Below are 57,671 nucleotides of genomic sequence, written 5' to 3' on the forward strand. Positions count from 1 at the left end.
TGGAACTAATCCGTAAGACTGCGCGGGTATCCGCTGTCGAAGCCTCCGCAGATGGTATCAATTGGACCTTCTCACCGATGGTCGATATTTCTCGAGATCCACGTTGGGGTCGCATCTCTGAAGGCAGTGGTGAAGATACCTACCTAACCTCGCGCATCGCGAGAGAAATGGTTTTAGGCTATCAGGGCAACGATCTCAGTCAATATAATACCTTACTTGCCTGCGTAAAGCATTTCGCTTTATACGGCGCCTCAGAGGCTGGTAGAGACTACCAGGCAACCGATATGAGTCTACACCGCATGTACAATGAATATTTACCACCCTATAAAGCAGCTTTAGGTGCGGGCGCCATGTCCGTTATGACCTCTTTTAATGATATCAATGGACTTCCAGCTACAGCAAATCGTTGGTTGTTAACCGATTTACTACGTAATGATTGGGGATTCAAAGGTTTGGTAGTAACAGACTACACGGCCGTGAATGAGCTTATTGATCATGGATTAGGGGATCTACATGAAGTATCTGCACTTTCCCTACAGGCTGGTGTCGATATGGATATGGTTGGTGAGGGATTCCTGACGACACTAAAGAAATCATTAACAGAAAAGCGTGTTAAAGAAGAAGATATTAATCGCGCCGTTCGCTTTGTGCTGGAAGCAAAATATCGACTAGGCTTATTTGATGACCCCTACCGTTACTGTGATGAGCAACGTGCAAAGAGAGAGATTGGTAAACCGGAACACTTGGCACTTGCTCGAGAGGCAGCAACCAAATCCTTTGTACTCTTAAAGAATGAACAGCAAACACTCCCGTTAAAAAAGACCGGAAGCATTGCGGTAATTGGTCCACTTGCTAATACCGGCGCTAATATGCCGGGTACCTGGAGTGTCAGTGCTGATCATGCAAACACACAGACGCTCGTAGAAGGTATGCGTGAGGTATTGGGCAATAAAGTAAAGATTAGCACCCATTTAGGCGCTAACCTAACCGAGGACGCAGCCTTACAAGAACGCTCGACGATGTTTGGTCGAACAATCCCCAGAGATACAAGACCAGAGTCGGAAATTATTGCCGAAGCTTTGGAAATTGCAAATCAAGCCGACGTAATTGTAGCCGCATTAGGTGAAAGCTCTGAGATGTCCGGCGAGAGTTCTAGCCGTACAGATTTAAATCTTCCAGAGAGCCAATCAAGATTGCTTGCAGCCCTTGTGAAAACTGGAAAACCGCTCGTCTTGGTGCTTTTCACGGGAAGACCCCTAACGCTGAGCGTCGAGCAAAAAGCTGTGCCGGCTATATTAAATGTCTGGTTTGGTGGGACGGAGACTGGAAAAGCGGTTGCCGACGTGTTATTTGGCGATGTCAATCCAAGCGGTAAATTGCCAGCTACCTTTCCACAAAATGTAGGACAGATTCCATTGTATTACAGTCAAAAGAATACAGGAAGGCCTTTAGCGGAGGGTGCTTGGTTTCAAAAATTCCGCTCGAATTACTTAGATGTCAGCAATGAACCGCTCTATCCTTTTGGTTTTGGGTTAAGCTATACAACATTTGAATATTCACCAATCCAACTAAGCAGTTCCAGTTTAACGCGTTCTGGACAATTAAAAGTTGCTGTGGATGTTAAGAATACAGGAAACTACGATGGTGAGGAAGTTGTGCAGCTATATATCCGTGATATGGTTGGGACTATTACACGCCCAGTAAAGGAATTAAAAGGTTTCCAGAAGCTGATGATCAAGAAAGGAGAAACCAAGCGAGTTGAATTTACAATTGGTGAAGCGGATCTAAAGTTCTATGATTTGAAGTTAAATCATGTAGCAGAACTCGGTGCTTTTAAGGTATTTATAGGAACTAATTCACGCGATTTACAGCAAGCAGATTTTCAATTGACGGATTAAATATATTGACAAGTATGTTTATATTTACCTTATGGTAAAAATGCTCTACTTTGTCGCTTTCTGGCTTACACAAATTGTTTCCAGCATCATCTTTAAATATGGTGGGATAAATCCTAAATTCCAATGGCCAGCTTTGATCATCGGAAATGTTATTATCCTTTCCGCCAGTTGGTTTTTGGTTCAACTGTTCAAGAACTTCCCCCAACCGATTGTTATTGCGGTTTGTTCGGGCGGTACCTTCCTGACGGTGCAACTGGCGATGGCATTATGGTTTAAAGAGTCTTTAAACTGGATTCAAGTGCTTGGCTGTTTAGTCATCGTTATCGGAATGGCGATGATTACGTTTGCTGGCAAGCAGAGCCCAACCCCTTAATCATGGAAAACAAAGAAAACCTAGAAGTATGGATGCGCGGTCCAATTGCCGGAATCGCCGACCTACTACAACCTGTGGCGCATGCCCTATTACAGGTCAATGAAGATATTCCAAAGCTATTGAATAGCGATGACGAGAAATACTTATGGGAAAAACCCTTTGGAATGGCTTCGCCAGGATTCCATATCTTGCATATTATTGGTGTGATAGATCGTATGTTTACATATGCGGCCAGCCAGTCACTTACCGAAGCGCAATTCGAATACCTCGATAAGGAGAATACACCTAATCAAGATTATTCGATTGAAGACCTAATCGATAAACTCGAACAACGCATAGAACAGGCTGTTGAAGACTTGAAATTAATGAACCCCACAGCGCTCCTAGACGAGCGATTTATTGGTAGACGAATGATTCCAACGACACAGATGGGCTTATTGTTCCATGCTGCAGAGCATGCGGAAAGACATTACGGACAACTGCTCGTGACTATTAAAACCGTACGTGGTTTACATCAACAGGGATCGAGCCACACTTAAGGTAACTCCATCACCGATTGATCCACGATAGCATATACCCTATTTTGGGGCGTTTTGCGAAGGATATGGAGCCCAGTATACTTACCAAAAGCGGGTAGAGTAAGTACTCTGTTTTCAAAATGAAAGCAGGGCAATCTAAAGGTTTGTCTCCCACTTAAAAACACTTGACAACCGGGATGAATATGTCCAACGACATTGATAATATGGTTATCCAAGCCCGCCAATGGCTCATGCGAGAACAGTAAACCTTCTTCCAATAATACATGATCAACAATCCGTAATGCCGAGCGACCCCAATGAGCATCCGATAGAATATCATGATTTCCGTTTGTCAGCGTGAACTGAATATGCGGTTTCGAATGGGTATATTGACAGAATTCCTCCCATTCGGAGTTTAATTTCGAATGAAACAAATCCCCGAGAAAGAGTACTTGCTCAACGGCAAGCTCCGCTAAGAGTAAATCTAAGCGACTAAGTTCTTCAGAAACCGCTGGGGCTGGGACAAAGATTCCCTCTTTTCTGAAATGCATTAATTTCCCTAAATGCCAGTCAGAAATAACGAGAAGCTGATGTTTGGGAATATATAGGGCTTTCTGCGGTAGTAAAAAACAGTCCAGTCCACACAGCACAACCTTCTTAGCCATCTATTAATTGCAATTTTATTTTTTCTAATTTACTCTGCCAATCCTCATTGCTATAACGTTCTCTGAAAGACTCGGAGAAGATCGGAAAAGCAAATGGCGTCAATTTATCCGGCTTGCGAAAGATAATTTGATGTTTATCGATGCGCTCAAACGCCTTCATCATCCTGCCCTCCTCCAATTGAAAATCAAAGACTTCATCATAGGATTCACGCAAAAGTAGGTTGTTTGATTCATATTCAGAAAATACAGAAAAGAAAAGCGCCGCATTGGCCTGCAGATGCTTGCTCTTCATCTGCTTACCCGGAAATCCCTGAAATACTAAACCGGCAATACCAGCGATATCGCGAAACCTTCGTCTAGCCATTTCCTGCACGTTGATTCCCGAATTGATATCCGCGTGTAAATTCGCTGGAGAGAATATTTGCTTTAAGATCTGTTCGTTAAGCTCATAAGCCGTATCACTCAGCAGTTCAATACCATATTCATTCGTCGCTATACTAAATGTTGCCGGTGTAATCTGCCCTAAGCGGTACGCAATGACTTGCGCCATCCCTTCATGTACGAGCTTACCGTCGAAGGGGTAGATAAAGAGGTGGAAGCCATATTTGGTTTCGGTATATTCTACAAGGAGCTCCTCCGCCTTCGGTAAACCTGACACACGCTCCTGCTCTAGAAATAGCGGTTGTAAGAACTTGATCTCCTCCGACTGTCCCGATTTTCTATGAATATTTGAGAAGCTATGTCGGATTGCGATTCCTAAATCTGGTGATATCGCGAATCTCCCGCCCATCCACGATGGAATGACGCCTTTTTTCTTCTCCGAAGCTTTAACAATGGCATCATTTGCAATCACCTGAATAAGCTCTAGCTGCCGCCCCGAAAACCAAAAGACATCGCCAACATTCAATTTAGAAATAAAGGATTCTTCAATAGAGCCTAAGTATTTCCCGGAAAGAAACTTGACACGCATCATTAAATCAGAAACGATTGCCCCGATGGAAAGCCGATGCCGCATAGCCAGCTTTCGGCTGGTTACTTTATAAAGCCCATCGATTAGTTCCAAGCGATGGAAATCATCGTAAGCCTTTAAGCTCGTGCCGCCATGAAGTAATAATCCCATACATTGATCAAACTCCTCTTGAGTCACCGATTCAAAGCAATGAGTTTGTGTAATTTCGGCAAAAATCTGCTGTGGATCAAAGCCGTCTCCAACAGCCAGAGTCATTAAATATTGTGTGAGTACATCAAATGAACGGATATAAGGAATTCTTTGTTCAACAATCTTCTCTTTGACGGCAAATTTTAGGGAATCACCTTCAATGATTTCTAAGGAATTCGTCGGCACATAATAAATAATAGAAGTCGCATCTGGACGATGTCCTGAGCGCCCTGCGCGTTGCAGAAAGCGAGCGACACCTTTCGGCGAACCAATCTGTATTACGCAGTCAACGGGCCTAAAATCAACACCTAAGTCCAAGCTACTGGTGCATACCACAGCTTTCAAACGACCTGCATGCAGCGCCTCTTCTACCCAAACCCGGACTTCATCACTCAGGGATCCGTGATGAATCGCCAATAAGCCCGCGAATTCAGGGTACTGTGAAATAATTTGCTGATACCAGATCTCCGCCTGGGAGCGCGTATTGGTAAATATCAAAGTCGTACCATACTGATTTACAATATTAACGACTTTGTCAAGCAGACGAATCCCTAGATGCCCTGCCCATGGAAACTTTTCAAGGCTATCGGGCAGTACGGTCTGAATAGTAATCTTCTTATTGATTTTGGCCTTCACCATGACACCCGTATTGGAAGACCCCAATAAAATATCCTTTGCTTGCCCTAAATTGCCAATCGTTGCAGAGATCCCCCAGATCTTAAGATTCGGATTGATATTCTTCAGACGACTTAAGGCCAGCTCGATGAGAACACCGCGCTTAGAACCCAAAAGCTCATGCCACTCATCGACGACGATAAATTCCAATTGCTTAAAATAGTCTTGTCCTTGTTTTGTTGCCAATAGTAGATGTACGCTTTCTGGCGTAGTGATCAAAGCTTGTGGCGGATTTTTACGCTGCTTCAGTCGATTTGCAGTACTCGTATCTCCGGTACGAAGTTCGATTTGATAATCGAGATCTAGGTCAGCAGATACGCCTTCAGTTACCCGATGAATCTCTTTAGATAAAGCACGTAAAGGTGTTATCCATAAGGCATGTAGTCCTTTCTTTCGTTGCTTACTTATCTGCTGCTGATAGCTTGCGGAATAGTATTGCTGAATGACGCCAAACCAGATAGCCAAGGTCTTACCATAGCCTGTGGGTGCATTTAAAATCCCCGATCGATTAGCAGCTATTTCGGTCCAACATTGCTTTTGAAAATCATGCGCCGTCCATCCCTGATTATAAAACCATACATCTGCTAATTCGTTCTTCATAGATTCTATTGATACTTCAAATTAAAAGAAATTCACACAGAATACAACATTTTTAACGCGTAATTGTTAGTACAATGAAAGAGTATTTATTATGGGAAATATACAAGTCGGCCTATTTGTAGGTAGTTTAAGGAAAGAATCGTTTAATAAAAAGATTGCGAATTACCTGATTAGTATCGCTCCAAAAGGTTACGAATACCAACTTATAGAAATTGGACAGCTACCCTTCTACAATGAGGATCTCGAGGGGGATAAACTTCCTGCAGTTTACAAAGAATTTCGCGCAACAATTGAAGCTTTGGATGCTTTTATCTTCGTTACTCCGGAGTATAATCGCTCGGTACCTGCCGTTTTAAAGAATGCAATTGACGTTGCATCGCGTCCTTATGGCAAGGCAAAATGGAATAAGAAACCTGCTGCTGTTATTAGCTCTTCCATTGGTGCAATCGGCGGATTTGGCGCCAATCATCACCTACGCCAATCCTTAGTTTTCGTCGATGTTCCTACTATGGCGCAACCAGAAGCCTATATTGGACATGTTGCCAAGCTATTTGACGAGCAAGGCAAGCTGATTAATGAGGATACCGCTAAATTCCTAGAGGATTACCTCGCAGCATTTAGCACCTGGGTTGAACGATTTGTTAAGAAATAAGATTATTGGAATTTAACCTCGCCAAAGAACTGCGGCAAGTGGAAATTCGGTGAAGGATAATCAATGCCACTCCAAGCTATAAAATGTGGATTTGGTAAACCATCTCCACATTTATAGAAATTCGCGGCGGCTGCTTGACCCGCAAGGTCTTCTGCTTTCACACCTAATATCTCGAATGGAATTACTAAAACCTGTTGCCAAGTCTTTTTACCGAGAATCGTTTGCACCGATGATGCTGTATTAACTTTTAGGATCTGCTCACTACTTAAGCGATTACGCTCAGCCTTCACAGCACCTCCATAGCCAATTAAACCAACACCTAAGACATTGAATTCAACGTTGTAATACGTTTCTCTTTGATCAAATGAAATGAAGAATTCCACACAACTATCCTCCCACACATTCTCATTCGGGCGGATAAATTGTCCTTTTACAAACTCTTCCTGCACGTCGTAGTGCAAAATAATATGCTTGTTATCGTAAGCAACTTGAAATCTCACTTCCGGTACATATGGAAACTCTGATGTCCATGGAGCAACATTAATGTCATTCCATGTTAAAGATTCCAAAGCTTTTTTCCAATCAGCATAGCCTGTTGGTAGCTCCTGCACGTTTAATTTTGCGATTTCAAGCGTCATAAGATTACGAATTTAAGTTCTCCGCTAATATATCAGTTAAAACTTGATGATTCGCCTCTAATTCTTGAACTAATTTCAATTGTGCTTTTGTACGAACCAAATTATGCTCCGGATAGGCAATTTTATAATACGTGTCCCCATCAATATAATCCGTTAGGAATCTTACCGCTTGCATATAAGGCAGTAAGTGAACACCATGAATTAAGGATTCTGCTTCGGTCTTTGTTAGGAACTCCTTCGCTTCGGATAAATAGCCAGCAGTAAAAGCTGCAAACAATGGAATATTCAAGACAATCTTTGATACATCTGCCTCATCTTCTGCAGCAGAGTTAATAATTGTACGAATAGCATCACCAAAATCATAAGCTACGTAACCAGGCATAACCGTATCTAAGTCAATAACACATTGCACTTGATCATTTGCATCTAGTAATACGTTATTGAACTTGGTATCATTGTGCGTAATCCGTAAAGGCAGTCTATTTGCGCGTCCTAATTCTAGAACGGTACGCATTTTACCTTCACGTTCGAAGATATAATCTAATAGATCTTGTACCTCTGCTACACGAGATGCCGCATCTTTCGCAATCGCTTCACGCAGATTATTCATGCGAAACTCGATATTATGAAAGTTTGGAAGCACTTCAACAATCGTTGTTGGATCTAAATCACTCAACTGCTTTTGAAATTGCCCAAATGCCAAGCCTCCAGAGAATGCTTGATCCGTTGTTTCTAATATATCGTAGCTACGTGTGTCGGGAATAAGAATAAATATACGCCAGAAATCTCCGTTGTTATCTTCGTAATAGTGCTTGCCATCCAAAGTAGGAATTAAAGTCATTGTACGTTTTAACACTTCTTTATCTCCCAAATGCGCAAGTTTCTTTTTGAGATGATTACATACCTTCTCAATATTCGCCATGAGACCGTCAACGTTGCGGAATACATGGTGATTTATACGTTGAAGTAAATATTGTTCTGTTGTATCGGAATCCGTAATAATCTTGAAGGTATCATTGATATGTCCTGATCCAAATGGAACTGAAGAAATGATATTTCCTTTGATATTAAATTTTTCGGCTGATAGGATGCTGTTTTCTAAATTATTGGTTGACATTACTTCACTATTCATTTCATAATTTCTGTGTAAGTTCTTGCAATATCTATATTCAAACCCAATATTTAAAATATTTTTTTCAATCAAACGGTTGCATGATTTTATTTATTAACATTGAATAAATAACGAGTTCATATTTATTCTTAATCTAAGAAGATATCCTTTTAATAAGCACGTTCTATTTATATTTTTCGTAATTTAGAACATCAAAGCGAATTTGCCCCTATATGGTCACGGAAATAGTTATTATCCTTATCTTAATCATCCTTAATGGAATTCTTTCAGCATCTGAAATTTCGATTGTATCCAGTCGAAAAGCGCGCCTTCAAGCGGCTAGTGAAAAGAATGCCGGTGCTAAAACAGCGCTACTTCTGAAAGAAAACCCAAACAATTTTTTATCGACTGTTCAAATCGGAATCACTTTAATCGGAATCTTAACTGGTTTCTTTAGTGGTGGCTCTATTTCTACCTTCTTGGCAGAACAAATGAATAAAATCGAAGTGCTCGCCCCTTACAGTGCCCAAATATCTGTCATCGTTGTAGTATTGACTATCACCTATCTATCTTTGGTGATTGGAGAATTAGTACCGAAGCGGATTGGTATGGCTATTCCTGAGCGATATGCATCCTTTATCGCTGTGCCGATGAACTTCTTAAGTAAGATTGTCAAACCTTTCGTATGGTTGTTGAGTGTGTCGACAGACTTTATTGTTAAGCTGTTCAATATTCAATCGAATCAAAATGCAGTAACGGAAGAAGAAATTAAAGCATTAGTAGATGAGGGTGTCGATAGCGGTGCTATTGAAGGTATCGAACATGATATGGTAGACCGTGTATTGAGTTTAGGGGATAAAAGAGCGATTAACCTAATGGTACACCGTTCTAAGATTACCTTTTTAGATATTCAGAAATCTTTTGAAGAGAATAAAGCGTATATCCTTGCCGATGAGCATACTGAATACCCTGTATGTAATGGGAATTTCGACCATGTCATTGGTGTTGTTCATATCAAAACGTTATTTAAGGAGTACTTAACGAGTGATGAACCGGAATTAACCAATCTACTGCAACCCATTCCATTTATCAACGAGAACACCTATGCCTATAACATCATGGCTTCAATGAAGAGTTCAGGCGTGATGCAAGCTGTTGTAGTCGATGAATACGGAAGTCCGCAGGGAATAATCACCATGGCTGACTTAGTTGGTGCCTTGGTAGGTGGATTTGATTCGCCAGTTGACGACGAGAAAAGAACGATACGCCAGCGTGAGGATGGTTCCTATGTCATCGACGGAAGCTATCAATTGGATGATTTTATTGAGCTATTCAAAATTAATCTGACTGAAGACGATGAGGATGAAATCGGAAATCTAACGACGGTTGCAGGTTTAGTATTCCTCCTATTAGACCATATCCCTGAGGAGGGCGAACAAGTCGTATATAAGAACTTAGAGTTCGAAGTACTCGATATGGATGGACATAGAATTGATAAGCTTATTGTCAATGTTCAGAATGAGTCCAGCGATGAAACTGCGAATATTGACTAAAGGTCAATCTGTTCCTGTAGATTGTCAGCAAAAAGTGGACAGCTAGTATTCTAATCTTAAGGAGGGTTTTAATTAAAAACATTAGATTTAATTATGGAAACTCCAAAGAAAAAGAGCGCTGAAAAGTTTGTCAAAGACATTCGAAAACACACCCGTAGAATTTTCACTTCAGAACAAAAGATTTTAATCGTGATGGAAGCTTTGCGTGCAGAAACTTCTGTAGCTGAACTTTGTCGCAAACATAATATTGTTCAATCTCAGTTTTATTCTTGGAACAAGGAATTTATGGAAGCTGGCAAAAAACGTCTTTCAGGCGATGTTACGCGAGAAGCAACCAGTGATGAAGTTTCCGATCTGAAGAAAGAAAATGCTCGACTGAAGGAAATAGTAGCAGATCTAGTGGTTCGCTATGATATTGTAAAAAAAAGTATAGAGATGCTGGACTAATCCATAAATACAGAAAATATATGCGATTATCAGCAGGCGAAAAATACGAAATCATACAAACAGTGACACGAAGTGAAATCGGAGTGAAACCAACTTTGGACAGCTTTGGGATTGCACGTAGCACCTTTTATAAATGGTATCAAAATTACCTTAAAAGTGGCTTTCCTGGTTTGGAAACAAACAAAAGAAGTTCTCGTAGACAATGGAATAGTATCCCCCAGGAGCAAAAGGATCTGGTTGTCGAGATTGCATTAAAGCACACCGAGTTATCTTCCAGAGAATTAGCCTATAAAATAACAGATGAACAAGGTGTTTTCATTTCTGAATCAAGCGTTTATAGAATATTAAAGCAAAGAGATTTAATCCCAGCACCCAATCATTTTCTTATTTCAGCAGCTAATGAGTTTAAGGATAAAACTGCATTTGTGCATCAAATGTGGCAAACTGACTTCACTTATTTCAAGATTATTGGTTGGGGATGGTACTATTTGAGTACAGTTTTGGATGATTTTAGTCGCTATATCATTCATTGGGAATTATGTGATTCCATGAAAGCCGAAGATGTGAAAAGAACGGTAGATACTGCGATTGCTAAAGCAAAATTGAAGTCAAAGGCAAAGCCGAAATTACTATCAGATAATGGCGCCTGTTACGTATCAAATGAATTGAAAACTTATCTTAAATGCGATCTGAAGATGAAGCAAGTACACGGAAGGCCAATGCATCCCCAAACACAAGGGAAAATCGAACGGTATCACCGAACGATGAAAAACGTTGTTAAACTTAATCATTTTTATCATCCAGAGCAACTTATCGAAACTTTAACAGAATTTGTAGACAAATATAATGAAAGACGTTATCATGAATCACTCAAAAACTTAACTCCAGCAGATGTCTATTTCGGTAGAACCGATCAAATTTTAAGAAAAAGACAACAAATTAAAATGAATTCTATTCAGAATAGAAGGCAATTATATAATCAACAAAAATTACTAAATTTATAACAACAATCTCTCCTTAACGAAATAGACCTAAGTGTCCAATTTACTTTGATGACGTACAGATACGCCAGCGTGAGGATGGTTCCTATGTCATCGACGGAAGCTATCAATTGGATGATTTTATTGAGCTATTCAAAATTAATCTGACTGAAGACGATGAGGATGAAATCGGAAATCTAACGACGGTTGCAGGTTTAGTATTCCTCCTATTAGACCATATCCCTGAGGAGGGCGAACAAGTCGTATATAAGAACTTAGAGTTCGAAGTACTCGATATGGATGGACATAGAATTGATAAGCTTATTGTCAATGTTCAGAATGAGTCCAGCGATGAAACTGCGAATATTGACTAAAGGTCAATCTGTTCCAGTAAAAATATCCTCTAATTCGATCGAGTCTCTTATTTCTATTTGAATAAAATGCTAATGACCATTAGCAAAAGGCATAAAAAAAGCTAGTATTTCTTATACTAGCTTAGATGTGAGTTAATCAGTCGAACCAACTCATGTTTCTGTTGTAATCCACTTTGACGCCAGACCTGCTCTCCATCTTTATAGAGAATTAGTGTCGGCACCCCCTGCACATGAAACTTAGAAGCTAATGCTTGATTCTTGTCAACATCAATCTTGATGATGCTTAAGTGATCCCCTAGCTCCTCCTTCACGTCTTTTAATATCGGCGCAAGCATCTGACAAGGACCACACCATGCCGCCGAAAAATCAACCAATACAACTTTATTACCCTTTATTAATTCATTGAAACTTGCCATATTTTTAGATGTTAGATATAAGATGTTAGATATTAGACATTGGGATTTTTGATAATAGAACTATCGAGATCTAATTATGTTTGCTTTAAAAGATTCAATTTGCCTTATCCCATTTTAGTATAATCAACTAAATCTATTCCAAACGCCTTATGGATAAGAATCAATGCCAGAATGACAGGAAATAGTAGTTAGTAGAGAGTAATTAGGGCATAGTATTTAGTAGAAAGTATTTAGTAGTTAGTATTTAGAGCGTATTGTTTAGTATTTGGTAATTAGAATATAGTGCTTAGTATTCGGTAATATAGAACATAGTGTTTAGTATTTGGTTCTGAATCCTTTAGCAAAATCTATATCACATTTCAATGTTCAGATCAAAATATCAATAATCTTTCGCCCGACGTACTAAGCACTAACTACTTAATACTAAATACTAACTACTTAATACTAACGTCTAATATCTTACATCTAATGTCTAATTCCTAATCCACACAAAGCTCTTCCAGATCTTCAATACTACCAGTGTACATATTGAGGTCAACCGGACCTTTGATACCGGCGACTGTGCCTTTTTCAGAAAATTGCCAGAAGTTCCAATGTTTTTTGGGGCTTTCGATCCAGAAATTATAGTTAGCGATCCAGAGGGTATAATCAGCAAATTCCTTTTCTAGGAAGTCTGCAAAGTATTTATCAGCTGAATAAAGTATAGGTTTTATGTCGTAATGTGCTTCGACAGCTGTAAGCCAGCGTTTTAGTCCGACTTTTAAACTGTCCATAGATTGACCTCGCGGCATTTCCTCAATGTCTAGCACTGGAGGAAGGTCTCCAGGTTCCAATTTCACGATCTTAATAAAATTCTTCGCTTGTTTTGCCGAGTTCTCATTGGGACGAAAATAGTGGTAAGCACCGCGCAGTTTGTTTTTATCTTTAATCTCCTTCCAATTCCTTTTAAATCTGCTGTCTTTAGCACTTTCCCCCATGGTAGCACGCACAAAGATAAAGTCGACAGGGAACTCATCATGTATGGTTAGCACCTGATCCCAGGAAATATCACCTTGGTATTGCGAAACGTCGATTCCATATATCTTATCATCGTATCGACGCATCAATTCCTTATTACGGATATCATATTTTGTGCGATCTTCAAGAGTGACTGGATTTTTATCAAACCATTTTATAAACAAATAGGAAATTCCTGCGCGATGTTGAATCGCAAAGATTATCAGAACGATAAGTACAGGAATAGTGATACTCCAGATCAGTAGTTTACGTTGTACTTCTTTGTCTGTTTGTACTTTTTTCTTGTCAGTTTTGTTCCTTTTTGACATATTGCGTGAAATTAGGCTATTTCTAGCGCATAGTCAAAAATAATTTATCTATGATTGTTTATAACCCAAAGGATTGGTTTAACACCATTAGCTATCTGCATAATAGCAAAATATTTAAGCGTCTTCTTCCCTATCTAATCATCTCCATATTTGTATCATGGGGTCTAGCCTACGTTGAGCTTGAGTATTTAAAGCTGTCTGACCGAAGCTGGATTAAGAACATTACAACTGTCCACAACCTACTCGGCTTTGTACTTTCCTTAATCTTGGTATTTCGTACCAATACAGCCTATGATCGTTGGTGGGAAGCAAGAAAGCAATGGGGTACACTGACAAACACCAGTAGAACTTTAGCCATTAAAATGAATGCATTCCTCGACCCACAGGATAAAGTCAATCGTTCATTCTACAGAAAATCAATAGCATTATATGCTGAAACGTTATTTACCTATCTACGCTCAGACTACACGAAGTTTATGCTTGATGAAGTCGAGCATCCAGAGCTAAATAGTCTTGACGAAAAGAAACATGGGCCTAATCAAGTTGCGGCATTGATTTACAAGAAAACAAACATCCTCTATAAGGAACAAAAAATAACGGGTGATCAGTTAATCGTCATAAATCAAGATATAACAAGCTTGACCGACGTTACTGGGGCATGCGAAAGAATTAAGAATACTCCTATTCCACTTGGCTATAGCGCATTTATCAAGACCTTTATTATCTTGTATACAGCGACTCTGCCGATTGGCTTAGTCTTCTCCATGGGATACTTTGTCGCTGCTGCAGTACCATTTATTTTCTATGTCTTAGCGACATTAGAAATGATTGGCGAATCTATTGAGGAACCCTTTGGATCCGATTCAGACGATTTACCAATCGAAAAGATTGCCGCCAATATCAAGAAGCATACCCAAGAGATTCTATTGCCTTAATCAGTCTCTGCTTAAGGACACAGTTCGGATATTTAAATTTTCATCAATACCGAAGGGTAGGAACAATAAAAAAAGGCAAAGTTATATAAACTTTGCCTTTCTCATCTTAAGCGATCTTTTGATCGAAATAAACGATGAATTGGGTTGGGTTTAGTCCTCGATGATCCTTAATTGATTTTGCAAATTTCCCATACGAGGAAAATCCACAATATGCAGCTAAATAAGCGAGCTTAAAGCTTCGTGCTTGCTCAGTCTTCCGCAAGTAATCTTCCAGATAACATATGCGTAGCATATTGATATAGTTTGGAAAATCACTGCCTTTGTTTTTGTTTACTACAAAGGATAAGTACTTCGAGTTACAGCCGATTTCACGCGCTGTAGAATTAATTGAGCAGCCTGGATTCAGAAAAAACCGATCCAGCTCCCATTCATTTAGGGCATTCAAAAGTTTGCTCTCCGTGTCGGGGCTCATATAAACCTTTGAATCCGTCTTTTGATGGTTTGCAATCATAATTTTAGGTTAATTTACTATTACTAATTCGCAGAGTATTCTTTAATTTTCGTTTGAATATAGATGTTGGTTTGTTTTATCTTTAATCCAGATCGAGATAGTATCCAAGGTTGTTTTCCTTACCATCAACCATATCTTTCACGCCACCTTCTTTAGCTTTCTCTTCTTGGAACAGCTCCTCATAATCCTTCGTATAGAGAGCATTCGGAACTACATTTACATCAAAAATGAGTTCTTCCTTCAAACTACTAGCAAAATTGCCATATAGCTCAATCCAATGCTTCACATAGCCAATGTTCTTATAACTATTGAAAGTCATACTAATGACGCCCTCCTCACCTGGAGGAACATTCTTCGTCGTAATTTTATTGACTACAAGACAGCCGCAAGATGTGATAATATCAGTAAGCAACAGTGGGACATCCCCTGTATTCTTAAATTTAAAAACAACGTCTAGATGTTGCCCGGTTAAAATTGGATAATAATGGCGTTCATTGTCTATAATCTCAATTGTTGTTTTCTTGTCTTTGAAATCATCACAAGAAGTAAACAAGAGTATGATTATAAAACAACTATATACGAATTTACTCATTTTAATATTATTTTTTAATTAAAAACTTGAACTTCATCCAAACCTAGTCTAGATAAGCTCGGATTTCTTGTGCTAATTTTGATTTTAGAAGCTTTTGCAGCATCAAAATTGGAAAGTGGAATGCTCAAGGTAAATGTGTTATTAGAAGGACTGGGATCTTTGATCTCCGATTGATAGATCAGCTTGCCGCCTTGCCAACATTCGACTTTCTCAGGAATACCGTATTGATGTCTTTCGTTTTTCAAAAAACGCATTTGTAGCTCTTTTTTATCGCTAAAAGTGTTCACATCAATCGTGAAGGTCATACTTTTACTAGAGGTTAACCAGCCTTGATGAAAATCATTAGCAAAGCCCAGGATCCCGTCCACTAGACTCGATTTAGGAAGCACCTCCTTCTGCTCGTTTACAACCTGCAACAATTGAGACGACTTCAACTGATTCGGCTTCTGCGATAAAGAAGCATATTGATTCCATTCGGTGATATAAGTCTTTAAATCTCCATCGCTCTCCTTATACACTTGAATCTTCTCCGACTGTATATCTTTTGTCAATTCAGCTAACAGTGCGATCGTTGAGGGCTTAAGTTGAACACGTTGATTAACAATCTCAAAGGCACCTGTTTTCTTTAGCCCCTGACTGTAAGCAATCTGTAATCGGGTATAACGAAATGCTGCCAAGAGCTGTGCAACAGCCGCTTGCTCGCTACCTTCCATTGATGGATATAGAGCTTGTAATGAAGAATTCAGTTTTAAAAAATCCATCTCATTGAAATAAGATTGCCGTACTTCCGAATAACCGGCATACAAGGAATAAGGCTTACCTTTGTTCACAAAATCACTTTCCAACTTCTGGTAATATGCACTCAACAACTGATGTGATTTAGGATAGAATTTCTTGAAATACTTGTCAATAAGCGGAGCGATATCTAAATTCGAATTGATCATCAACGCCGCCGAGACATAAGTTTTTACATCATCAAAACTGCTGTAATCATAACCCGACGCATTGAGAAATACCCCCTTCACTCCCTCCTTTTTATAGGCTTGTAATTGTGCTTTTAACACCGACAAAGAAGGTAATGGAGTTAGGTAATCATCGAAATTTGAAGAGTAATCCCAAAGGAAGATCTCCTTCGCTTTTGGTTTCCAGGCATGAATTTCTTTATTAAAACGTTGAAGAGCCTGATTATCCTTTATTTTCGTCGACTTTGGTAAGTCAATGCTGCTAAAAAATATGCCTGCATTGGGTTCTAAAGAAAAATCAGAAGGTAGATTCACTGAATGATATCGTATCGTAAAAAACTGATGCTGTCTGAATTCCTTTGCAAGTTTGTTCAATAACAGCACTACAGCAGATGCTGCGTTTGTAGAAGTGTTCCCGGCAGTCTTACATTGATCGCAAGTACATGAGATCTTATTATCATTCGGAGCAATCATAAATTTCATGCCCTCGCTTGGATCGCTGCTGAAGTTATCCAAAATATAATTATGCAGTTGATTATATAAAGCCTCGCTACTAAAGCAAAACTGCTCTTTATTAATCTGACCGGCATCTGTTGCCCATACGCCTGGTTCGTCTTGGATAATTCGTGTTATATTATGTCCCCAAATTCCCCACTCACTATCCAGATTATTGGTCCCTAATATCGCCGCATAATCGACATTTGTATTCGGTTTATAGTGCGGCTCGCGATAGGCGAAATCAAAGTCTTTGCATTGTGTTTTAAAATCAATAAAGGCTGGCGGTAGATCGTCAACGGCGACCTCCTTTTTCACTTGCCCCAAAGTTTCAATCAATTGATAGCTCATCCAAGTGGATATCTTCGCCGTTTTTACACGGATAAGAATTTTCTTATGCTCATACTGTATGCAGTAGTCGTTTTTCAAATCTGTCGCCAATTCCACATGAATTTCCTTAGCGTCATCTGGTATCGCCTCATCTAGCTCTGCAGTACGAAAAAGCGCTTTGTCTGATGAACGTTTGTGTAGTTGATTGTACAAATAGTCTCGCCATTTTTCACTTCCCGCATCTTGCTCTGCTGTCAAAACGTAAGATGATGCGTTTAGATCATAGTGATCATTGTGACAGGCGGTACTGATCATAATTAAGCAACTGAGGATTAGACTAAAAGGCAACATTGACTTGGATAAATAAATTATATAAATTACGATATGTTTTAGGTAGCACTGCTGTTTGTACGTTATACCAAGTACCTAGCACACTGGAAGACACATTCTTACTGATTAGTCGTCCAACACCGGCACCTACCATACTATTCATCACCGACAGCGTGTTGAAACTTTGATAGTTTAAGATGTCCACATCAGGCGTTGAACCAACGTTGGCCATAGCAACAACATAATTCTTCGGATTGTCAAAGCTGTAGCGGGCTTGAGCTGCTAAGTTATACAACCATTTCTTTTGCAAGATTGATTGCGTAAACTTTGCTTGCAATCTAAACTGCTCCAAATCTTTCCCAACTTGTACAACCCCAGAACTCAAAGCCTCCTCATTATATAATTTTCTATATCCAGCAGCAACTTCAATCTCCCAATCTTGCGGCAACGTACGTATAATAGCGCCATTAACTGCAAATTTCGAAAAATATTTGTTAGAAACACTGAAATCTAACCGACTTGACCATAATTCATCCCATGTTCTCCCCCATTCAACCTGACCTTGAACGCCTTTGCCATCTTCACGACCAGCATAAAATACGCGACCAGCAAAGTTTCCATTTTGCTCAATACGATTATATTCAACCATAGAGATCGTCTGAATCGCATAATAATCGCCATAGCGGGATCGCATATGATTAATTGCAAATTCGTTCTTGTATAACTTATGATTCAGGTATTTCAGATGTGCTTTAAACTCATCCAATTCTAATAAGCCAGGTTCGTAAAACGACTGATAATAGTATGCTGAATCAAATTGCTTCAGCTTCTCATAAGCAAGACCTTTCAAATACTTCAGCTCCTTATCCATCGGTTTATGAATCAACCCCTGATCTGCAATAGTAATTGCTTCCTGCTCTGCTTTCTGCTTAAGTAATTCCAAAGCGTAGTCTGTGGAGGCTTGCACATAGGCATTAACTACCTCATCATGATAAGGATTCGCCATTATCTCCTCTTTCATCATCGCCCACACGTCTTTGGCTGGCGCCGCATTAGCTTGCATTGCAGAAGCTAATTTTACGCGAAAGATACTCTCGGAAGGATAAGCCTCCTGTGCCCTTCTCGCGAAGGTTAGCATCTTCCCATAGTCTTTCATCTGATGTGATATGTTAATTGCATACAACAGCGCTTGTTGGTTGTTTGGCGCAAATGCTAGCCAACGTTCAACCCAGTTCATCGAAGCAACATAGTGCTGTGCATCCATACGCTCCTTAACAATTTGTGTCATCAGGTCATTGAACCCTGACAGGTAATAGAATTGTTGATCGCTAGTCAAAGAATTCAGCAATGCCTCGTAGGTATACACCGCTTGCTCATACTGTTGCATGCGCATTTGTATACTCGATTTCTTCAATGCCAATTGGACATCGTAGCCTTGCTTGCTCTGAATCTCATCTATCATTCGAATAGCCTCTGGATATTTACCTTGTTGAAAGTAAGCGTTCAACAAACCATTATTGATAAATTCACGATACTCTTGATTCGCAAGCGGAATAAGCTGAATTAACTTTGTCTCCGCCTGATTCCATTCTTCGGCTGCCAAATGATCCTTTATCTCACGACTCAAAACCCCAACATAAGCTTCTTTCAAATCTGCATCTCCAGGGTAATTCAAAAACAAGTTCTTACTGAGCTGATTCACCTTCGTCTGGTCATTTTTCAAACGGTATAACTCCAATTCTTTCAATGACAAATTCTTTGAAACACCCTTCAGACGCATAAAGCTATGCAATCTATCCAAGGCTTCATCATATTGCTGTTGACCAATTAGGCTATTGAAAACCACTTGAAACGCTTCCTCATTACCTGGACTAGCATCTAAAATCTTTCCATATAAAACCGCAGGATCATTGTCCTTAGCCGAACGAGCCGCTTCCAATAAGAAGTATTGATATTGTCCAGAGCTAGCCGCTGAAGGATCTTGCTTAATAAAAGCTAAAATCTCATCATAACGTTTGTCTTGCTCTAGTAATGCAATTTTTTTCTGGCGAAGTGAAGCATTCCCTGGAAATGTATTAAGACCGCGTTCAGTGATCGTCAGGGCATTTGCGTAGTCCCCAGTCTTTATATAGCCATTAATTAAATCCAAATAGATATCGATATTTCTTGGCTTCTCTTGAAGTAGAAGCTTATTCACTTCATTGGCATCATCCATGCGTCCCGCTTTTCGCTTTTCGAGTGCAGTCATCTCCATTTGATAATTTACATCCAACTGTATGGTATTATCTTCCGGAAAGATCTGGGAAATTCGCTTTAACAATCGGTTAGCTTCAACCTCATTTCCCTGTAAGCGATACAATTCAATCTTCTTACGCCACAATCCTCGCCAATACGGATTAATCTCCAACAACTCATTCACAAAGCAGATCGCACTGGAGTAACGCTTTGTCTCCGTTTCTACAGTAACCAATAAATGTCTGGAATCCACATTCCCCGGATTGTAAGCAATGGATTTATTCAGTTCGAAACGCGCTTTATCATATTGCTTCGTCAAGACGTAGTACTTGCCGAGAAGCATTTTCAAATCCGAATCTTTCGGATATTTCTTTAAATTAATTTCAGTCAATCGTTTTCCATCCTGCAACTTTCCAGCATTGTAGAGAACGTTAATTTTCTTTACAACGTCGTCTTTGTCGCTCAGGGTGATTTTCTGCTGGGCATATAGGCAATTTCCGGAGAAATGTTCAACTGATCCTGCGCTTAAAAAAAGCATAAGTATAGCAGCGCGAAGATATTTAATATTGCGGTTCATTAGATTTTTAGCAAATAATATAATGTGATGACTAGGCGGCTTCTGATTCCGACTTGGTTTGAAATCCCTGACGAGTCATGGTTCCCCATTTAAAATTCTTCCTTGTAAGGAACTGCCAATAACCTTTGAGTGAAAAGAACACTACAAATGGATGATACAGGAAGGCTTCAAACGACGAGAAAAGAATCAGTTTCAAGTAATCGGTAAGCGATCGATATTGTTTCTTAATGGATATATCGAAGACGATGGTTAAAGTAGATATGCTAACCCCAATGAGGTAGACATAAAGCAACATTAGCCAAAAGGTTGCAAAATTAATCTGCTGCGTATACACCTGATAGATTAAGAAAAAGAATCCCGTTGTCTCGATAATAGGCGCTAGAAGTTCAAAAAATAAGGCATAAGGCATAATCAGCATGCCCATGCGGCCGTAGCGTCTGTTAAATAGAAAACGACGATGTACAAAGAAGATCTGTAATAATCCTCTGCCCCATCTTGTTCTTTGACGAGCAAGCACTTTCAAGTTGGGAGGACCTTCTGTCCAACAACAAGAGAAAGGCGTTTGTACAATGCGATACGGCTGTCCGTTATCTCGTTTATGCGCGATCATACGCAACGTCATATCCATATCTTCAGCGTGTGAATTGGTGTCAAAACCACCGCATTCAATCACCGTTTGTCTCTCAAATAAACCGAAGCCACCAGAAACATTTGGGATCGAATTAATTGCTGACCAACCCATCTTAGCCACCAGATAGGAACGCAGATATTCCGTCTCTTGAAAAGTTGGAATAAATTGACGTGGTGGACTAACGCGCGTAATACGGCCCTCACTAAGCTCACAGCCATTTGCCATTCGCATTGTTGCACCAACAGCAATGACAGGGATATCAGAGTCTAAAACCGGAAGAATAACCTTGGTCAGCGTGTCTGGTGCCAAAATACAATCCACATCAGTATTGATGAAATAATCATATTTCGCCACGTTAACTCCCGCATTCATCGCATCCGCTTTTGTACCTCCGTTAACTTTGTCGACAACAATAACCTTATCGTATAAAGGATTGAAAGACTTAAAAATACGCTTCATCGGCTTACAGTCCACCTTATTGATATAGGCATAAGGTACTTCCACCATTTCAAAATTCGAGATTAACAGATCCAAGGTCTTATCGGTACTACCATCATTAACAATAATGATTTCAAAGTTCGGGTAGTTCAAACTCAATAGTGATTTAACACTGTCGATTACAATTACTTCTTCATTAAACGCTGGTGCAACAATTGAAATACCAGGCGCCGATTCCGGATACTCCACCAATATACGTTCCTCACGATTGGTGTATCTGGTTTTATGTCTCCAAATATTGAGGTAGCCTAAAACAGCCAGGGAGAGATAGATAAAGGTAATGGAAGTCGCATAAAAGAAAATGGCATAGCCATAGGCTGTAAATAGGATATCTAACATGAATGTGCTTGATTAAGCTTAAACCCCAGATTGGTAAGTAACTTGATCGAATATCTTTTTCCCAAATTCATTCGATGTTGCTGAAAGCTCTTTCAATGCGGCATTCCCTGCTGCGCCAAATTGCTGTATAGCATAGGCAATCTCAATCTTCAATTCATGATCATGCGTTCTATTGTAGTTGCTGCTTAAAAATTCCAATCCAGCTTCGCTCTGAAACAACGTAACCGTCTTAATAATGGCGCGTTGTACTTCGCTATTATTCATCCCGAAAAGGTTAAAGAGCTTAGGTTCCACTTCCATATGATCAAGCTTTCCTAAGGTTTCGATGATCGCCACCTTCAGGACATTCGATGTTTCAACCTCTAACATACTCGTTAAAATAACACTCGCTTCTAACTGTTTGAAGAAACCAATCTCCTTTATCATAAATGCTTTAAAAGCTTCATTTTCTGAGGTTCTAACCCAACGCGTCAATAATGGTAATGGGCCTGATTTTGCACGACCCGTCAAGAAATGATGAATCAACACCTCATCTAATGCATTGAAATCCGAATCAAAGCTGTCCTCCAAAAATTTAAACGGATCATTATTATCAAACCCTAATGCTGCAGCACGAGCATGTTTTCGCAAACCTTTATCTTTATGATAAGCCGAACGCATTACAATAGCACCAGCACAACCATTGCCTAAATCATCTAACTTGCGTAAAGCATTACGACGACGATTGGAACTACTCGATAGCAATTCTTTCTCCCAGAACGAAGGAATCTCATAAGCATTTAACAAAGCCCGTACGTTCGTTTGATTTACTGTTGTTTTCGTCCCTGCGCCATTCTGAATCAAAGCAATAATAATATCAGTAAAGATCATCTTATCTTGTTTGTTCTTAACCAGAGAAATCGAATCCGCTAACTGGAAAGCAACATGCTCTTCAGTAAGATTCGCTTGTTCGAAAATAATCGCATTGATACGATCCCCCATTTTCGATTCGATTTTACTCTTGCGGCGTTCTTTTGTTTTTAGGTAAAGATTGATGGCTAAAAAGCGTATCAAACTAAAAACATAAACTAGTACCAGTATTGAAACGAGCAATACGGTTAGGCGGATAATCAAAGGATATCCGAAAAACTTGCTCTCTAAGTAGAGCGCGTAATACTGTATATAATAAGTTAAATCCATGGTAATTTGTTTAGATTAATTATTTAGTTCGGTTTGTGTTGTATTCGTGATTGTACGTGTTTTGTTGATAGCTCAAAATTAGAGTCAACGCAAATGATTTTTATCTCATTTTCGAATCTATATGACCATTTGGGAAAGTAAGACATACTGATACATTTTTTACAGCGCTGATTATCAGTTGTTTAAAAATATCATATCCACTCTATTATCCGCTATCCGAATTCGGAATACGAAAAAATTATTACCCATAATTCGGAAAACGGACAGCAATCTAAAGGGTGGACATTCCCTGATCTCTGCATGTTTATATCAACTTTAGGAAAATCGGAAAAATTAAGGTCTGTAGGTTTAGCTATTATTTTCCAATAAAGCACTAAAAAAGGGTAGTAAATTTAGTTTTTGTAGTGTAGAAGCCACGAATATTCGGGGAATTGATAGCCTTGTGTAATATTGTTCAAGCTGTCTCAGATGATAACCCTTGCATCGAAGCTAAATGTCCTCCCCCTAAGGCTTGATAATAAGGAAATGTTACTGCTTTTCTTTTCGGAGTTCATCGATATATTGGGATGGAGTTTTTCCAATAACCGATTTAAATGCTGTGGTAAATTTACTATGCGAAGAAAAACCAGATAATTCGGCGAGGTAAGCCAACTTATAATCTAGGAAAGCTGGATCACTCGCTATCCTTTCCAGTAAATAATTAATCTTCTTATGTTGCAGATAGTCGTTAAAGTCTAGGTTTCTATATTTCTTGATGATATGAGAGACATATTTCTGATTCGAACTAAGCTTACCGGCAAGCTTATTCAGGGTAATATCGCGATCCAGAAAAAAGTTCTCTTGCTCCAATTCCGAAAGTTCCCGAATTAGGCGCGTCTCCGTCTCTATGGCGATATTTAGCTCGGACTCCGCATTAGGCGGCTCGGTAGCCGTAGCTAGCGTAGAACTGAGCACAGCACTCTCCTTTGCCGGCAAATCAAAAGGCTTCTCTATATTCTTTGGTTTTCCCTTCCGCTTGCTATTGTTAAAGCGAAATTGATAGATGAATACCAATAAGAGTACAACGGAGACCGCAGACACACACCACCAGAACAACAGTTTAAATTTACTATTTCGTTGACTCTCGTTTCGAAAATCCATGATGATACGCGAAGAAATCTGCTGTGCGACCAAATGACGATCTGCAACCAGGGCATTCTGCTTCTTAAGGTATTCGATTGCCAAAGGAAAATCACCAACGATAGAAAAGTAATCCGCGCTTGTTTTATAATAAAGTTCTTTCAATCGTAGTCGACCCGACGTTTTAACCGATAAAGAGGTCTTATCAAGATAATGTTTACAGGAGTCGAGATTTTCTTCCCGAAGATAAAACTCGGCTAAGCCACGGTTGATATAAGGGATAATCGTTAAATCACTATCGCGCAGTAAATCTTTAGAAAGGTACATATACTCGCTTGCTGCTCTCGAGTTTCCCAATTCCATCTCGCAAACACCTTGCAAATGGTAGTTCGCCGCGCGAATAAGACGAATGTCAACACTCGTTTTCAGCTGACTGTCAATGATTGCTTTAGCACTATCCAAGAATATGAGTGCACTCCGATAGCTGTAGGTATTCATTCGGTATTGCGCTTTCTCTTGGAAGAGTTCTACTTTTATCGTCGCAAGTCGACTTGGATTATCTATTAACTGACACATCCGTTCGGCGGTTTGCAGATGCTCTCTAGATTGTTCGAAAAGTCCTAACTCCCGAAAATTCGTAGCCAGCATTTTCGAAAATATCGCACGCCAGTCCTTATACCCAGTCAAATGTGCTAACTTCTCACCGACCGTCGCGTAATATATCGCATTAGCACTATTTCCCAAGCTATGTTGAATCTTACTATTTAAATTGTAGGCACGTAACTTCTGCTCGTCGGTCTCTGCAGCTTTAAAAAGTACGTCTTCAAAACGCTCCGATCCGGCCACATCGGAATTATTAAATAATCGAGAACTGCTAGCATAGGCTTCCTCAAAATTCGAAGGCTGTGCCCAAGCAAGAGAAATCGTACATAACAAACAAATTAAAGGAGAAATTAACCTACACATAGCATACTAATACTTCAACATCGACTTTTCGCGGAATTCTATGGGCGAGCAACCCATCTCCTGACTAAAATTTCTATAGAACGAAGCTCGAGAATTGAATCCACAATGTAAAGCCAATTCCTCGATATTCATATCGAAACCTTCATCAGAAAGTGAATTACAGGCTTCTTTGATGCGTAAGGAGTTGATAACTTTCAAGAAGCTATCTTGAAAATGAAGCTTAAAAAACTGCTGAATAACTGGCTTAGAGACGTTTAAAACTTTCGCCATCTTATCAATACTGAATTCGGTATCCAAGTAAGACTTCTCTACCAAATAATCGATAATCTTTAATTTGATACTCTGCTGTTCGGCATACGTAAAACCTGGCAATGGTTTTTCCAATGGATTGCTGCTGGCGCTCAGATTTAGCGACTGAATATCCCAGTGAATCGGCTTCCGCAACTTACCAAGCAAATAATTATAACCCAATAAGCTACCCAAAAGCATAATAAAGAAAATCGTCACTCCAGAACTTGCAGCATCGGCACCCGAACGCTCAATCATTCTATTCAGCACCAAAGTCAACATGAAAATTGAGGATACCAAAATAAGAATTACACTATAGTAGTAGAGTCTTCGCTCAAAGCGTGCTCTATTTGTTGCAGAATTACTTAAGAAAAATACCCAAATTGGATAGAATAGCCACGAAAGTCCCATTATACTATACAGCAATAAGTAGTATTCCATCCTATAAGTCATCCGAAAGGTATACGAAGAGATAAACACCAGATGCCCCACCAAACCGAGTATAAACGGAATTCCATGCAGTAGCATTTGCCTCTTTGTGACATTCCTTTGCTCAATACTACAGAAGGTAAAATAGAGTATTGGTCCATATATTAGTCCAAAAGGTGCCGTACGGTCGACATAGACCAATCCTGGCAATAAATCTCGAAAGATTGCTGCGTGTATAGTATGAATCAATAAGATAATTAAAAATACCTGCGCTAGCTTGTCGGTATCCGATTTATTCGGGATATATCTACTAATTTGTAAACCTAAGGTGCAAATAATAACGATTGCAAAATACAGTAGGTAGAAGATCATATATTCTGTAGCAATTTACTCCGGTATTCCGAAGGTGATAAGCCATTAATTTGTTTAAAATATCGGGTGAAGGATGTTCTAGAGTTAAATCCACACAAATTCGCTAAGAATTCCAATTTCAAATTGTCGCTACCATTACTTAAAATCTGCGTAGCATAGGCAATCCGATATTTCGCTAGCCATTCATAAAAATTACTCGATAGCGTCGTATTGATAATATAGGAAATATGTTGCTTTGGGATGTTCACATAGGTAGACAACCTTTCTAGGTTTAAATTCGCATCCAAGAAGAGCTGCTCTGACTCCATAACCGTATGCAATTTTGCCTTATAAAACTCAATCGTCTCCGTCGATAAATTTAATTGTGTCAGCTCCTCTGTCAACAACTTAATTTCTGTTTTCCTGTCAACTCTGGAGGTATAGCCATACCATATAATGAGCCCCATCGTAATAATCATTAATGCGATCACTACAAACAAGGGGTTCACATCGACGTCGAAGGGAATAATCTCGTGCAACAACAGTAAACCAAAAAAGAAAGCAACGGCAACACCCAGAAGTGCCAGATTCTCAACAAAAAGAATACGATTAACCTCTGCAGTCGTCGACTTCAACTTTGACGAATGATATAAAACATAGATGGGATAACCGGCTAATAAACAGAATGAACAAATCATGTAGGGAATATTGACATCCACATACCAACTAATCGGATTCAATACAAATAGAATCAAAAAAGAGATCATCGGTGTCAAGTGCATCAACACCGTACCCAAATCAACCCGTTCGTTATTACTCGATTTGAAAATAAAATATAAAAGTGGCCCGTAAGCTAGCGGAATAGGTAGAATTATGTTGTTTACAATAAGAACTACATGAATGCTGAGCAGGGAAAAAAATAGGCCAACAAATAGCCTAAATAATCCGAAGTGTTTGATTGCCCGATTAAACATCGCGAATTTTAATATCCAAAAAATTATTATTAATAAAGAGGTTAACGTCGTTTTAACTAACGCTTTACAAATATAATCAATTAATGTTCTAATTAAGATTATTCCAATTATTGCAAATTATTTCATACTAGGACTAACACCTGTAGATATTTAACTACAATAGCCAAAGCTTAACCTCAAAATCATAACTTAATCCTATTGATATTCTTTTTTAATGAACACGCATGTGTTTAACTAGAAAACAACATAAAATTGGATAAAATCGAGAACGATTATGATATTCAGAAGACACTAAACGTAAAATCAACACATAATAATTGTGCCCACCCCTATAAATACTTTAGCTAGACTAATGAAACCTTTAAACCACTTACGAAATACGAAATACAGCTCTAATGTATCGCTAAAGGCAAGATTTTAGGAGAACGGTTCAAATACATATCCATCAATCCACTGTTTCTTCGGCTCAATCATGAATCGATATCCTATTCCACCTTGACATTCAGATTACATTGGCACAGGGTTTGCCAATGCAAAGCTATAACATCAGAAATGACTATGAAAAATACTTTATTCTTTTCCTTGGCGCTTGCAACGCTCGTACTTGGAAGCTGCTCTACAGATGATGGTATTCCGACAGGTAGAACGCCCTTGACGATTAAGATGACCGACGCCCCAGCAAACTACGACGCTATCTATTTAAATATTGATGAAATCGAAATTCGTACTGTGAGTGGTAGCGAAGTAATTGATGTGGATGCTGAGCCTTTTGATATACTGCAGTATCGCTTCGGTAGAGATACAGTAATCGCAGCACATGACGTTCCTTCGGGAAGGATTCAAGAAATCCGCTTAAAATTAGAAGACGAAGGCAATGAAATTGTTGTCGATGGCATTCACTATCCATTAACCACGCCGTCTGGACAATCCTCAGGCGTAAAGATCAAAGTACACGATAATTTAGAACCTAATGTTGCTTATACCCTACTATTAGACTTTGATGCGGCGAAATCTGTACATGAAACAGGAAATGGAAAATGGATGTTGAAACCTGTTTTGCGTGCCATTCCTGTCGCTACTTCAGGCGCTATCGAAGGCGTTGTCGCACCATCCTCTGCATGGCCAAATGTGTATGCTATTGCTGGTAAAGACACGATAGGTACGATTACCAATCCACTGGGTAAATTCTACTTCCCCGGTGTGGATCAAGGCACTTACAAACTGTTAATTGAACCTACAGAACCCGGTTATGATACAGTTTCTACGGAAGTCATTGTTACGCAAGGAAAAGTGACGAATGTTGGAACGATCCAACTTGGAACAATCTTAGAAAACTAATCTCGATATATTATAAAACAAGGGCTGCCTAGACATAGGTAGCCCTTGTTTGTATTATATAGAATCAGCAATTGCATCCCAAAGTGCAATACGTTTCTGTAAAGCAATCTTAGCAACTTCTTGCATTTCTATCCATTTCTGTTGATCATCACCTGCCAATTCCATAATCATACGCATTGCCAGGGGACCATGCTCATCCCCATCCAATTCAATATGACGTTGGAAATAATAGATTAGACGATCTAAATCTGTTTCTGGAAACCGAGACTTGATAGAGCGTAGAATCGACGTAAACATATCGGGAATTAAATCCTCTCGACCAAAAGTAAATGCCGCCGCAATTTTATGTGGCGCCCGACTTGCAATACAATCGAAAGTAAAATATAGAAATTCTTTGATACGCTGATCAATAGCAAGCGACTCGATTACCTGGATAACGTTGCCCTTGTCTTGCAAATTTGAAATAAATGACTCGATGGCCTCGCAATTCGCACCTAAGGCTTGCATAGAATCAAGGTACATTTCATAGTGGCTTAATCGGCGACCGTCATAATACTCGTCGGACTCTTCGGCTAACACAATTTCATTAATTAAATAACGTGTATCTGGAAACTTGCTCGCGAACCAAGGAACTTGTGTACAAGTCAATTCAATTTGTAATGCTTTTAATAAGGACATAAAATCCCAGACCGCATACACATGACCTTCTGTAAACTTCCGTAAGTCGGCTACTGTTTGAATCTTTTCATATAAGGGATGCTGAAGTAAGATTGCGCGTTCTTCGCTAATATAATCGTGGATATTCTGAATGTTATTTTGCATCCCCAAAAATAAGAAAGCTCCTAAATTGTAAGCTAATCGTAAAATAAAATTTTAAACAATAAATTAGTTTGATATTTAACTGTTCATTGTTTAACTTTGTGCCAGAAATGAAAGAAATGAATGAAGATGTCGCGATCGTGCGCAATTTAATATCTGATATAATTGCACTTAGGGTCAGTATAAAACAATTCTACTACCAAAAAATCAAAGAACTACAGCTCGACCTCACTTATGAGATGATTCAAGTGTTGGCCGTATTATGGCGTCGAAAAGAACTTAATCAACAAGAAATTGCCGAAGCAGTCCAAAAGAGCAAAGCCAGTATCACTCCCTTAATTGACAATCTGTGCAAACGCGACTTAGTTATGCGCGTTGCCGATCCTAATGATCGACGAAATAATCGTATTGTCGTCACCAAAAAAGGATTCGCTTATCAAGAGCAATTGGTACCCGTTCAAGCAGAACTTTACGAACGTATTATCAAAGTTTGTGATAAACAAGCGGTTATTCAATTACAAGATCAACTACAAAAATTAACAGGCGCCATCTCCTAATCATTTTTTTATCTAATTAGTTCAATGTTGAACTAATTTAAACAAGCATCAAATACAGCAATGAGTCAACATACAACAACAGAAATCAGCCCGAAAGAACGGAGTCGTCGTCGAAAAATATACGCCGTTAATATCGTATCTATCCTTGTTATTTTATCGGCTATCACCTGGGGCATAGTAGAATTCTTCCACTTAAATGAAAGCGTGTACACGGAAGATGCGCAAGTCGATGCACATATCAACCCTGTTTCAGCAAAAGTATCGGGCTATATTAAGGAGATTAAATTCCGTGAACATCAAATTGTCCATAAAGGAGATACCCTCGTTGTATTGGACAACGAAGAATATAAAATACAAGTGGAAAATGCATTAGCTACGTTAGCCGATGCGCGCGCAGGACATGATGTAGTTCAAACAGAAGTACAGATAGCAAATAATAGCTTAAATATTGCCGATGCAAATATTGAGGAACTTAAAACAAGACTTAATAACGCAGAAGTTAATTATAAACGTTTTCAAGCACTTATGGATAAGGACGCCATTGCGGTATATCAATATGAACAGGTTAAAACCGAATACGAATCCCTATTAGCAAAATACAAATCCCTACAGGCGCAAAAAACAAATAGCAACCTAAGCTCCGTAGAAACCCAAAAACGCACAGCTATCAACCAAGCGAGCATCATGCGTGCCCAAGCTGCACTAGATCTTGCACGTCTCAATCTCTCCTACAGCGTGGTTATAGCACCCTACGACGGTGTATTAGGACGTGTGCCAGTCGAAGAAGGACAATTGATACAAGCAGGACAGCAGTTATTTGCAATCGTCAGAGATCAACAAAAGTGGATTACCGCTAACTATACCGAACGCCAGCTAAAAGAAATCAGCATCGGTAAAGACGTACAAATCACAGTCGACGCCATGCCGAACCGCGTTTTCCAAGGTAAAATCAGCGCAATTTCAGAGGCTACAGGATCTAAATATGCTAGTATCCCAGTCGATAATTCTACCGGAAACTTCATCAAAGTACAACAGCGTATTCCGGTTCGAATCGAATTTTCAAAACAAAACAACGCTAAGGATTTAGAAAAACTATTGGTGGGAATGAATGTTGTCGTAAAGGCTATTTAAAATGAAGGAAAGTCTTTTTCAATCCTGGGTTTCGGAACGATTTAGATTCCCCATACTGTTGCTCGTAGCGATTACGCTATCCTGCAACAGTGGTATTCCCAGTACAATCTATTCATTCGTGATCGGCGATCTGTCCGCGAACTCACCCGACTTATCCATGGCAATGTATGCCTATTGTGCTGGTATGGTCTGTTCCATTCCCTTAATATTTCGCTTGAGTGGGGTAATCCCCAAGAAAACAATGATCATCATCAGTATCCTCATCCTCATGGGCATCAACTATGCCTTATCTGTGAGTGATCGACCTTTGGTAAACGTGATGCTGATGTTTGTATTCGGTTGTGTCAAAATTATTGTGACCATGGCCTTGATTACCGAGCTAATGCCCTATTTGATGCCTCGAGGCGAACGTTATCAAATGTACGCCATCTATTATCCCATGAATTTGGTATTACCCGTTATCGGTGGATTAATCGCCGTCCTATTAGCAAATCATTATTACTGGGAATTGGGATTCCATTTTCAAAACCTGATGCTCTTTATCTGTCTCCTATTTGTACTAATGAGCTTTAAAACGCAAAGCATCAAAAAAATCCCCTTATTCCAATACGATTGGTTAGGAACCATTCTACTGGCGGCTTCCCTCCTGGCCTTTTCTTTTGTTTGCAGCTATGGCGTTCAGAACAATTGGTTTTACAGCGAGTCCATCATTCGGGCGACAGTTTTATTTATCGTGCTATTTACCTTTTTTGTCAATCGAAACTTTAAGAAAAAAAGAAAGGTTATTAGCTTCTCTGCCGTGACCGATAAGGGTACTTTTCTAACTTTACTCACGGTCTTTATCCTCGGAATGTTCTATGCCAATAGTACCTTATTAAACTATTTACTCAATATTCTCGCACCTAATAATCCAGGAAAGGTTGCTGAAATAAACGCATACATTATTGTCGGTTATTTATTAGGAAGCTTGATTGTCTGGTTATATTTCAAACAAACCAAAAAATGTAAAGCGATCTTTCTGTTTGCAACAGCCTGTTATTTGTTATCCAACATTTTATTACTCGGTTATATCAATCAAACAACAAAAGTTGAATTTCTGATCCTACCCATTATTTTACGAGGGATTGCGGTGATGGTTTCATTTATTGCCACAGCAGTCTATTTGGCGGCGAATGTTTCTCCTAAGCAGTTCTTACATAGTATCGTGCTCTTCCTGTTGGTTCGAACATTTCTCGTTACGACTTTTTGGTCTGCCTTTATTGGTTATGTTTACAATCACCAGGTTATTGTTCATCAAACTCGACTGGCCGAAATAACTGAAACCAACATCGCCTTGACAAAAAGCACCATTGCGAGTTTTCAAACGCAAACCTCCCTCTTAGCCCTCCAAGATATTTATGGATATCTGGTCTACGCCAATGTTGCCGTACTGCTTATTATCGCATTGTTACCTTATCATTCCTCGACCATCCGTCATATTTATAATTGGGGAACCAAGAAAAACGCTAAAGAAATTATACAAGCAAGCCCAATGTCTTAAAAATCCTATAGGATTTGCGTAAAGCGAAAGTCTCCCAACCAAAAAAACGAAAAATTGGCGCGAAGAACGATACGCTGGTCCTATGAAAACACAAAAGTAAACAGGCAAATAGCAATCGCCTAGCTTAACCAATTACAAGCCCTTTTGAACGGTTTAGCTAGGTCTAAGGTAGGGTTCAGCTAGGCCTGAAGTCTGTAGAAAGTTTTAGGATGAATCTATTTTTGTTAAATTGCTCCACAAAATAATCGGAAAACGATTCCGTTTTACTTAAGTAAAATATCCTATTCTAATCCTGATGTACATGGTTTTAGTCAATTCACAGCATACAAATACTCTTGTTTTTATTGGGTTCATCCTAGTCATCGCGATTGTTTTACTAGCTTGGCAACTTTTTAAAACGAAGTTGAGAAACCAGCGCCTAGAGATGCAGATTTCAAACTTGGAGAATCAAGTACATGCGGTACAACTGGAGGAGATTGATTATAAACTCAATCCTCACCTCTTCAAAAATGTATTAAACTCTATACAATCACATGCTTATCAAACCTATCACTCCCTGGATTCCCTATCGCTGGTATTAGATTATATCCTTTACGAGAGCAAGAAGAAATATGTGACGCCGAATCAGGAAATCGCTTTTGCCTTGAGTCTAGTGGAAATTAACAAGATTAAGTTAAGCCCCCTTTTTGATTTACAGATAAAGAATCAGGTACGAGAGAACGAACCGCTATTGAACCAAAAGCTCATGGTTCCACTGTTGAGCATCGATTTAATCGAGAATGCTTTTAAACATGCGGACTTGCAAAGTCCAAATTCCTTTATTTCTATTACGATTGGCTTTAAAGATCATGCTTTTTCGATGACCGTCGCGAATAAGATTTCCAAGAAAGCAACCTTGAAGAAAGAGAAAGAAGGCTACGGCTCCAAAATGCTGGACAAGCGATTGAATATGATCTATAAAGAGCATTACAAATTGGATCGCTTTGTTGAAGGCGATGTTTTCATTGCACATTTAAAAATAGACCTACTTGAACACAAAGCTACGATGCTTGCTACTCGATGATGAGTTACCAAGCTTAAAATATCTAAAACTCCTCTGCCAACAGATTCCTGAATTGGAAATCGTTCGCGTCTATAATTCGCCCAAGGAACTATTAAACGAGTTGAAGGACCTGTCGTTCGACCTTCTAATTATGGATATTGAGATGCCCGAAATAAATGGGATTGAGCTTGCTGCGCAATTAAAAGATAAAGCTCTGATTTTCACCACAGCCTATAGCGAGTACGCAGCAGATGCATTTGACCTCCATGCGATTGACTATTTACGGAAGCCGCTAACCTTAGAGCGATTGAAGAAGGCAATAGCTAAAGTCCGTGTCTATCAATCATCGGATACGATGCCCGAGAAAAACTTCGTCCAATTAAATAGTGACCAGGGAAAATTCCTTTTGTATTTTGATCAGCTGGCCTATATCGAAACCTCTACTACGGATAGTCGAGATAAACAGGCCTTCCTATTTAATGGGACATCCATTGTCTTGAAGAATATCTCATTTGATAAATTGCAAGAGCTGCTGCCTGAAGATCAATTTTGTCGGATTAATAAAAGGGAATTAATTGCCTTATCGATTGTACAATCGTTTTCTTACGAGGAAGTCAAGAGTAACATCAGTAGTCCCGACGGGAATTTGAAGAGCTTCCAATTGGGGGAGGCATTTAAGAATCGACTTATCGAATTGATCAGCATATAATTTCATTACATTTTTCATCCACTTCATTACAAAAAGCACCTCCTTCGCTGTTAAACGGCTAAAATAGCATGTAAAAATCCCTATTTTGCCCCAATAAAATAATAAGATAAAAACGGGTATCAGATGAAGAAACTAAAGAGTAGTATTTTTTATATCGGGATTGTGGGTGGTTTTTCTTTCTTAATCTATTGGATTATTTCACAAGGAAGAAACATGGAGATTGGTCGGGATATACAAAAAATAAACTCCGGTAACTCGCAATGGCAAGAGTTTCTTAGCGCTTTGATACATAACTTACAACATCCACTAGCGATTCTCTTAGCACAGATTATCGTGATCATTCTTTTTGCTCGATTATTTGGATGGCTATTTAAAAAGATTGGACAGCCTACGGTGATCGGGGAAATCATCGCAGGTATTATCTTAGGGCCATCCTTTTTGGGTATGTATTTTCCGGACTTCTCGGCGGCATTATTCCCGACAGAGTCGCTAGGCAACTTACAGTTTCTAAGCCAAATCGGTTTGATTCTGTTTATGTTCGTAGTCGGCATGGAGTTGGATTTGAAAGTCCTCCAAAACAAAGCACATGATGCTGTTGTCATAAGCCATGCTAGCATCATCCTTCCCTTTGCCTTAGGGGTATCCTTAGCTTATTTCATCTATGGAAGCTTTGCTCCGGCAGGCATTGACTTTACGTCCTTTGCTCTTTTTATTGGAATCTCTATGAGTATAACTGCTTTTCCAGTACTGGCAAGGATCGTACAAGAACGAAATATTCAAAAAACAAAATTAGGAACGATCGTAATCACCTGTGCCGCGGCCGATGATATTACCGCTTGGTGTCTATTGGCAGCCGTTATTGCGATAGTGAAAGCCGGGAATTTTTTGAGCTCCCTTTATATTATCGCGTTGGCAATCGCATATGTATTCGTGATGATCAAGTTTGTTCGCCCTTTTCTAAAACGGATTGGCGACATGCACGATAGTCGTGAAAATCTAAGCAAACCGGTTGTTGCTATTTTCTTTCTCACCTTAATAATCTCATCGTACTTAACGGAAGTTATTGGTATCCACGCTTTGTTTGGGGCCTTTATGGCAGGCGCCATTATGCCGGAGAACGCCAAATTTAGAAACGTATTTATCGAGAAAGTCGAGGATGTTGCTTTAGTACTTTTACTACCCCTATTCTTTGTTTTCACGGGCCTTCGAACTCAAATTGGGCTATTAAATGAGCCGTACCTATGGCAGATTACCGGGTGGATTATTTTGGTTGCCGTTGTTGGGAAATTCGTTGGAAGTGCGATTGCGGCGAAATTTATGGGGCAAAACTGGAAGGATAGCTTGACGATTGGGGCATTGATGAATACGCGCGGATTGATGGAGTTAATCGTTCTTAATATTGGTTTTGATCTCGGTGTACTCAATGCAGAGATGTTTGCAATGTTGGTCTTAATGGCCTTAATTACCACCTTTATGACGGGTCCGGCCATCGATCTGTTTAATAAACTTTTTAAATCCACTGATTCTTTAATACCCGATGAGATCAGCCGTATAGGCAAATATAACTTATTGATTTCTTTTGGTAACCCATTGCGTGGCCCGTCGCTCCTGCGACTGGCCCATGGGTTAGTTAAAGAAAGCGATAAGAACTCTTCTATTACGGCAATGCATTTAACGCCGACAAATGATCTGCATCAGTACAATGCTGAAGATTATGAGATCGAAACCTTTGAACCAATTGTGACGGCATCTAAAGAACTTAGTCAGTCCATCATCACCTTATTTAAGGCGAGTAATAATATGGAAGCAGATATTGCAGAAATCGCTAATGAAGGAAATTACGACTTATTACTTATTGGTGTTGGGCAGTCCATTTACGAAGGCAGTGTATTGGGTAGAATATTGGGTTTTACAACGCGATTTATTAATCCGGAGAACTTGGTCTACCGTGTAAAAGCAACCGAAAGCTTACTCGACAATTCCGTGTTCTCGAATAGTACGCTACAAATTATGGGACGCAGTAAAATTCCCGTTGCTGTTTTAATCGATAAGGATTTTAAAAAACTAGATCATATACTGTTTATCGTCTACTCGAAAAGCGATTTGGAATTACTGCCTTATATCCAAAAATTCATCCATAATGCACAATCTCAAGTGACGATTATTGATATGAATCAATACTTGCAGCAAGATAAAAAAGCACTAGAGCTTTTTCGCTCGATTGAGCAGGTCGCGCCAAATCATATTACTAAAATAGAGGGTGCGGAGATTAATATGGAATTGACTAACACACAGGATTTAGTGATGCTAAGTAAGAATAGCTGGAAAGAATTGTTTTCAAATAAAGAACATTGGATTATCAACCTTCCTTCTACGCTGATTATAAAGCAATAGTTAACTAGGGGCTTATTGCGAGGAATGAATTTTCAAAAATCTGGATAGTGATAAGCTCGCATTTTCGAAAAAATAGAAGTAATCCCAGTTAAACTTTTTTCGTCTACGATAGTCATAAAAGCAGGAGCACGATCGAGCTTCTTTTATTATTCCTATTACGTTATAGTTTAATGCTATTTTTATGAGAACAGTTAAATTCCTACTATTACCCTTATTACTTTTGGGTTCCCACGTATCATTTGCACAGGACAGTCAAATAGAGACGCAAATCACCAACGATGTAAATATTAATTCAAACGAAGCATTATTTAACCGTTTAGAATCGTATATTTTTCTAGAACCAATATTTAATGCGGTCTTTGAACCTAACAAATTCCATTCTTATAGTCTTATGCTTTCCCTACAGGATGATCCTTTTTCAATTTTTAAAGACAGTAAAGAACTAACATTAGAAAGTATACGTACTGGTGGTTTTGAGGTGTACGATGAACAAAACAACTTGATTACCGTTTCTCATGATGTCCGTGGTAATTATTCTTTAGAATCCAGCGCAAAATCATGGGTTCGTCCTGCATCTCCAAGTTGGCGGAATAAAAAATATAAAACTAATACAGGAATAGAATATGAAGTCGATTGGGGATTGAGCCTACACGGGCGTTATCGGATCAAACGAAATGATGGCTACCAGATTACGGTCAATCTGACAAACTTGGCCGGACGAACAAAAATTAGTGACAATGAGGGTCGTGAGGTGATTATCAAACAAGACCGCTATGGTCAGCGTCAGCTTTTTGAGGCGGATAAAGTCGTAAAAACCCTGAGAGCGCAAACCGTCGAGAACTATATTATTGAATACGCAGATGGCAGAACAGGTAATATTCGCTTTCGCGGACGTTGGGGTGATTTAATGGTCAACGGTGCCGATGGTGAGCAGTTAATGATCAAGAATCGATATATCAAACAAAAACCCCTGTGGTAGAAAGTAGCACCGAAAAAGAAAAAGAACCGGAGAAAAAAGACTAATTTTTCTATTTCATTGTTCTCGAATAATATTTGTTATGCGTCAGTATATAGGCTTAATTTCTCCTTAATATTCAATTTGCTTTCTATCGTACAGGTGCAAGAAGCGCCAGAAAAAGGTCTTGAGCAAATTCAGGTAGAAAAGAAAAGAAAACCAAATCTTAAAAGAAAGAGGAACGTTTATACGTTCCTCTTCATATTTAAATGGATGAGTTCCTTGTTATGGTCAATCTACCAACCTTTTAAAGCTAATTTTTGAAGTTTGATCGTTGGATCCTGACGGCATTCAATATTGCTAGTAATGCTACTCCTACATCGGCAAATACAGCTTCCCACATGGTCGCTAAACCTCCCGCACCAAGTACGAGCACAATTGCTTTAACGCCAAATGCAAATCCTATATTCTGCCATACGATTGTCTTTGTTTTCTTTCCAATCTGTATCGCTACGGGTATTTTACTAGGTTTATCATCTTGAATTACCACATCGGCAGTTTCAATGGTCGCATCAGAACCTAGTCCGCCCATTGCAATTCCGACATCACTTAATGCAACGACAGGAGCATCATTAACGCCGTCACCGACAAAGGCTACAATTTGATCCTGCACTTTAATTCCCTTGAATCGAGTTACTTTATCTTCCGGCAATAAATCACCATACGCTTGGTCAATACCAAGTTCCTTGGCAACTTGACGCACAACGGCTTCCTTATCTCCACTCAACATCGTTGCTTTCACTCCAAGGCTATGTAGTTTTTCAATGCTCGCCTTTGCATCGGGTTTTATCGAGTCTGCAATCGTTAAAAAGCCTTGATATTGCTTATCATAGGCAATAGCAATCGTTGTGTAGGCAATATCTGCTGGATTAACTGGATAGGCTACTTGATACTTATCCAACAATTTAAAGTTGCCAACCAAGAGTTCCTTGCCATTTATAGTAGCTTTTAAACCGTGTCCAGCGATCTCCTCCACATCCTGCAAAGGCAGCTCTTCTCTTAAAGCGCCGACATATTCATGAATAGCAGTCGCAACGGGATGTGTGCTTTTGCTTTCCAATAAATTGACATAATCCATAATATTAGGCAAGGCAAGCTCGTTTGTCAATTGCAGCTCTTGTACCTTGAACACACCTTCTGTCATGGTTCCGGTTTTATCCATTACCACATGTTTTACCGCGGCAAGGACGTCAAGAAAGTTGCCTCCTTTAACAAGGATTCCGTGACGACTTGCAGCACCTATCCCACCAAAATACCCCAATGGTATCGAAATGACCAGTGCGCAAGGACAAGAAACGACCAGGAAGATCAGCGATCGGTATAACCAATCTTTGAATACATAATCTTGTACAAAGAAATACGGGATAAAACAGATAGCTATGGCTAGAAAGACCACAATTGGCGTATAAATACGAGCAAATTTAGAAATAAAGAGTTCAGTTGCAGCCTTCTGCGCACTAGCATTCTGTACAAGCTCAAGAATTTTACTAAGCTTACTATCCGCATAAGCGGTTGTTACTTCAATCTGCGCTAGAGATTGAAGATTGATCATCCCCGCCAATACCTGCTCTCCTTTGTTCTTAGTATCTGGTTTACTTTCTCCTGTTAATGCTGCAGTATTAAATGAGGCCGTATCTGATATTAACAACCCATCTAAACCTAGCTTTTCACCCGGTTTTAACTGAATAATATCGCCAATTTTTACATCTTTAGCTTTAATCGTTAAGGTCTTTCCGTCTCGTATAATGCTCGCCTCATCGGGCCTTTGATCCAAGAGTTTCTTGATATTCGATTTCGCTCTAGAGACCGCGAGCGTTTGGAAACTCTCCCCAACAGCATAAAATAGCATCACCGCTACTCCTTCTGGGTATTCAGCAATGGCGAATGCGCCGAGTGTCGCAATCCCCATCAGGAAGAATTCTGAGAAGAAGTTCCCTTTTTTAATACTCTTAACCGCATCTTTAAGTACAGGCAGTCCAACCGGTAAGTAGGCTGCGAGGTACCAAGCTAGACGGAGATTGCCATTAAACCAAGGCATCGTCCATAAATTATCGAATCCTAGACCAAGCAACAACAGCAACAAACTAACAATGGATGGTAGAAAGAGCTTGAAAAGACTGCTATTGCCATCAAGGCTATGTTCATGATCATGCCCATCATCCTCGGAGTGATCATGTGGGTGCCCTTCCTCATGCTGATGTTTTTGCGAAGAAGCAGTTTTCAGGGCACTATTCTTCGCTCGGTTTCTAGCATTTGCTTGCTCATAGACTTTCGCAGTCTGGCTACAGATCTCACAAACGCCTGCTTCATTATAGATATGCTGATGTTGCTTTATCATAATATACTGTTCTAATGATGGTTAATGTTCATGACCTTCAGACCCACTTAATACCGCATTGACAAAGAATGCTCCTGATGAAACGACTTTATCTTCTGGTTTTAGAGCCTTAGTACTGGTTACAGCAGCATAATTAGCATCTGTAATACCACGATGAACCTCTATTTTCTCAAACTTATAAACACCTTCTGTTTTATCAAATCCGCGATCAACGAAAATATAATCTTTTCCTTCCTCATTGACAATAGCTTCGACCGGAAGACTCTGCTGCAAACTTGAACCCGCATGAATATAAGCAACTGCCTGCATGCCTTCGGCTAGATGCTGTTTGCTACTTAGTATTTGCGCATGCACCGGAATCGTTCGATTCGCGTCGAGACTCTTATTGATCATAATGATCTTCGCTTGGTAACTCTCTGCACTATTGTTGGCTAAAGTAAACTCGATCTCTTGACCGACCTTCACCATTGGAAGTTCCTTTTCAAACATATTGATTTGCAACAGGATATTGTTATTATCCTCTACAGTCGCTATAGATACCGAAGGGTCGACAAAGTTTCCAATACTGCTATTCAACTGTGTAATATAACCACTTAAAGGACTGCGGACAGCGATGGAGTTGATCAAATTACCATTGACGACCTGAGCTGGTGATATCCCCATTAATTGCAATTGCTTCCGCAAGCTTTGTTGCTGTGCACGCAGGCTTTTTAACTGGGATTCGGCATTTTGCAAATTACGAAGCGATCCCGCTTGCCCTTGGTTCAAGATCTTTTGTCGGTCGACCTCTTTACTTGCGAAATCGATTTGACTCATTACCGATGAATAGTTCTCTTGAACTTGAATGTACTCAGGATTGCTAATGCTCGCTATGGTTTGTCCTTGTTTTACAAAATCGCCCTGTTTGATATAGAGCTTGGAAATCGTTCCAGAATAAACACTATTAATTGTTGCTTTCTTTTCATTCGGAATGATTAAAGAGCCATTGAATTGGAGTTTATTTTCTAAATCACGCGAAGATACTTGGGTATAGGTAATTCCTACGGTTTTGAACTGTTCAGGACTTATTTCGGCGATATTTCCGCCATGTCCGGCTTCCTCGGCGGCATGATCATGCCCGTGATCATGTCCATCGCCTTCGCTATGTGCTTCTTCTTGTGCTGTAGGCTGATTATTGCAGGTTAGGCATAAGGATAGGCTCAGCGCGATGAATAGGCATTTGATATATGTTTTTACTGGAATGCTCATGATTGCTTTCAAAATAAATGTACTTTAATTATTTGGTATTAAACTGTTTGATAGATGACTACCTAGGATATATTTAATGGAATTGACCGTTAGATTGATCTCATAAATGCACTGGATATAATTCATTTCTATACCAATGGCATTTTGAATAGCCGTCAAATATTCGATATAGTCCATATCTCCTACCTCATAGCCCAACTTGCCGGCATTCAGGATATCTCTAGCATTCTGAAGACCTTGAGACTGATAGAAATTATATTGTTCTAACTGCTGCTGATATTGTTTGAGATGGTTTGCCAATTCGGCGCTGAGCTCGCGATTTCGCTGTTCTAATCTCAAGCTATTCGCCTCTTGTTCTAGTTTAATACTCTTCATTCTAGCTTTTGCCCCCGTATTAAAAATAGGGATCGCTACAGCGATATTAGCGGAATGGAATCGATCTCTGGAGGTACGCTCATCGATCAATACCCCATTTTGTACGTCCCGACCAATAAAAGACGTATTCGCATAGCCTATAGTGAAATCTGGCAATCGTTCTTGCTTTTGGAGATTTACTTCTGCATCGGCACGATTAATCTGTCCAGCTAACTGCTTTAATTCAGGGTTGGCAGCAATCAAATCGGCTTGTAGCTTCCCATCAATTGCGTCTACCGCTAAAATGGGATGATCTGCTAATGCTAATAGACTATCGCTTGTAAAAGCGGCAATTTGCATTTTCAAGTTTTCAATTTGAACTTGCTGCTGCTTCCATTGTAACTGTGCTTCCCCTCTTTTAGTTTTTGCCGTTGTCACTTGGATTCGAGGGATATCACCTGCGGAGAATTTGACTTGCGATGCTCTTTCAAACTCTGCATACAAACTATCTATTCGTTTGAGCTTTTCTTCCCGCGCATAAGCATAACTCAGCTCATCATAGGCGTTCGCCAACTGCATCGCCAATACATTCCTAAACAGGTTGTAATCGTTTTCCGCGAGCAATACATCCTGCTCAAATAAGGTTCTACGCGCTTTAAAAACTGTGGGGAAAGGTATCGATTGAGAGACTTCGATATTTTGATCAAATTTCTCGGAATTGTATTGCCCCAGTTGTAATGCTACATTGGTCTTACTAAGTGCTGTTGCTGCAGCAATCAATGCGCGCCGCGATTCGATACTGCGACTAGCCGCTTGCACCTCACCATTCTTAGTGATGCCCATTCTTACAAATTCCGTTTTATCGATGCTTTGCGCTTGTGCAGATAGCCCAAAGCAAGTGAAAAACATCAATAGTAGGGCTTTTGCCTTTGGATTCAAACGCCATTTGCGCTCAAATAAGGTATACAGGATAGGCAGAACGATAAGCGTTAGGATAGTCGCCGTTATTAATCCCCCAATAACGACTGTCGCCAATGGCTTTTGTACTTCGGCACCATCGCCTTGACTTATCGCCATAGGTAAGAAACCTAAACTCGCAACACTTGCTGTCATCAGTACAGGTCGAAAACGCTCTTTCGTTCCTTCCTTAATTCTTTGCCATACGTCTTTCATTCCATCATTTTTAAGATGATTAAAAGTGCCTATTAATACAATACCATTTAATACCGCAACACCGAACAAGGCAATAAATCCAATGCCTGCAGAAATGGAGAATGGCATCCCACGTAACATTAATGCAAATACACCACCTATTGCCGACATAGGAATCGCAGTAAAGATCAGTAGTGCTTGTTTTACGGATTTGAAGGTCGTATACAACAGGAAGAATATTAATAAGAGGGCAACTGGTACCGCCCAGGAGAGTCTTGCATTGGCTTCCTCTAAATTTTGGAAAGAGCCCGCATATTGTAAGTAATATCCACTGGAAAGCTTCAATTGCTTACCCATCTTGTCCTGTATCTCTTTTACGACCGTTGCGACATCTTTTCCATCGGTGATATTGAATCCGATAACCACTCTTCGTTTTCCTTCTTCACGAGAGATCTGCGCAGGTCCATTTTTATATTCTACGGTCGCTAGTTCATCTAAGGGCAATAGGACCCCCGATTTCGTCGGGACAAACAAATGAGCAACATGATCAATAGTCTGTCTATTCTCTTCGTTTAATCGCACTACTAAGTCAAATTTGCGTTCATTTTCATAAACCGAACCTGTCACTCGACCAGCGAATGCGGCAGCGACAATATCATTGACCTGCTGTACCGAAACTCCATTATTGGCTAAACGTACGCGGTCGTAGTTGATTGTTATCTGCGGTAAACCACTGATATTCTCCATTTGTGGTGAACTCGCCCCTGGCACTTGCTTTATCACATCGCTAACTTGCTTTCCAAAGTAAAGCAGGCTGTCGATATTTTCACCAAACACCTTAACGGCAACATCTTGACGTATACCCGTCATCAGCTCATTGCTACGCATTTGAATAGGTTGATTCTTTTCGAAAAATACACCTGGAATTGTCGCTTTTAACTTGGCATATATCGCATCGCCAAGTTCATCATAGGTTCGTCCTGATGTCCAATCATCTTTAGGTTTCAGAATTACCATAATATCGGTTGCCTCAGGCGGCATAGGATCCGTCGGTACTTCCGCAGAACCTGTCTTTCCGACAACCATCTTGACTTCATCAAAGCTTTTTATTACCCGTGAGGCTAACATCGAGGTTTCTATACTTTGATTTAAACTGGTTCCTTTCGGCAGAATACAGTGAAAGGCATAGTCCCCTTCTTTTAAAGTAGGCAAGAACTCTCCCCCCATCTTTGCAAAAAAGAATACAGAAATACCAAACAATAGTACCGTAAATCCGACAACCCAAAGTTTAATAGCAAATGCCTTATGTAAGATTGGTTCATAGCGCTGGTACAACCAATTCATCATCTTAGTAGAGAAAGTTTCCTTTTGCTTGATTTGCTTCGGTAGAAACAAAGCACACATCATCGGGATATAGGTCAACGAGAGGATGAGCGCTCCGATAATAGCAAAGGATACCGTCTGTGCCATCGGCACAAACATCTTGCCTTCTACCCCTCTTAAAACAAGTATGGGGATATAGACAATTAAGATAATAATTTCACCAAAGGCAGCACTTGATCTGATTTTAGAAGCGGATATATAGACCTCTTCATCCATTTCTTTTTGGCTCAACTTTCCATTGAGCCCACGCGTCGCTAAGTGATGCAAGGTCGCTTCCACAATGATAACCGAACCATCGACTATAAGTCCAAAGTCTATGGCACCAAGACTCATCAGATTGGCACTGACGCCGAAGACATTCATCAGGCTGATTGCAAACAATAGCGACAATGGAATCGCAGACGCAACAATTAAACCGGCTCTAAAGTTCCCTAAGAAGATGACTAACACGAAGATGACGATCAGTGCTCCTTCAATTAAGTTGCGTTCTACGGTGCTTATGGCGCGGTCTATTAAGTCTGTACGATCCAAATATGGCTCGATCTTAATGTCATCAGGAAGGGTCTTCTCAATAGTTTTGATACGTTCTTTTACGGCATCGACAACTTCCTTACTGTTCTCTCCTTTCAGCATCATAACAACTCCACCTACAGCATCGACTTTACCATTGTAAGTCATCGCGCCGTATCGTACAGCGCTTCCGAATTTTACATCTGCGATATCCCGGATATATACTGGCGGCTGTTGATCTCTGATAATCGCAATTTGCTTTACATCCTCTAATGAAGTTACCATTCCTACCCCACGAATATAATAGGCCGTTGGTTTCTTATCGATATAAGCTCCTCCCGTGTTTTCGTTATTTTGCTCTAAAGCGGTATAGATATCCGAAATGGAAAGATTATATGCTCGTAATCGCTCCGGATTGACGCTTACTTCGTATTGCTTCAAAAGTCCGCCAAAGCTGTTTACTTCAGCGACTCCCGGCGTTCCATTTAACTGTCTCCGAACAATCCAATCTTGCATGGTCCGAAGATCCATGGTTGAATACTTGCTTTCCGCACCTTCCTTCGGGTGCAATATGTATTGATAGACTTCGCCTAGCCCTGTACTTACGGGCGCTAGCTCGGGACGTCCAACACCTTCGGGAATCTCTTCTTCTGCAAGTTTTAGCTTTTCTTGTAGAAGCAGCCTTGCGAAATAGATATCGACTTCCTCTTTAAAGACGACGGTAATAACGGATAGCCCGAATCGGGAGATACTCCGTATTTCCTCGGTACTGGGAACATTAGCAATAGCTTGCTCAATGGGAAAAGTAACAAATTGTTCGACCTCCTGCGTGGCAAGAGTCGGTGAAAGGGTAATAATTTGAACTTGATTATTGGTAATATCGGGTACTGCATCGATCGGTAATCGGGAAAGACTCCAAACACCCCATACGATCCATCCTAGGGTGATCATCCCAATAATCAGTTTGTTCTGGATACTGAATTTTATGATTTTGTCTAACATGAAAAATTTATTAGCATATAACAATAGCCTCGCTTATGTTCTTAAGCGAGAAACTTTATGAAAATGGTATTATGCTATAAATTTGGGAGGCTGAAATATACAGTCTAAATAGCTTGGGGAATACGCTATGACATAATGGGTATTAAATTCGATAAACTGGTACTCAGTTCGAATATGTTCGTTTAAGTTAATACGATAAGCTACTTGATCGGAAAGCGCCATATGGCAACAGCCGCATACACAGAGAGGAGAGCAATCATGCGAGTCATTATGTGCCTCTGAACTATCATCTAGCGTTGATTGTTCTTGTGCTACGGAATGGTCATGAGAACAGTGTGTTAAGGCACTCGTCACCTGTCCTTCATGTTCAGCATAATGAAAATGATCACCACATGGCACAAACAATAGTGCGATGTAGTAAACGATAAATGCTGTAATCCAGAGTCTCATGAAATTATATAATTCCGTTAATACACAACAAATATAATTAATTGATATTACAATAAAGATACTAGCTTTGATTGAAAACAATTAATTTCCCTATGAAAAGAGTTTTTTTACTTTCTATAGTGTTGACTTTCGCACAGATAAGCTTGGGGCAAGTCGCTGTGATTACAAGCGCGGACGGCTATGCAAATATCCGAGCAAGCGAAACGGGAAACAATAAGATCCTCGATCGTGTGAAAACCTTTCAAGTTATCCTGGCTTTCAACGATGGTATTGGAGTCTCTGAAGTAGACGAAGTCTGGTCGGAGGCCATCGGTGTCCGTAGTCCGATGAGTTTGATGGAAGGAAATAGTATATATGACAATTATATCATGGGGAATATACACACTTCGCAATACAAATCAATAGACGAGTTAGCGGATGCCGATCCCAAAGATTTTCAATTTGAATATACACATCGGCCTTTTACCAAAGAGGGAAAGACAATTAGCTACCATCAGGGTTCGCAAGCCATTGATAAAATTAATGGAGAACATTACTTCGGTAGTGATTGTGGGTTTCCGCAAGAAGAAGTAGTCCGTGCTGTGGCTACCATTGGCAATAAGAAGGTTGAGATTCCTCAAAAATTATTATGGGGTATATTGCACGCGGGACATGAATTTACGGTTAAAACCTTAAAGGGGCATTACTATGTTTATCAAGGCATTGGCGATGGAAGCTGCTTTACCCATCTGGTATGGCATTTTGATAAGAACGGACTTGTACAACGGTTTGTTGGCTTGCCTTATTAAGCATCGGCTTATTCATTTCCGTTTCAACAAATAAACAAAGCCGATGGAACCTTATTCATCTGCTCTGTTATGGATTAATACTGTTTGACAACAAAGTCGTTTAGATAAATCGAGACTTGAATACTCACTATCCTAATTTTGTAACCAACAATTAAAGTTTTTAATAGTGGCTTGGTTTTTGCGCTTTAGGAATTTTGTAATAACCTAATTCAAAGACAGATGAAAAGAATACTTTTTTTAGGTGCTATGTTGGCACTGTTTGGAACATTAACCGTTGGATGTAGCAAAGACGACGGTCCCTCAGGCGAAGTAAAAGACAATTATTTGAAAGTGAAGGTGGATGGTGTAGAGAAGAACTTCGCTGTCGTTAGTGCCAATTGGGTAGAGGGCGGCGGCTCATTATCTATATATGGTATGAATGATAACAAAGAATCGGTTACTATACATGTTTTGTCGCAAACGTCTAGAATACCTGCAGGTCAATATACTTTAGATGATAATTCAGGATATTCAATTACGTCAATTCATAATATTACGAACAATGGAAACCAAGTCAACTCCACTGCTTCGCGTGGTACAGGAGCTCCAGAAGACTCTTTCAACTTAAAAATTGATAAAATTGATAACGGTTCTGCACAAGGAAGCTTTTCTGGTGTCTTAATACGAGTACAGGGATTAACAACATTAGGTTCCGTAGCGCTAACCGACGGGCAGTTTAAAGTTTCTATTAAGGAGAACTAAAAAGAACTAATATATCATAAAAATATTTGTCCCTCTGCGAGATGTAGAGGGATTTTTTATTTATAACATGTCTACCATTTCTGATCGAGACATCCGATAAAAAAAAACAGCAACGAGTTTCTCTCGTTGCTGTAATGAAAAGTGTTAATTGGTTAGTATTACCAGCCTGGATTCTGTCCTAAATCTGGATTAATCACTAAATCGCTGTTAGCAATCGGCTTTAAGTATTTTCGGTCTTCAAACTTTCTGTTTTCATCAACACGCCATAGAATGTGTCCTTTGGTACCCTCTGTTAATTTCGCTGCTTTTCCATCCACGACAAAGTATGATACTCCCTGCTTTGGACTAGACGGCGTCTTACTGACAAAAGAAACATCTGGCGTACCATTACCATCCAAGTCCATTTCATAGTCCATCGCTGGCACATAGATTCCTTTCCATGGCATTTCCAATAAGCGTCCTTTCTTCCAACGCATCAGATCATCATAACGTAAGCCTTCATAACAAAGCTCTATCCCACGCTCACGACGTACTTCCATTAGGTACTTATCACTAACCTCTGGGAAGTAAACCTGTTGCATATAAGGATCTAACGTTTCTGGCTGTTTAGGATTTATTCCTGCGCGTTGTCTTATCGCTCCAATTGTTTGATCCCAAATCGCAGTGTTTCCCGCTAATTGTCCTAGTTCAGCTGCAGCTTCAGCATAGTTTAACAAGACCTCCGCATAGCGTAACATCGTTATGGAATTATAGCCCTCTGTGATACCGTCAAGACGTTTATCGTCTAAGCTAAACTTCAAGATATGATAGCCCGTAAACGTATAGCCAAAGTTTGCAGGTGCTGCTGATCCATCCGAACGCTTATAGCCTAATCCACGTACAGTTTGTGCCAGTCGAGGGTCGCGATCCTTCATCTCTTCAACAAATAGTAACTCATCATAACCAGCTTTATCAGTAAATCGAGTACCATTAGCATTCAAGTAAGTATTGACAAATTGCTTGTTCAATCCCCAACGTGCACCAAAGGTTGCTGAGTTAAATTTCCAAGTGATTTCATGCCAGCGTTTCAACGCATTATTATAGGTATTCGCCCACATTACTTCCGTAGAAACAGGATTTTCACTTGTGAAGATAGTTCTATAGTCTTGCTTTGAATTACCTGTATTATGTAAACTATACTGCTTGGAATCAATTAATTGCTTTGAAGAATTTAAAGCTTCAGTTAACCATTTATCCGCTGTATTTTTCAAGTTCAATTCCGTATGGTACTTTCTATAAGTCCCTTCGAATAAACAGATTCTAGATTTCATTCCTAAGGCAACCCATTTGGTCATCAACGAAGAAGTATTATCCTTTTTATCGCGAATATTTGCTACTGCATAGTCTAAGTCGGCTAACACAGAATCCATTACATTAGCGCGCGGATCGCGTCCCTTATAGAGCATCTCTTTATCATCTGTTGAAAGAGGTTTGGAATACCAAGGCACATCGCCATAATCTTTCACCATATCGAAGTAGAACATCGCACGATATAATCTAGCAACACCTGAATAGTGTTTCCTCGCCTCTTCAGGAATTGAGGGATTATTGTACTTACTTAGGAAGTAATTGATATTTCTAAGTTTTGTCCATGACCAGCCACCTTGATCAATCGGTGTAAAACTCCCGGAGATAAATTTCGGTGAATTGTTCTTGGATGTATACTCTCCCATTTCATCGGCTTGTACGATAGCTAAGCCGGATGGAATAAACTGCTGATAGAACGAATTGGCGTATAACTGCAAATCGGTCTCGGTTGCAAAGAAGTTGTTAGGCACCAATTTATCAAAAGGCTCGCGGTCCAGAAAATCCTTGCTACAAGAAGTTAATAGCAAGCTGGAGATAGCGATTAAACTATATTTAATAGATGATTTCATCATGATAGATTTAGAAAGTAACATTTAATCCGAATGTATAAGTCTTCAACTGTGGATAGGCATACCCTTCTCCCGACCCATTTGTTAAATCGCCGACAGACTTTTCAATTACCTCAGGGTCGAAGTTATCCGTGTGTTTAAACAGTCCTGAGAAGGTAAATAAGTTTTGCCCGCTCACGAACACCTGCACATTTGCCAATTTAGACTTCTGCAACCAGCGCTGCGGAATGTTGTAGTCCAAGCTGATATTTTTCACACGTAGATACGATATATCTTGTAAGTATCGTGTTTGCGGAGCACCTAACGAACGGTCAGCACCTAGCGCTGTATATCCTCTATAGCGTGGGAAATAAGCATCCGGATTTTCTTCAGACCACATATCTTCCATCATTTTCGTTGGTTGATAACCGTAAGGTCGGTTATATGGTCCCCAGAATAAACCTGCTTCTGGCGCAAAGTAATAGTCTCTCTTTCCGATTCCTTGGAAGAAGGCAGATAGACCAATCCCATTCCATCGTCCAGAAAGCGTAAATCCGTATTGGTAACGAGGTGAGTTGTTTCCGATGATACGACGGTCGCCCGGGTTATCTACTGTATTATCGCCACTGTTTATGACACCATCAACTTGTCCATTTGCATCCGGTAAATCTGCAAACTTAAGATCTCCAGGTAACCATACATTATTATTAGAGTTACGGATAAAGCTTTGATCAGCGTGGTTCTTCACGTCATCTTCTGAAGTAAAGAATCCAAGAGTTTGGTAGCCCCAAATCTCGCCTACTTCCTGACCCACATAGTAAGAGTTTAATAATCTATTTGGGTTATTGAATCGAGTGATATGCGATTTGCTATCCCATAACGAGCCATTGATTCCCCAGTTGAAAGGCTTCCCTGCTAGTTCAAATTGGTTATTGTAGTTTACTGTCAATTCCCAACCTTTGGTTGATAAATCGGCAAAGTTTCCATAAGGAACGGCTGCACCAAAGACAGAAGGAAGGGGCTCCCCAATCGTAAACATGTCATAAGTTTGGCGGTTGTACCAATCGAATGTAACATTCAAAGCATTATCAAAGAAACCTACGTCAGCACCTACGTTAAATGTAGTTGATCGTTCCCATGTTAAACCTTCAGGTATTACACCTGGAATAGAAGTATAACTTGGTTGTACGCCACCTAAGATGACGCCAGTCTTAGCAACTGACATTTGCTCCTGATAGCGGTATGGGTTGATGTTTCCATTACCTAGAGAACCATAGGAAGCACGGAACTTCATATTGCTGAATAGTGGTTTAGCTTCTTCAAAGAACGATTCATTGGATACTACCCAACCGGCAGATACCGATGGGAAGAAACCGAAGCGTTGGTTTTCAGGGAATTTAGAAGAGCCATCATAACGTCCGTTCAATTCCAATAAGTATTTATTATCGTAGGCGTAATTGAAGCGGTAGAATAAACCCATATACGCCCACTCATTACCACCACCAACAATATTAAAATTTAAGCCATCCATTAAGTTAAAATCAGGCTTATCCGGAAGGATAATTCCATCACGCTGCGCGTCTAGGTTTTTGAAGGTTTGCTCTTCTACGTTATAACCAAGTAAAGCATTGATCTCATGTTTATCGGCAAACTTCTTTTGGTAATTAGCCGTAATGTTGGCTGCCAAGTATTTCTTACGCTCACCTAGCTGTCTCAATAAACTACGTCCAAAGCGATCGATTACACCCGGCGAATTGCTGTAATTGATAAAGTTATTTGTTCTCGTGTCATCTTGCCAAGTTCTCGAATAGGTTAAATCTCCTTTTAAAGTTAACCCAGCAAGAGGTTTAATCACCACACCTGCGGTATTACGAAGTACCGTATTGTTCAAGTCGGATGCGTTAGTTCCTTCCATAAAGGAAGCGACACCTGTATAAATTGCGGTATGTGTGTAAGAGCCATCAGGATTATGAATAACCGCCATCGGATAACCTTGATGCTCGAATTGGCGCCATATGTTTCCATCGCCATCCGCAAACATCGGATAATGGTAATCATACGAAGAGATTTCCGTATTATTTTGGAAAGTTAACCAGTCAGTAACTTTGATATCTCCCTTACCACGGATATTGTATTTATTGAATTTATCAGGGTTAAATTGAAACAAACCACCTTGGTGAAAGTAACGTCCAGATAAGAAATAAGAAGCTTTCTCACCACCTCCCGAAACACTCATTGCTTGTTCGGTAGCTGGCATATTATTACGATATATAAGATTATACCAGTCTGTATTTCCAAAGTATTCGTAACGATTGGTCGCCTTATTATACACAACATCCTCTCCCGTTGGATTCTCATCATGCTTGCGCAATGCCTCCAAATATTCCAAGGAGAATGGGTAAACGTTGTTCACTGAGATTGGCGTAGATTTGTAATCGTACCAAGCATTAAATGCATCGTTGAAGTTTTTTGCCCATTGGTAGCCATTGGTAACCAATTTAGGCTCTACTACCCGATAATTGATGGAGAAATTGGAGTTATAAGTAACCGTTGCTTTTCCAGCTTTTGGAGATTTAGTGGTAATTAATACCACCCCAAATGCTGCACGAGAACCGTAGATTGCTGCCGATGACGCATCTTTTAGAACCGTTACACTCTCAATATCATTGGGGTTAATCATATTTGGATCACCTTCTACCCCATCGATCAATACTAATGCACTACCTCCAGCACCAATTGAAGTTGTACCACGCACATTAAAGGTTGCACCACGTGTTGGACTTCCATCGACCATTTTTAAATTTAGGTTAGGAAGCGCACCTTGCAACATTCGACTCAAACTTGATGCCGGACGGTTCTCAAGTACCTCGGAAGTTACTTGTGACACAGCACCTGTTAGGTTAACTTTCTTTTGCGTACCGTAGCCGACAACAACCACCTCATCTAAGTCATTTTTGTTATCCAACTGTACTAACACATTGTCTGTATCGCCTTTAACTTGAAAGGTTTTGGTATTGAAACCAACATACGATACAAGTAGCGTAGGATTTTGCTTTGGGGATTCAATGCTGAACCGACCAGCAGCGTCCGTCGCTGTTCCGCGATTGGTACCCTGAATGGCTACTGTCGCATTCTCAATCGGATTGCCGCTGCCATCCACAACTTTACCCTTAATCGTTTGCTGTTGGGCCTCGCTGTGTAGGATTTCAATGCTTAAATTGGATACTTTTCCTGTTGAAGGTAAGGACAAAGCCATTCCCGCCAATAGAAATATTGGAATACATTTTTTCATGGAAAGTGTATGTTAGGTTAACCTACTTTAAGTTGATTTTAAAGTCTAAATGTTTGTCACTGCGGATGAAAGTGGATACAATCTCATAGCTTAATGAGCTTTGTCCAGCATCTGCTGTTAATACTTGTGATGACTCTGGGTACAATACAATTCGCTTTGTTGCATTTCCAGATTTCAATTCTAGCTCAAACGATAAGTCACTATTGTTCTTAATCTCATAGTACTTAGTTGTTACATTGGTCTTTGCATTAGTTTTCTCATGGTAAGCAGGCGACACGCTGATTGATGCATTAACTAAATTGCGAACATGCTCCTCTTTACCAAATAGGTAATCACTAGACCATACAACGGTTCTTCCTGCATCTAATGCTTCACGAATTGCAGCAGCAGAACGATCTTTCGCCATAACAAGCGTCATGGTTCTGTGTACACCCGGCGCACCAATATTGTAATCATGAGCGATTAAGTTGTGAATATCTGTATTTCCGATGATTGTAAGATTGCGGTCTAAAGCCCAATCTAATGCTTTTTTGTGGAAGCCAAGACCATTCACTACTTCAATACCATGTAGTTTTTTCTCATTGTACATCTTCTCTACAAAATCAATCCATTCATAGGATCCTGGTACTTGAGTTGCTTTCCATCCTGGGTGATTCCAGAAGATAAAAGCTTTTTGTGCATAAGCCTTATCAATAGCTTCTTGATCTAATTTGCTGTCATTATCAGAAACAAGCGTATTTGCATCTTGAATAAATAGGGCGTTAAAGTGTCCCGGAGGCGTTTGACGCGTTACTTCCGTTCCTTTGACCAATAAGATATTGTTTTCTTTTGCAAGTTCAATCGCCAAGTCATGCGAGCGATTATGATCTACCTTCACGTCAGCGCTATGTGGATTATACTCCATGTGCTCCGTGTAAGAAATAGCATCTAAACCTTCTCTCCATGCTTCTTGGATACGTACATTCGGCCATACATGTCCGTCAGTAAAGACAGTATGCATGTGGAAATCGCATTTCAATACTTTAAATCCGTTCACATCAGGAATATTTAAAGTTTGACGTTTTGCCGGATAAGCAAATTCTTTCAAGGACATAATTCCATTATCAGTTTGTGCATTTAAGGATACTGCAGCTGATAGCATAAGTCCTAATAGAGTAGATTGAATTTTCATTATTTATATGGTTGAGTTATGCCGACAAAACTAAAGAAGGGTTATTAAGGGAATATTAACTAGATGTTTTCTATTAATTAATAAAATGTAAGGTTTTTAAAACGTTAATGTAAAGTTTGAAAACTTAATCAAAAAAAACATCCCCTGCCGTTATAGTCAGAGGACGCTTCTTTTTTTTATAAAGTATCAATATCAGACTGAGATAAAACGAGTTATTAAGTTCTGAATGGCTGATTTTGATGATAAAATTTCTTGTAGAACAGCTGAGAAATATAAAATTTAGTTTTATTTCCTTATCAAACGATAATGCATGTGAGTCGTCAGTTCAGTGGAGTCAACTTGCAATACTTGAATTTCATACTTATCAGGATCCATTCCCTCAAATAGGCGTATTCCCTTACCTATAAAGATTGGAGTGATATGCAGGTATAATTCGTCAATCAGTCCAGCATTCAGGAATTCTTGGATGGTAATGGCACCTCCCTGTATACGAATATCTTTTCCGTTTGCTGATGCGCGAGCTTTCTCAAGTGCGCTCTCAATTCCATCATTAATAAAGAAGAAGCGTGTTGAACCTTTTTGAATCCAAGGATCCCTTTTTTCATGGGTAAGTACATACACGTCTGCCTCATATAAATCTTCAGCCCAACTGACTTCCCCTTCCTCAAACATTCTTTTGCCCATGATATAAGCACCAGTACGATCGAAAACCTCATTAATCAATTCGCCATCCTTACCATCTTCAGTGCCGCCTTCCATCTTTATTCGCCTCCAAAATGCCTTTTCTTTCATCATCCAAGCATGCAAACGTCCGGAAACACCTCCCATTGGATTGCCCGGTCCGCGCTGCTCACCAGCAAAGTAGCCGTCAAGCGATATCGCACAATCTACTATTATCTTGCTCATAATTCTAAGTTTAAAAGAGTGAATTTAGGGACTAAATTTGGAAAGTGACCTTGTCCTATGCGAAGAAATAAGACGCTGCTGTCCTATTGCCATGTTTGGAAAAACCTGAAAGCCAAGCTTTTTTACCTATATTGGGCTTATGATTAAAAAAGATAGCACCAACATTCTCTTAGTAGTTGCCCTTTTCGTTGTTATATTTATTCTCGGCTATAATTTCGGCGGTACGCTTGTAAAACTCCTTAAATAATCGTCTCCAAACGAGTAGTTCTTACTTCTTCCAACTCCGCATCAGACCACTTGAGTAAATCACTAAGGACTAATACGCCCGTATCTTCCTCATCCTGTTCGTCTAAGTAATACCAGATATCATAGACAACTTTAATAGGTTCTCCTTTTCGTAAGACATGGTATCCTGCCTTTATCAAGTTCATTAAATCCGATCTTTTCATAAGTATAAAACGTCAAAGGAAAGAAAAAAGTTTGTGATGCTGCAGAAGAAATTTAACCTCCCGCTTATAGGATTTCTTTCCCAATTCCCACATACAGTCATTACTCAATTTAATTGCATATTTCCTATTCCTGTACGCCATGTTTATAACAGCAATATTACTACGAATCCTAACAAATTATACGGTACTTTCTAGCGAGTATTGATAACCAAACAAGTCTTCTCCAGGCTATAAAATGAAAGAGGCGATTTTCCTAAAAAAAAACCACCCCTATTTAATCAACTCTGAAACAAAAACTCTTTATTTCAAACTAATTTAGCAGCTATGGATCACTCACTCCTTTTTCGATGACTTGCATCAATAGACTAAACAAAACGGAGACAAAATTTCATCGCTGTTTCCTTTTGCAGCATGATGACCCTCGTAAAACGAGCGAATCTATTCCATTATATCAACGGCAAATTAGCTTGCATATCGACCAATCTCTTCCTTAGATAAGTTTTTCCCTTCATCATTTCCCCGAAAATGGGCATGTTTAGCAAACTAATAGATAGCGAAATGATGTACAGGAAAACATGCAAGGTTGTCTTCAAGCAATAAAAACAAAATTGCTTTTCCCACAACGACCGTATTAACTCATCAAATAATTTATGAAAGGCGAAGATGATTAAAATTTTCATTTGAGTATAAATTCAGTTGATATATAAATAAATTACCACGATGACACCTCATCACGAACAACTTCCCCTTCCCATGATTCATAAACATCTCCCGTGTTACCGGTCGTCACTACCGTCGCCGACCCAACGGCAATGCAATTTTCTAGCTCAATAATAAACACCGAAATTAACGGTTTAATGTACTTTTTCTTGTAAATCTTCTCTTTTCTTGTTAGTACTTCCATATTTTTATCGTTTAAATATCCCCACATATTAACCCCTAGCATTGCGCCTCACCCATTCCATTCATTCCTCATCAATACGCTTAAGAACGTACACAAAGATTGTGTCAATTCTCTTATAAAACAATGATTTACATCATAATTAAATATGTGATTAAATCTAGAAGCGACATTTGAAAGTTAAACAATGTGATTTAAAGAGATAAAAGAACAAATAAAATATATGTAATAATCTATATAAAAGCATTTTATATTCATAAATCTTCTATATATACTTTAAAATATTCAATTATCACTTGCATAGATTACTATTATTTATGTAGAATAAAAACTACTAAACTAATATATTAATGATTAATTATATTCATATTATTTAAATAATGAGTTAAGTCATTTTTATCGCTCAATTAAAGAAACATCTTTGCGCATCAGTAATTACTGAACACACAGAATAGCAACGAAATAGCTTTAATACAATTAGAGTAGAATTATTATGAATTTAAGAAGAACCATGAAGAACAATTGGGTAATCATCAGCATCTTTTGCACGTTGATGTTATGGATGATTTTATCCTGCAGTAAAAATGAAGTCACACCGTCTTTCGGTGATTGCGAAGTGACTGTAAGTGTTAATGACATAACATTTGAGTCACCCAGCAATAGCGGAAGCAAAAGTTCCCTTACTGACACACAAATTAAGCACATCAAACTACAGGATGGCAGTCAACTAATTGCAAAATTGGATCGCACAGATATTCAACCTTCTAGCCTACGCGCAAGCAGCGCATTGAAAGCGACTTCCGTCAACAAAATCGACAAGGGTGTTAAGTATAGGATTTTAATATATGATAAAAACGGAAATTTCAAAGAAACCAAAGTCTATACTGTAGGTTCTGAGAGTTCTGAAGGATCATTTAAACTCGACGGCGGCGTAGAATATAAATTCGTTGCAATTTCTTATGGGAACACAACAACTCCAAGCGCCCCAAGTACAACATCAAAAATTAGTACAGACGTCATAACAAGCTTGGGCCTAACTAATACGTTAAATCATGCCCTATTATATGCAAATGTCAGCTTCACACCAAAATCGGGAGCGAACAATTTAAATCTGGTATTGAAAAACCTCTTGAGTGAGGTCATATTAAACGTGAATACCAGCAGTATTGGCCCAATTGCTGGTGTTACTGCTAGTCTATCGGGACACTATGCAACGATCAACAATATTAAGATGTTAGACGGGACTTTTACCACGAGTCCATCGGCGCAATCCAGAAGTTTTGTTTTTCCACCGGTCAATGTTTCGAGTGTGTCATCGTCCCCTAACATCATTTGTAACGGCAGCAATCCGCTATCGACTTTTAAAGCTACGGTAACCGTGGGGACTGCTTCTCGAACGGTGACCATTAATGGGTTTGAAA

The 57,671-nt window shown here is 39.5% G+C and carries 45 protein-coding genes (2 of these 45 running past the window's edge); 19 read left to right on the forward strand and 26 right to left on the reverse strand.

Annotation, left to right across the window (positions count from 1 at the left end; translation table 11 throughout):
* The 3 genes in view from bglX to GFH32_RS10095 are tightly spaced (at most 31 nt apart) and all read left to right on the forward strand, a layout consistent with a single transcriptional unit that may run on beyond the window.
* Positions 1-1,898, forward strand: partial view of a beta-glucosidase BglX gene (gene bglX, locus GFH32_RS10085; protein ID WP_153511495.1) — the 3' portion only. It extends 385 nt beyond the left edge of the window; 1,898 of the gene's 2,283 nt are visible here — the last part of the coding sequence; its start codon lies beyond the left edge, outside the window; it ends in the stop codon at positions 1,896-1,898.
* A gap of 31 nt (positions 1,899-1,929) precedes the next feature.
* On the forward strand, positions 1,930-2,271 hold the full coding sequence (locus tag GFH32_RS10090) for a DMT family transporter (RefSeq protein ID WP_153511496.1): 342 nt from the start codon (positions 1,930-1,932) through the stop codon (positions 2,269-2,271).
* Positions 2,272-2,273: 2 nt separating this feature from the next.
* Positions 2,274-2,810: a DinB family protein gene (locus GFH32_RS10095; RefSeq protein ID WP_153511497.1), complete on the forward strand. Its 537-nt coding sequence runs from the start codon at positions 2,274-2,276 to the stop codon at positions 2,808-2,810.
* On the opposite strand, the gene pdeM is transcribed toward GFH32_RS10095, so the two are convergent.
* The gene (gene pdeM / locus GFH32_RS10100; protein ID WP_153511498.1) at positions 2,807-3,454 is read right to left on the reverse strand and encodes a ligase-associated DNA damage response endonuclease PdeM; all 648 of its coding nucleotides are present in this window, start codon (positions 3,452-3,454) and stop codon (positions 2,807-2,809) included. The genes GFH32_RS10095 and pdeM overlap by 4 nt on opposite strands.
* Positions 3,447-5,888 (reverse strand): ligase-associated DNA damage response DEXH box helicase, encoded by a 2,442-nt coding sequence (locus GFH32_RS10105; RefSeq protein ID WP_153511499.1) that lies wholly within the window; start codon positions 5,886-5,888, stop codon positions 3,447-3,449. The genes pdeM and GFH32_RS10105 overlap by 8 nt, the downstream gene beginning before the upstream one ends.
* Positions 5,889-5,979: 91 nt before the next feature.
* Here GFH32_RS10105 and GFH32_RS10110 point away from each other — a divergent pair, with 91 nt between their 5' ends.
* Positions 5,980-6,540, forward strand: a complete 561-nt coding sequence (locus GFH32_RS10110) for an NADPH-dependent FMN reductase (RefSeq protein ID WP_153511500.1) — start codon at positions 5,980-5,982, stop codon at positions 6,538-6,540.
* A gap of 2 nt (positions 6,541-6,542) precedes the next feature.
* On the opposite strand, the gene GFH32_RS10115 is transcribed toward GFH32_RS10110, so the two are convergent.
* The gene (locus GFH32_RS10115; RefSeq protein ID WP_153511501.1) at positions 6,543-7,178 is read right to left on the reverse strand and encodes a carbohydrate-binding family 9-like protein; all 636 of its coding nucleotides are present in this window, start codon (positions 7,176-7,178) and stop codon (positions 6,543-6,545) included.
* A 4-nt stretch (positions 7,179-7,182) separates the two neighbouring features.
* The gene (locus GFH32_RS10120; protein WP_228384106.1) at positions 7,183-8,310 is read right to left on the reverse strand and encodes a phosphotransferase enzyme family protein; all 1,128 of its coding nucleotides are present in this window, start codon (positions 8,308-8,310) and stop codon (positions 7,183-7,185) included.
* A 212-nt stretch (positions 8,311-8,522) separates the two neighbouring features.
* On the opposite strand from GFH32_RS10120, the gene GFH32_RS10125 reads away from it, so the two are divergent.
* The 3 genes from GFH32_RS10125 to GFH32_RS10135 all read left to right on the forward strand — a co-directional run bounded on the left by GFH32_RS10125 (position 8,523) and on the right by GFH32_RS10135 (position 11,643).
* Positions 8,523-9,842 carry a hemolysin family protein gene (locus GFH32_RS10125; protein ID WP_153511502.1) on the forward strand — a complete coding sequence of 440 codons (1,320 nt, stop codon included), beginning with the start codon at positions 8,523-8,525 and terminating at the stop codon, positions 9,840-9,842.
* A 93-nt stretch (positions 9,843-9,935) separates the two neighbouring features.
* Positions 9,936-11,293, forward strand: a protein-coding gene (locus GFH32_RS10130; protein ID WP_228384107.1) for an IS3 family transposase whose coding sequence is annotated in 2 segments (ribosomal slippage) — positions 9,936-10,271 and positions 10,274-11,293 — 1,356 coding nt in all. Because the reading frame shifts where the segments join, the coding sequence is not laid out codon by codon here.
* Positions 11,294-11,352: 59 nt separating this feature from the next.
* Positions 11,353-11,643 carry a transporter associated domain-containing protein gene (locus GFH32_RS10135; protein WP_228384260.1) on the forward strand — a complete coding sequence of 97 codons (291 nt, stop codon included), beginning with the start codon at positions 11,353-11,355 and terminating at the stop codon, positions 11,641-11,643.
* Between the two features lie 116 nt (positions 11,644-11,759).
* Here the strand turns inward: GFH32_RS10135 and trxA are convergent, their stop codons facing one another.
* On the reverse strand, positions 11,760-12,059 hold the full coding sequence (trxA, locus tag GFH32_RS10140; RefSeq protein WP_153511504.1) for a thioredoxin: 300 nt from the start codon (positions 12,057-12,059) through the stop codon (positions 11,760-11,762).
* A 479-nt stretch (positions 12,060-12,538) separates the two neighbouring features.
* Positions 12,539-13,384, reverse strand: a complete 846-nt coding sequence (locus GFH32_RS10145; protein WP_153511505.1) for a glycoside hydrolase family 25 protein — start codon at positions 13,382-13,384, stop codon at positions 12,539-12,541.
* Positions 13,385-13,434: 50 nt separating this feature from the next.
* Between GFH32_RS10145 and GFH32_RS10150 the strand changes: the two genes are divergently transcribed.
* Entirely contained in the window at positions 13,435-14,319 is an 885-nt protein-coding gene (locus GFH32_RS10150) for a bestrophin family protein (protein ID WP_153511506.1), read from the forward strand.
* 106 nt (positions 14,320-14,425) lie between these two features.
* Here the strand turns inward: GFH32_RS10150 and GFH32_RS10155 are convergent, their stop codons facing one another.
* The 9 genes from GFH32_RS10155 to GFH32_RS10195 form a co-directional block, all read right to left on the reverse strand.
* Positions 14,426-14,830, reverse strand: coding sequence for a helix-turn-helix domain-containing protein (locus GFH32_RS10155; RefSeq protein WP_153511507.1), 405 nt, complete (start codon positions 14,828-14,830; stop codon positions 14,426-14,428).
* 82 nt (positions 14,831-14,912) lie between these two features.
* Positions 14,913-15,422 (reverse strand): DUF1573 domain-containing protein, encoded by a 510-nt coding sequence (locus GFH32_RS10160; RefSeq protein WP_153511508.1) that lies wholly within the window; start codon positions 15,420-15,422, stop codon positions 14,913-14,915.
* Positions 15,423-15,436: 14 nt separating this feature from the next.
* On the reverse strand, positions 15,437-17,524 hold the full coding sequence (locus GFH32_RS10165; protein ID WP_160366902.1) for a DUF4838 domain-containing protein: 2,088 nt from the start codon (positions 17,522-17,524) through the stop codon (positions 15,437-15,439).
* Between the two features lie 22 nt (positions 17,525-17,546).
* Positions 17,547-20,351, reverse strand: coding sequence for a hypothetical protein (locus GFH32_RS10170; RefSeq protein WP_153511510.1), 2,805 nt, complete (start codon positions 20,349-20,351; stop codon positions 17,547-17,549).
* A gap of 31 nt (positions 20,352-20,382) precedes the next feature.
* Positions 20,383-21,819, reverse strand: coding sequence for a glycosyltransferase family 2 protein (locus tag GFH32_RS10175; RefSeq protein WP_153511511.1), 1,437 nt, complete (start codon positions 21,817-21,819; stop codon positions 20,383-20,385).
* An 18-nt stretch (positions 21,820-21,837) separates the two neighbouring features.
* Positions 21,838-22,998 (reverse strand): HEAT repeat domain-containing protein, encoded by a 1,161-nt coding sequence (locus GFH32_RS10180; RefSeq protein ID WP_153511512.1) that lies wholly within the window; start codon positions 22,996-22,998, stop codon positions 21,838-21,840.
* 528 nt (positions 22,999-23,526) lie between these two features.
* A complete protein-coding gene (locus GFH32_RS10185) occupies positions 23,527-25,083 on the reverse strand; it encodes a helix-turn-helix domain-containing protein (protein ID WP_153511513.1) in 1,557 nt (518 codons plus the stop codon).
* 6 nt (positions 25,084-25,089) lie between these two features.
* Positions 25,090-26,172 carry a helix-turn-helix domain-containing protein gene (locus GFH32_RS10190; protein ID WP_153511514.1) on the reverse strand — a complete coding sequence of 361 codons (1,083 nt, stop codon included), beginning with the start codon at positions 26,170-26,172 and terminating at the stop codon, positions 25,090-25,092.
* Positions 26,169-27,125 (reverse strand): helix-turn-helix domain-containing protein, encoded by a 957-nt coding sequence (locus tag GFH32_RS10195; protein WP_153511515.1) that lies wholly within the window; start codon positions 27,123-27,125, stop codon positions 26,169-26,171. Before GFH32_RS10195 ends, GFH32_RS10190 begins: the two co-directional genes overlap by 4 nt.
* A gap of 558 nt (positions 27,126-27,683) precedes the next feature.
* Between GFH32_RS10195 and GFH32_RS10200 the strand changes: the two genes are divergently transcribed.
* Positions 27,684-28,463, forward strand: a complete 780-nt coding sequence (locus GFH32_RS10200) for a DUF4382 domain-containing protein (protein WP_160366900.1) — start codon at positions 27,684-27,686, stop codon at positions 28,461-28,463.
* A gap of 54 nt (positions 28,464-28,517) precedes the next feature.
* Here the strand turns inward: GFH32_RS10200 and GFH32_RS10205 are convergent, their stop codons facing one another.
* Positions 28,518-29,285 (reverse strand): DUF3050 domain-containing protein, encoded by a 768-nt coding sequence (locus GFH32_RS10205; protein WP_153511517.1) that lies wholly within the window; start codon positions 29,283-29,285, stop codon positions 28,518-28,520.
* Between the two features lie 107 nt (positions 29,286-29,392).
* Here GFH32_RS10205 and GFH32_RS10210 point away from each other — a divergent pair, with 107 nt between their 5' ends.
* From GFH32_RS10210 to GFH32_RS10240, 7 genes are all read left to right on the forward strand, one after another.
* Complete coding sequence (locus GFH32_RS10210) at positions 29,393-29,839, forward strand: MarR family winged helix-turn-helix transcriptional regulator (protein ID WP_153511518.1); 447 nt, start codon at positions 29,393-29,395, stop codon at positions 29,837-29,839.
* A 60-nt stretch (positions 29,840-29,899) separates the two neighbouring features.
* The gene (locus GFH32_RS10215; protein WP_153511519.1) at positions 29,900-30,970 is read left to right on the forward strand and encodes an HlyD family secretion protein; all 1,071 of its coding nucleotides are present in this window, start codon (positions 29,900-29,902) and stop codon (positions 30,968-30,970) included.
* 1 nt (position 30,971) lies between these two features.
* On the forward strand, positions 30,972-32,510 hold the full coding sequence (locus GFH32_RS10220) for an MFS transporter (protein ID WP_153511520.1): 1,539 nt from the start codon (positions 30,972-30,974) through the stop codon (positions 32,508-32,510).
* Positions 32,511-32,934: 424 nt separating this feature from the next.
* Positions 32,935-33,573 carry a histidine kinase gene (locus GFH32_RS10225; protein WP_202111291.1) on the forward strand — a complete coding sequence of 213 codons (639 nt, stop codon included), beginning with the start codon at positions 32,935-32,937 and terminating at the stop codon, positions 33,571-33,573.
* A complete protein-coding gene (locus GFH32_RS10230; protein ID WP_153511521.1) occupies positions 33,539-34,261 on the forward strand; it encodes a LytR/AlgR family response regulator transcription factor in 723 nt (240 codons plus the stop codon). The genes GFH32_RS10225 and GFH32_RS10230 overlap by 35 nt, the downstream gene beginning before the upstream one ends.
* A 123-nt stretch (positions 34,262-34,384) precedes the next feature.
* Positions 34,385-36,655: a cation:proton antiporter gene (locus GFH32_RS10235; protein ID WP_153511522.1), complete on the forward strand. Its 2,271-nt coding sequence runs from the start codon at positions 34,385-34,387 to the stop codon at positions 36,653-36,655.
* Positions 36,656-36,836: 181 nt separating this feature from the next.
* Positions 36,837-37,634: a hypothetical protein gene (locus GFH32_RS10240; RefSeq protein ID WP_153511523.1), complete on the forward strand. Its 798-nt coding sequence runs from the start codon at positions 36,837-36,839 to the stop codon at positions 37,632-37,634.
* 289 nt (positions 37,635-37,923) lie between these two features.
* On the opposite strand, the gene GFH32_RS10245 is transcribed toward GFH32_RS10240, so the two are convergent.
* The 4 genes from GFH32_RS10245 to GFH32_RS10260 form a co-directional block, all read right to left on the reverse strand.
* Positions 37,924-40,008: a heavy metal translocating P-type ATPase gene (locus tag GFH32_RS10245; protein ID WP_153511524.1), complete on the reverse strand. Its 2,085-nt coding sequence runs from the start codon at positions 40,006-40,008 to the stop codon at positions 37,924-37,926.
* 21 nt (positions 40,009-40,029) lie between these two features.
* Entirely contained in the window at positions 40,030-41,256 is a 1,227-nt protein-coding gene (locus GFH32_RS10250; RefSeq protein ID WP_153511525.1) for an efflux RND transporter periplasmic adaptor subunit, read from the reverse strand.
* A 24-nt stretch (positions 41,257-41,280) separates the two neighbouring features.
* Complete coding sequence (locus GFH32_RS10255; protein ID WP_153511526.1) at positions 41,281-45,657, reverse strand: CusA/CzcA family heavy metal efflux RND transporter; 4,377 nt, start codon at positions 45,655-45,657, stop codon at positions 41,281-41,283.
* A 69-nt stretch (positions 45,658-45,726) separates the two neighbouring features.
* Positions 45,727-46,107, reverse strand: coding sequence for a hypothetical protein (locus GFH32_RS10260; RefSeq protein ID WP_153511527.1), 381 nt, complete (start codon positions 46,105-46,107; stop codon positions 45,727-45,729).
* 92 nt (positions 46,108-46,199) lie between these two features.
* Here GFH32_RS10260 and GFH32_RS10265 point away from each other — a divergent pair, with 92 nt between their 5' ends.
* Together GFH32_RS10265 and GFH32_RS10270 are read left to right on the forward strand one after the other, a co-directional pair.
* Positions 46,200-46,895: a hypothetical protein gene (locus GFH32_RS10265; protein WP_153511528.1), complete on the forward strand. Its 696-nt coding sequence runs from the start codon at positions 46,200-46,202 to the stop codon at positions 46,893-46,895.
* Positions 46,896-47,114: 219 nt separating this feature from the next.
* Positions 47,115-47,636 carry a hypothetical protein gene (locus GFH32_RS10270; RefSeq protein WP_153511529.1) on the forward strand — a complete coding sequence of 174 codons (522 nt, stop codon included), beginning with the start codon at positions 47,115-47,117 and terminating at the stop codon, positions 47,634-47,636.
* Between the two features lie 158 nt (positions 47,637-47,794).
* On the opposite strand, the gene GFH32_RS10275 is transcribed toward GFH32_RS10270, so the two are convergent.
* The 6 genes from GFH32_RS10275 to GFH32_RS10300 form a co-directional block, all read right to left on the reverse strand.
* Positions 47,795-49,555 carry a RagB/SusD family nutrient uptake outer membrane protein gene (locus GFH32_RS10275; protein WP_202111290.1) on the reverse strand — a complete coding sequence of 587 codons (1,761 nt, stop codon included), beginning with the start codon at positions 49,553-49,555 and terminating at the stop codon, positions 47,795-47,797.
* A 7-nt stretch (positions 49,556-49,562) separates the two neighbouring features.
* Positions 49,563-52,823, reverse strand: a complete 3,261-nt coding sequence (locus tag GFH32_RS10280; protein ID WP_153511530.1) for a SusC/RagA family TonB-linked outer membrane protein — start codon at positions 52,821-52,823, stop codon at positions 49,563-49,565.
* 22 nt (positions 52,824-52,845) lie between these two features.
* Positions 52,846-53,994, reverse strand: a complete 1,149-nt coding sequence (locus GFH32_RS10285) for an Sb-PDE family phosphodiesterase (protein ID WP_153511531.1) — start codon at positions 53,992-53,994, stop codon at positions 52,846-52,848.
* Between the two features lie 285 nt (positions 53,995-54,279).
* Positions 54,280-54,900 carry a dihydrofolate reductase family protein gene (locus GFH32_RS10290; protein ID WP_153511532.1) on the reverse strand — a complete coding sequence of 207 codons (621 nt, stop codon included), beginning with the start codon at positions 54,898-54,900 and terminating at the stop codon, positions 54,280-54,282.
* A gap of 239 nt (positions 54,901-55,139) precedes the next feature.
* Positions 55,140-55,349, reverse strand: coding sequence for a hypothetical protein (locus GFH32_RS10295; protein WP_153511533.1), 210 nt, complete (start codon positions 55,347-55,349; stop codon positions 55,140-55,142).
* A gap of 712 nt (positions 55,350-56,061) precedes the next feature.
* Positions 56,062-56,253, reverse strand: a complete 192-nt coding sequence (locus GFH32_RS10300) for a hypothetical protein (protein ID WP_153511534.1) — start codon at positions 56,251-56,253, stop codon at positions 56,062-56,064.
* Between the two features lie 508 nt (positions 56,254-56,761).
* Here GFH32_RS10300 and GFH32_RS10305 point away from each other — a divergent pair.
* On the forward strand, positions 56,762-57,671 hold the 5' portion of the coding sequence (locus GFH32_RS10305) for a hypothetical protein (protein ID WP_160366899.1). 806 nt of this gene lie beyond the right edge of the window; the window shows 910 of its 1,716 coding nt (coding positions 1-910); it begins with the start codon at positions 56,762-56,764; its stop codon lies beyond the right edge, outside the window.

The organism is Sphingobacteruim zhuxiongii (genome assembly GCF_009557615.1).
Taxonomy (GTDB): Bacteria; Bacteroidota; Bacteroidia; order Sphingobacteriales; family Sphingobacteriaceae; genus Sphingobacterium; species Sphingobacterium zhuxiongii.

Bases quoted from the DNA above. Each gene is read 5' to 3' on its own strand.
- GFH32_RS10255 (WP_153511526.1), bottom strand. From the start codon at position 45,657: ATGTTAGACAAAATCATAAAATTCAGTATCCAGAACAAACTGATTATT.
- GFH32_RS10300 (WP_153511534.1), bottom strand. From the start codon at position 56,253: ATGGAAGTACTAACAAGAAAAGAGAAGATTTACAAGAAAAAGTACATT.
- GFH32_RS10225 (WP_202111291.1), top strand. From the start codon at position 32,935: ATGCAGATTTCAAACTTGGAGAATCAAGTACATGCGGTACAACTGGAG.
- GFH32_RS10090 (WP_153511496.1), top strand. From the start codon at position 1,930: ATGGTAAAAATGCTCTACTTTGTCGCTTTCTGGCTTACACAAATTGTT.
- GFH32_RS10125 (WP_153511502.1), top strand. From the start codon at position 8,523: ATGGTCACGGAAATAGTTATTATCCTTATCTTAATCATCCTTAATGGA.
- GFH32_RS10240 (WP_153511523.1), top strand. From the start codon at position 36,837: ATGAGAACAGTTAAATTCCTACTATTACCCTTATTACTTTTGGGTTCC.
- GFH32_RS10245 (WP_153511524.1), bottom strand. From the start codon at position 40,008: ATGATAAAGCAACATCAGCATATCTATAATGAAGCAGGCGTTTGTGAG.
- GFH32_RS10220 (WP_153511520.1), top strand. From the start codon at position 30,972: ATGAAGGAAAGTCTTTTTCAATCCTGGGTTTCGGAACGATTTAGATTC.
- GFH32_RS10200 (WP_160366900.1), top strand. From the start codon at position 27,684: ATGAAAAATACTTTATTCTTTTCCTTGGCGCTTGCAACGCTCGTACTT.
- GFH32_RS10110 (WP_153511500.1), top strand. From the start codon at position 5,980: ATGGGAAATATACAAGTCGGCCTATTTGTAGGTAGTTTAAGGAAAGAA.
- GFH32_RS10290 (WP_153511532.1), bottom strand. From the start codon at position 54,900: ATGAGCAAGATAATAGTAGATTGTGCGATATCGCTTGACGGCTACTTT.
- GFH32_RS10250 (WP_153511525.1), bottom strand. From the start codon at position 41,256: ATGAGCATTCCAGTAAAAACATATATCAAATGCCTATTCATCGCGCTG.
- GFH32_RS10145 (WP_153511505.1), bottom strand. From the start codon at position 13,384: ATGTCAAAAAGGAACAAAACTGACAAGAAAAAAGTACAAACAGACAAA.
- GFH32_RS10270 (WP_153511529.1), top strand. From the start codon at position 47,115: ATGAAAAGAATACTTTTTTTAGGTGCTATGTTGGCACTGTTTGGAACA.
- GFH32_RS10165 (WP_160366902.1), bottom strand. From the start codon at position 17,524: ATGATCAGTACCGCCTGTCACAATGATCACTATGATCTAAACGCATCA.
- GFH32_RS10215 (WP_153511519.1), top strand. From the start codon at position 29,900: ATGAGTCAACATACAACAACAGAAATCAGCCCGAAAGAACGGAGTCGT.
- GFH32_RS10180 (WP_153511512.1), bottom strand. From the start codon at position 22,998: ATGGATTTAACTTATTATATACAGTATTACGCGCTCTACTTAGAGAGC.
- GFH32_RS10095 (WP_153511497.1), top strand. From the start codon at position 2,274: ATGGAAAACAAAGAAAACCTAGAAGTATGGATGCGCGGTCCAATTGCC.
- GFH32_RS10150 (WP_153511506.1), top strand. From the start codon at position 13,435: ATGATTGTTTATAACCCAAAGGATTGGTTTAACACCATTAGCTATCTG.
- GFH32_RS10280 (WP_153511530.1), bottom strand. From the start codon at position 52,823: ATGAAAAAATGTATTCCAATATTTCTATTGGCGGGAATGGCTTTGTCC.
- pdeM (WP_153511498.1), bottom strand. From the start codon at position 3,454: ATGGCTAAGAAGGTTGTGCTGTGTGGACTGGACTGTTTTTTACTACCG.
- GFH32_RS10115 (WP_153511501.1), bottom strand. From the start codon at position 7,178: ATGACGCTTGAAATCGCAAAATTAAACGTGCAGGAGCTACCAACAGGC.
- GFH32_RS10235 (WP_153511522.1), top strand. From the start codon at position 34,385: ATGAAGAAACTAAAGAGTAGTATTTTTTATATCGGGATTGTGGGTGGT.
- GFH32_RS10175 (WP_153511511.1), bottom strand. From the start codon at position 21,819: ATGTTAGATATCCTATTTACAGCCTATGGCTATGCCATTTTCTTTTAT.
- GFH32_RS10155 (WP_153511507.1), bottom strand. From the start codon at position 14,830: ATGATTGCAAACCATCAAAAGACGGATTCAAAGGTTTATATGAGCCCC.
- GFH32_RS10295 (WP_153511533.1), bottom strand. From the start codon at position 55,349: ATGAAAAGATCGGATTTAATGAACTTGATAAAGGCAGGATACCATGTC.
- GFH32_RS10210 (WP_153511518.1), top strand. From the start codon at position 29,393: ATGAAAGAAATGAATGAAGATGTCGCGATCGTGCGCAATTTAATATCT.
- GFH32_RS10285 (WP_153511531.1), bottom strand. From the start codon at position 53,994: ATGAAAATTCAATCTACTCTATTAGGACTTATGCTATCAGCTGCAGTA.
- GFH32_RS10195 (WP_153511515.1), bottom strand. From the start codon at position 27,125: ATGTTTAATCGGGCAATCAAACACTTCGGATTATTTAGGCTATTTGTT.
- trxA (WP_153511504.1), bottom strand. From the start codon at position 12,059: ATGGCAAGTTTCAATGAATTAATAAAGGGTAATAAAGTTGTATTGGTT.
- GFH32_RS10265 (WP_153511528.1), top strand. From the start codon at position 46,200: ATGAAAAGAGTTTTTTTACTTTCTATAGTGTTGACTTTCGCACAGATA.
- GFH32_RS10275 (WP_202111290.1), bottom strand. From the start codon at position 49,555: ATGATGAAATCATCTATTAAATATAGTTTAATCGCTATCTCCAGCTTG.
- GFH32_RS10260 (WP_153511527.1), bottom strand. From the start codon at position 46,107: ATGAGACTCTGGATTACAGCATTTATCGTTTACTACATCGCACTATTG.
- GFH32_RS10170 (WP_153511510.1), bottom strand. From the start codon at position 20,351: ATGAACCGCAATATTAAATATCTTCGCGCTGCTATACTTATGCTTTTT.
- GFH32_RS10205 (WP_153511517.1), bottom strand. From the start codon at position 29,285: ATGCAAAATAACATTCAGAATATCCACGATTATATTAGCGAAGAACGC.
- GFH32_RS10120 (WP_228384106.1), bottom strand. From the start codon at position 8,310: ATGAATAGTGAAGTAATGTCAACCAATAATTTAGAAAACAGCATCCTA.
- GFH32_RS10190 (WP_153511514.1), bottom strand. From the start codon at position 26,172: ATGATCTTCTACCTACTGTATTTTGCAATCGTTATTATTTGCACCTTA.
- GFH32_RS10185 (WP_153511513.1), bottom strand. From the start codon at position 25,083: ATGTGTAGGTTAATTTCTCCTTTAATTTGTTTGTTATGTACGATTTCT.
- GFH32_RS10105 (WP_153511499.1), bottom strand. From the start codon at position 5,888: ATGAAGAACGAATTAGCAGATGTATGGTTTTATAATCAGGGATGGACG.
- GFH32_RS10160 (WP_153511508.1), bottom strand. From the start codon at position 15,422: ATGAGTAAATTCGTATATAGTTGTTTTATAATCATACTCTTGTTTACT.